This is a genomic window from Variovorax trehalosi (genome assembly GCF_051216415.1).
In the GTDB taxonomy this organism is placed as follows: Bacteria; Pseudomonadota; Gammaproteobacteria; order Burkholderiales; family Burkholderiaceae_C; genus Variovorax.
In genome coordinates, this window is sequence record NZ_JBPJZG010000011.1 from 170690 (window position 1) to 213094 (window position 42405).

A 42405-nucleotide genomic window follows, 5' to 3' on the forward strand; every position below is an offset into this window, starting at 1 on the left:
CGTGTTCGAAGACACCGCGCATCGGATGCTGGAGGAAGAGCCGGCGCTGAAAGCCGGCTTCGAAGCGTGGAAGAAGAGCAATCCCGAAAAGCTCTCCGATCCGCGTGAGGTTCTCGGCTTCATCTTTGCGCACGGCCAGCGCCATGCGGAGCCTGGATGGCGGCGCTACCCAGTGGCGGGGCTCAGTTAGCCGAAAGCTCAGCGGGGTGCAGGCCCCGCCGCCCCCGCCGTCTTCGGCTTCGACGACGGCTCCCACGAATCCGGCGTGGTCGCGACCAGCCCCTTGAAGTCCTTCCACGTTCGCGCACCCGGTACGGTGCGCCCGCCGACGATCACCACCTTCGCATACGCCACCATGCGTTCGCGCAGGTAGCGCCGGTCGGACTCGGGCCAGGTCTCGATCGAGTGCGGCCCGCGCGCCAGCACGATCTCCTTCACGCCGCGGATGCGGTTGTATGCCGCGACAGTGCCTTCCAGCGTTTCCGCGCGGTCCCACAGGCCCTTGCCGAAGAAGGCCGCGGGCCACCGGTCCATGCCCGCGAGCGGGGCCGAGTTCGGATAGAAGAGGATGTGATGGTCCGCCGCCATGCCCCCCAGGAACAGGTTGCGGTCCGCCAGATCGGGCGCATCGCCCACATAGCCCGCGCCGCTCGCGAACGACGACAGCAAGATCGCGCCGCGGATGTTCCTGAGGCCCCGGGGCTTGGCGCAGGTGACTTCCGGCAGGTCGAAGCTGCAGGAGGCGACGTAGTTGGTGGTCATCGCCCACGCGGTCGACATCGAGCCGCGCGAGTAGCCGCCCAGCACCAGCGGAATCTCGTTGGCCTTCATGCCCGCCAGCAGCCGGCCGCGCGCGGCGGTGCCTTCGAGCACTTCGCCCGAGGGCGTGAGCATGCGCAGGCCCCGGCCGTCTTCCAGCTGGCCGAGCGTGCGGAACACGTCTTCGCCTTGCTCCAGCGTGTTGGTGTCGCTGAACCCGCCCGAGAGCCCTTCGCCGCGCCGGTCGTAAGCCAGCACGTCGAAGCCCGCCTGGTTCAGCGCATGCAGGTTCTCGCGCCACCAGCGCTGGCCCATGGTTTCGGTGGTGGCGTTGGGGAACTGCACCGGCGTGGTCCTGCCCGTCTTCTCGTCGGTGCGGTAAGAGACTTCGTCCGGATGCTGGATCGCCGTGAGCTGCCCGCCGCCGCCGGGCGCCATGAGCGCGAGCGCGCGCACCTTGTGGCCCTTGCCGTCATCCACGCCGGCGCCTTCGATGTACCAGCCGCGCAGCTTGATGTCGGCGGTCTTCTTCAGGTCGATGCGCTCGAAGGCATCGGGCGGCACGGTGAACTCGACCGTGTACGTGCGGCTTTCCGCTTCGGCGATGCCTTCGCGGTAGGGCGCCTTCGCGAAGAAGGCGGGGCGCCGAATCTGCTTCAGGTCGACCTGCCCCTCGGGATTGATCTTCCCGGACGGATCGACCACGCCGGTGGAGCGCGTGGCGCGCTCCTTGTTCGGCGGCAGCCAGCGCTGCATCTGCGCGTCGATGCGCTTGAAGCAGGCCGCATCTTCCTTGCAGGCGCGCCAGCGGGCCTTGAGCTTGTCGTCGGTGAATTCGCTGATGTGATAGTCGCCGCCCGCGTAGCTCTTCGGGGTGGGGTTGGCCGTGAGCAGCAGCGGCACGCAGACGGTGGTGCCCGTGCCCTTGGGGCCCTGGTGCAGCAAGTAGCCGGGCAGCATCGCGTTGCGGTCGGTGCCCACCCAGGCGGTGCAGTCGGTAGGCGGCGGCGTGCTGTTGTCGGCCTGTCGCTTGGCCTCGGTGGTGCCCGTGCAGGCCGAGAGCGTGAGCAGTGCGCCGAGGCCCAGCGTGCAGAGACTTCGTTCGAAGCGGGGCGACAGGTCGTTGGGGGTCATGCGGGCGAGGGCTCGTGCAGTGAGGCGTGCCATTGTGTGGGCTGTCGGTGACGAATTCGGCGGGGGCAATGGCGCTTTGTCGTGCGGGAGGGTTCCTACCGCGGGAAGTGTTCGCGCGCGATGTCCAGAGCCGGCCCAGGGGCGTGGTGCATATCGTCGTTGGCTTTCCGCACATCGGCGCACTGTCGACAACCACGGATCGACTGTTCGGTGGAACGAGATTCCACTCCTGTCGCGCTGGCTGACGCCACGCCATGGATGCCGATCTGATCGCGCGGCTTGACCGGTTCGAACATCGGCACGTCGCACGGAATTTATTGCCGCTCTGGTAATAGTTCCTTGGGGCGGGCGGGGGCGAGCCACTACCCTCGACCCCCTCATATGGACCCAACGCCCTTTGCCATCGACCTGCCGGAGCACTGGACCGGCTCCCTCAGGCTCGCACAGACCCCCTCCGGCACCTACGTCGGCATGGCCAGCCTGAGCTTCAGCGGCATTCCTCGGTGGGCACTGGTGATCACCCCGCAACTCAGCCTGGACGCCGCCATGGAGCGCGTCAGGCTCCGCGTTGGCCACTTCGTCCGCGAGCAGGCGTCGAGGCCCGGTGCCTGACGCCTGACCCCGGATTCCCGGGCCTGTGCAACGCGGCCCGCAAGAGTTTTGTAGCCCACTGTATCTGCCCGCTCGATCCGTACACGGGCATTCAAATCCCCCGGTTCGAGGACACATCGCAGATACACCGCGCGGTTCCACTGACTCCATCGCAAACGCAATGGAGAAGCAGATGTCCGAAGAAATCAATCGCCACCGCCGCATCTTTTTTGGCGCGGCTGCCGCAACGATCACCGCCGCGCAGTTCGGCATCGTGGGGAGCGCCAGCGCGCAGACCGCCGCCTCGAAGCCGGCGTCGTCCCTGGGCAGGACCGGAGGCAACACCTCGTTCGCTTCGATCAAGCAGATCGATGCGGGGCTCCTCAACATCGGCTACGCCGAAACCGGCCCCGCCGACGGTCCGGTCGCCATTCTTCTGCACGGCTGGCCTTACGACATCCACAGCTTCGTCGACGTTGCCCCGATCCTGGCAGCGGCCGGATACCGGGTGATCGTTCCGCACCTGCGCGGCCACGGCTCCACGCGCTTTCTCTCGGACAGCACCGTCCGCAATGCCCAGCAGTCGGCCGTGGCGCTCGACATCATTGCCCTGATGGACGCGCTCAAGATCCAGAAGGCCAGCATTGCCGGCTTCGACTGGGGCGCGCGCACCGCCTGCATCCTGGCGGTGCTGTGGCCGGAGCGCTGCAAGTCGCTGGTTTCGGTGAGCGGCTACCTCATGACTAACCTGGAAGCCGGCAAGAAGCCGCTGCCGCCGAAGGCCGAGTTCGACTGGTGGTACCAGTACTACTTCACGACCGAACGCGGCCAAGCGGGCTACACCCAGTACCGGCGCGAGTTCGGCAAGCTCATCTGGGAGACGGCATCGCCGAAATGGAAGTTCGACGACGCCACCTTCGAGCGCAGCGCCGCATCGTTCGACAACCCCGATTACGTCGCCATCGTGATGCACAACTACCGCTGGCGCCTGAGCCTCGCCCCCGGCGAGGCGCGTTACGACGAACTGGAGAAGCGGCTCGCCACGGCCCCCGCCATCGACGTGCCCACGATCACGCTCGAAGGCGATGCCAACGGCGCGCCGTTCCTCGACCCTTCGAAGTACCGCAACAAGTTCACCGGCAAGTACGCGCACCGCACGCTGCAGGGCGGCATCGGCCACAACCTGCCGCAGGAGGCGCCCGAAGCTTTCGCGCAAGCGGTGATCGACGTGGACCGGTTCTGACCTGCTCCCGCCGCTACGACGACGGCGCAGGCGGCACTGTGGCCGCGGCCGTCGGCGAATGCTGCAGCGCGGCGGGCAGGCGGTGGTCCAGCCAGTCCATGCGCCAGGCCAGCACGACGAGCGCCAGCACCAGCACGACTGCCGCGGTGACACCGGTCTTGCCATGCCGGTCGCGGTACGGATCGCGCGCCACCCGCCGCGCGCCCGGTGGCACGTGCGCGGTCTGCGAGAGCATGCCGCCCAGCCGCACATTCACCTTCATCCGCCCGTTGATGGCCCAGCCGCTCGCGTCGAGGATCGGCCCCAGGCTGCGCTGCCGCAGCTTGAGCCAGGCGATCAGCATGCTCGGCCCGGAGATCGCCGCGACGATGCCGATGAGCGCCACGGGTATCCACTGCCCCAGGTCGACGAACTTGCCGAAGATCGCGACCAGCACTGCGCTGATGCTCCCGAGCGCGACGCCGATGGCGGCCACGGTGCCGACGTCGACGCGGCTCGCCGTGCGAGGCACCGCGGCGGGCGCCTTGGCGGCGTTCGCCGCTTGGTCGGCTGTGGTGAGCTTGGTCGCAAAGCTCGTCAGCGTGCCTTGGCCGGCCGCCTCGCTGGCGGCCGCGCGCTTGGCAACCTGCTCCTCGATCACCCGCACGAACTTCTTGTAGGGCGCGAAGAAGGCCTGCGCCACGCTGGTCGGGTTCTCGATCAGCTTGGTGATGGTGGCGTCCCAGTCGCGGCCCTGGCGGTCGTAGAAGACGCCGTTGCGGCCGACGAAAAGGAAATCGATGTCGCCCGCGGTGAACGCCGCGACGATGCTCATCTTCTGGCCCTGGCGCGTGCAGTCGCAGTACGCAAGGCAGGTCTTCGCAAGACCCGCCAGCACCGCGTGCTTGGCCGTGTCCTGCACCTGCACCGTGAGCTCGCAACTGCGGCCATCGAGGTAGAGCGTGCCGGCCTGGAAGATCGCGCCCTCGCGCCGGTAGAAGGCCTTGAACGACACGAAATTGTTGAGCAGAACCACCAGGTCGCGCTGCAGCCGGATCAGCTTCTCCAGGTCGACGAGCAGGTTGTTGTGCGTCTCGGCGGCTTCGTCGTCGTGCAGCAGCGCGAGCAGCGTCTCGCGGGTGTGCGGGAAGGCGTCGAGCTGCGCGAGCGATAGCGCGGCGGCGGCGTTGTCGGGCCGCTCGGCCATCAGCGACTGCAGCGGTGCGAGCTGCTGCTTGATGGACAGCCACTCCGTTTCGGCGAGTTCGTCGCGCGCGCCCAGCAGCGGCGTGACGGCGCGATCGGCGAACGTGGCGATGTCTCCGGTCCACGCGGGGTTGATGCGGTTGCCATGCAGCGGCAGCACGCAGCGCGGCGTGACAGGCGCCAGCGGCAGGTCGGCAATCGGATCGGCGCTCAGGTCGAGCCTGTTCGCGCTGAGTGCGTCATAGGCTTCGGGCGAGGGGTTCAGCGCCGTCACTGACTGCGCGTCGAAAGCGGCGACCCGGCAACGCGCGAAGTAGTCGTCGAGCTTGGCCCGCACCTTGCGGGTCGCGTCGGCGGCGGCCAGCGTGGGTTCGCCCAGCGGCATCAGCGTCTTATCGTTGGCGTCCGCCTTGGCGTGCCAGTCGCGCGCAGCCTGCACCTCGGCGAAGAAGGCTTCGACGCGGGCGCGGTCGACGCCCGGTGTTTCCTTGTGCCGGTCGGGCACGCTGCCGTGGGTGCGCATGATCTCGGCGACGGTTGCGCGCACGGCATCGTCTTGCGTCGTCTCCGGCGTGATCACGCCGTCGCCGTTGAAGCGCATGGCGGACAGCAGCTCGCCGCGGTCTGCGATGTCGGCGAGCGTGAGCGTAGACGAATCGGGCTTGCCCTGGATTTGCAGCAGGCGGCGCGCTTCCTCGCGCAGGCGCGCGCCATCGGCGTTGTCCACGTCGAGATCGTCCAGCGCCAGCACGTCGCTGCCTTGCAGCAGCACGTCGGGGTTGCGCAGCCGCGCACACACCCATTCGCAGGCGGCGACCACCTCGGGTGGGCGCACGCGGCCGTCGCCATCGGCATCGATGAGGTCCAGCGTTCGCGCATCGAAGTCGATGCCGCGCGTCGGGCAGGCGAGGGCGACCCACAGCTTCTGGTCCAACTCGCCGAGGCGGGCGATGTCTTCGCCTGTGCGGAAGATGACCTGGTCGGCGCCCCCGACCCGGATGAACTGCCAGCGGTGCGGTGCCGGCGTCGTCGTCAGCACTGCACGCATCAGGAAACGGCGACCTTCTTGTGTTCGCCCAGCTCAGGCGTCTTGCCGGTGACGGCGGCCTTGGCCATCTTGAAAAGCTGCACCATCTTGCTGTCGCCCACGTCCCAGTATTCGGCGCGCAGCACGCTCACGGCCAGGAGGCCGAGGTTGGTGTCGGTCGGCCCTTCGGGGAACCAGGCCTTGGCCATCTTGGTGAAGAGGGCTTCCTTCTTCGCGGGGTCTTCGAGCAGCACCGCATGGCCCGAGACGGAGACGTAGCTGTCGTCGTCCGTGTTGGCATAGGAGATGTTCACGGTCGGATCGGTCGCGACGTGCCGCGCGATCTCTCCGTCCTTCGGCACGAAGAAGTAGAGCGTCGCGTTTTCGTCGACGTCCTTGTTCTGCGTGGTCAGCGGATGGCTGTGCAGCTGGCCATCGGCGTGGCGGTGCGTGAGCATGCCGAAGCGGGTGTCCTTGATCAGCTCCCAGAGCTTGCTGGTGTTTCCGGTGGTGGCGGTCATGGTGGTTCTCCGTTGGTTGGTGACTTCAGGAACCACCGTAGGGGTTCGCGCGGAGCCCGTGTGAGGACACACGGCGCGCACCCGTGTCATCCCAGGCTGACATTCGAGATCGAACCTCGGCTCAGGCGCTCAGGCGCGCCGACGCCGCGGTACCAGGCGAATGCGCGAGGAGGGCGTGGTCGGCAGCTTCTGAAAATCTTCCAGCTGCCGCAGCACGATGTCATTGCGGCTGGCCGACTGCGAAGCCACGCAGTCGCGCGGCACCACCACCCCCAGGTCACGCATGCCCGCCTCCGTGGCAGTGACCAGCACGCACTGGTCGCTCGCCACGCCGGTGAGGATGAGCCGGCGGGCATCGAAATGGCGCAGCAGCAATTCGAGCGGCGTGCCGAAGAACGCCGACTGCTTTGGTTTCAGCAAAAAATAGTCGTCCGGCTCGGGCTGCAAGGTGCGTGTGATAGCTGCGCCCGCGCTGTCCTGCGCGAGCGATTCCTCGACCAGCGCGGGGAAGTCCGAGCGCCAGCGGCCGCGGTTGTCGTTCGCGTAGATGACGGGCACGCCGGCCTTGCGGCAGCGAGCCTTGAGTGCGGCGATGCGCGGTGCGATCGCCGCGGCCCGCGGCAGGAGCTTGTCAGCGTCCGGAAAGTCCCAGCAGTTGATCATGTCGATGATCAACAGCGCGGTATGCCCGGCCGCACTTTCCGGTGCCAGTACGCCGGACGACTTGGAGGACATCCCTAGGCGGGTTCACCCATCAGTTCGGCCATCAACTCTTCCTTGCGCGCCGCGAGCTGCTCACGCATCGCGACCAGGTCCAGCTTGGTGGCACGCGCCTTGGGGAACATCTCGTTGCGCTCTTCCTTGACGTGGTGGTCGATGTACTCGCCGAGCACTTTCACCTTCGCGTCGAACATCTCGTCGACTTCGGTGGCTTCCTCGATCTGCGCGATGAGGTCCTTGGCGGTGGCGTGCTCCACCTCGGCTTCGTCGAGCAGGTCGGTTTCCTTGATGGCCTCGCGCACGGCAGGGTAGAAGATCTCTTCCTCGATCTGCGCATGCACGGTCAGTTCCATGCAGATCTGGTTGGCCAGCTCGCGCTTCTTGTCGGTGGCGCTGGCGGCCTTGGACTCCATGAGGTCTTCGTAGGCGGTGAACATCTTCTTGACGTTCTTGTGGTCGGTGTCGAGCAGGCTGCAGGCATCGGGTTGTGCGCGCTTGGTGGTGGGCATCGTGGGCTCCTGGTGGGGTGGTGGGAACGCAAAGATGCGCAGCACGGTGCAGAGGCTGCGTAGGAATTCATCGCATGCGCGTGCAAGGCGCGCAGCACGTCGCCGTGCCTACTTCTCTTCGGTCTTGAAAAGCCCTCGAATGTTCAGCGCCGCGAGGCACACCTGCAGCGCGATCAGCGCCCACGCCTGTGTGTGCACGCCCCACACCACCCACAGCACATTGCTCGCCAGGAAGACCCAGAAGCCGACGTTCCGACGGTCTTTCGCATTCGAGCCCACCAGCCAGGCGGCGGCGACCGAGGCGGAGAAGGCCGGCCATTGGACGAGAGAGAGGATTTCCATGATGAACGTGCTTGTATGTGGATGTTCGTGGACCGTATCGCAGCCTGCGGCGGCCGATCCGGTGCTTCCGCCGACGCGCGACGTGGGCCGGTTCTCACATGCATCCGCTGGGGAGCGGCGCAGATTGAAGGCCGATCACAAAGAAAGACAAGGCCACCCATGGACATCACATCACCGCCGCTCGACGAGCGTCTCGTCACATTCACCTACCGGGGCTGGATGTTCCAGTGCCGCGCAGAGCGTATCGACAACCTGACCTACCGGCCCGTCGTGCGCTGCCTGGGCCACTCGGACAAGCCGGAAGACATCGAGTTGCCCGACGACACCGACAACGCCTCCTACGGCACTGAAGTGGAAGCGCTGCGCCATGCCGAGCAGCAGGCGGTGCGCTGGGTGCACGACCGCACCAGCGACGGGCAGGGGCAGATGTAGGCCCGGCGCGTTTCAGCCTGCGCCATGCACCAGGCGTTCGAACACGTCGTTGGTGCCCATCTGGCCGCCCTTGAGCATGATCTCCATGCCGTCGAGCCGCGCGTCGTTGCTGTGCACGCGGCACAGCGAGGCGCCGGCGCCCATGTCGGCCACGTAGGAGAGACCCCACGCATCCAGCGCCTGCACGCCATGGCTTGAGGTGTCGCCACCGGCCACGCCCACGCGGCGCAGCGGCGTTTGTGCCAGAACGCGGACCAGCAATTCGCCGCCGGCGCGCGCGAGTGCCTGGGCGTCGACGTCCGGCGAGGGCGATGCCTGTTCGGGTGGGCGGGTGCAGGCGAGGACGTTGCGGCCTCGGGCGAGCGCCTGTGCGATGTCGAGGGCATGGCGCTCCAGCGTGGACGCGTCCTGGCGGGCGAGTTTCGGCGCATCGAGCCACACGATGTCGAATGAAGACGCGGCAGCCACCTGCCGCGCCGTGACAGGCGAGAGGCTTCCGGCAAGCACGAGCACGGGACCGGTCGCAGGTGTCACGACCAGCGGCGTCGTTTGTGCATCGGCGCGCGAGCCGAGTGCACTCGCCAGCGCATCGATCACGCTGCTCGGCCCCACCGCCAGCAACGTGTCGCGGAGGGCCTGTGCCCACAGCACCTCGCCGATGGCCGCGAGTTGCGCCGCATCGGCCACGTCGAACAGCACGGCCTCGGGGGGCTTGGCGGGCGAGGGCGGGAGCAGCGTGCGCTGCAGCACCTCGCCGAGCGCACCGGCGCCCTTCGACGCGATCGTGAAAGGAATGGAGTGCACATCGGCCAGGCCTTGTCCGGCCAGGTGCAGCCGCAGATCCGCTTCGTGCATCGGCGTCACAGGGTGCCGGCTCATCGTCGGATGACGGTCGATGCGGAATACTTCGCCGCCGGCACCGGCCGCGGCGAACAGGTTGCCGAAGAGGCAATGCCGGCCGAGGTTCGGTTGCCCGCCGACGATGGCGGTCCACGGCTGTTCGACCGCGCCACGCAATGCGCGCACCGCGGCACCGATGGAGCCGATGTGCGGCGCGCTGTCGAAGGTCGAGCAGGTCTTGTAGTGCAGCACGCGCGCGCCGAGCGAGCGGAACAGCGCGGCGACGGGCGCCAGCTCGGCCCGCATCGCCTCCGGCGTCATGGCGCGCGCCGCGCCCGCGATGCCCAGCACGTCGAGCGGGCCGGCGCGCTCGATGCGCGCGGCATCGGGCGTCTCCAGGAACAGCAGGGTCCGAAGCCCGGCGCGGGCCGCGGTACCGAGCGTGTCGGTCGCGCCGGTGAAGTCGTCGCCGTAGTAGACGACGGCCGGGGCCGGGGTCGCTGGCGTCACGGCTTGCCGAAGAAGGCGAGAGCGCGCGCGAGTTCGGGCGCGTGCTTCGCGGCGTCTGGCAAAGCCGTGCCCGCGCGCGCGGCCGACCAGGCCTGGCGGATGCTGGTCACGCCGGCTTCCGCGCCGTCCGGGTGCGCGAGGATGCCGCCGCCGGCCATGAAGAGCAGGTCGTCGCTGCCGATGGCGGACCAGGTGGCGGGCACGGTGCCGGCCCACTGGCCCGACGAGAAGGCGGGCATCACCCGGTCGTCCGCCGCATCGGTCAGCGGCGTGAAGCAGTCGCGCGCCGACTCGATGACTTCACTGTTGGGCTGCGAGAACTTGCCCTGCAGGCCGTGCACGTGCATGTGGTCCACGCCCGCGAGGCGCCAGAGCGTCTGGTACGCCTGGAACGAGATGCCCAGCAGCGGATGCCGCGACAGCGCGCCGTACCCGTTGCGGTGGCCGTGCAGCGCGAGGCCCGTGTGGCGCCGCAGCGTCTGGATGCCCGAGTGACCGCACCAGTTGAGGCTGGCCATCACGCAGGAGCCGCCTTCGCGCTCGACGAGGTCGGCGTGCCGCTTCATCGCATCGGTTTCGTCGGTGATGTTGAAGGCCACCATCACGTGCTTGCCGGTGCGCTCCCGGTGCGCGCGCACGACCGCCATCACGGCGGGCACGCGCTCGGCGAGCGGCGCATGCGCGGGGTCGGCGCAGACCTCGTCGTCCTTGATGAAGTCCACGCCCGCTGCGCAGAGCCGTCCGACCAGCGCGGCCGTCTCGGCGGCCGACAGGCCCACGTTCGGCTTGATGATCGTGCCGACCAGCGCGCCGCTCGCCACGCCAGCGGCGCGCCGCGTGCCCGCGATGCCGACGCGCGGCATCTCGAACTGCGCGCGGTACGCGGCCGGCACCTGCAGCGATTCGAGCCGAAGGCCCGTCACTTCGCCCAGGTCGTAGAGGTTGCCCGATACCGTCGCGGCGAGCGTCGGCAGGTTCGCGCCGATGTTCGCCACGGGGAACGAGATATCGACATGCGCACGCCGCCACGGACCGCGCGTTCCCTTGCGTTCGAGCAGCGCGTTCGGCAGGCTTGGTGTCTCGGCCGGTGCGAGCTCGGTGATCGCCTCGACCGTTGCACGCGCACGTTCGCGCAGCGCATCGGTCTCGCCCTCGACCCGCGTGAAGGTGCCGCACGACTGCTCGCCGGCCATCACCTCGGCCACGGCCGCCGGCTCCACCGGCGTTTCGATCAGGTAGCGCGCGCGGATGCGTTCGGCCGACATCGTCACAGCTTGCTCAGGTCGGGAAAGGGCCGCACGGGTTCGCTGCCGTCCCAGCCCTCGGAGGCGCTGCGGATCAGGTCGAACATCCTGCCCTTCGGCCCCGCCACTTCGGAAAGCTCGATCACCGTGCCCGGGTGGTATTCGGTGTCGAAGTAGATGAAGCGGCCGCGCTCGCCCACTTCGCCGCTCATCACGGGCTTGAAGCCCTGCGCGGTGAGGCGCGCGAGGTCGGCGTCGTAGTCGGCCGTCCAGTAGGCGACGTGCTGCAGCCCCGTGCGGCCGGCCTGGAGGAAGTCGCGGTACATCGAGGGCACGTCGTTGCGCGTCTGGATCAGCTCGACCTGCACGTAGCCCGAGTTCGCGAGCGCCACCGAGTTGTGCGGCTCGTGCGCCTCGCCGTTGTAGCGGTAGTTCTTGATGGGCACCTTGGGGTTGTAGAACCACGGGCCCACGCCCAGCGTGGTGCTCCAGTAGTCCATGGCGGCTTCGATGTCGTGCACGACATAGCCCAGCTGGCGGATCTCGCCGAGGAATCGACTCATTGCAATTGGCTCCGGTGATGTGAGTGTGTTGTTGTGATCAGAACTTGAGGAAGCCGGTCGAGAACCACGGGAAGGCGGCCACGATCACCAGGCCCACCAGCATCGCGGCGATGTAGCCCCAGATGTGGCGGATGCCTTCGTCGGGGTTGACCTTGCTCACGGCGCAGGCGCCGTAGTAGCCGACGCCGAAGGGCGGTGCGAAGAGGCCAATGCCCATCGAGAAGATCACCACCATCGCGTAGTGCACCTCGTGCACGCCCACGGCCTTGGCGATGGGAAAGAGGAGCGGGCCGAACAGCACGATGGCCGGAATGCCCTCGAGCACGCTGCCCAGCACGATGAACGCGACGATCGACACGGCCAGGAAGCCATAGGCGCCGCCCGGCAGCGCGCCCATGATGCGGGCCAGGTCCTGCGAGAAGCCCGACTGCGTGAGGCCCCACGCCATGGCGGTGGCGCAGCCCACGATGAAGATGATCGCGCCCGAGAGCGAGGCGGTGTCGATCAGCATCGGCTTCAGGCGCTTCCAGTCGAACTGCCGGTACACGAAGAGCCCGACCAGCGCCGAATACACGATGCCGATGGTCGAGACTTCGGTGGCCGTGGCCACGCCCTCGACCACGGCGGCGCGGATCACGAAGGGCAGCAGCACCGCGGGCAGCGCGACCATCAGCAGCTTGCCGATCTCGCGCTTGCTGTAGCGCTGCACGCCGCTCAGGTCTTCGCGGCGATAGCGCCACCACACCACCACGCACAGCGCCGCGCCCAGCACCACGGCCGGCAGCAGCCCGCCCGTGAACAGCGCGGCAATCGAGATGCCGGTGACCGAGCCGATGGTGATGAGCACGATCGACGGCGGAATGGTCTCGGTCTGCGCGCCCGTGGCCGAGAGCAGTGCCACCAGGTCGCCGGGCTTGGCGCCACGCTTGACCATCTCGGGGAACAGCACCGGCGCAATGGCCGCCATGTCGGCGATCTTGGAGCCCGAGATGCCCGACACCAGGTACATCGCGCCGATCAGCACATACGAGAGGCCGCCGCGCACGTGGCCCAGCAGGCTCGCGAGGAACTGGATCATGGCGCGCGCCATGCCCGTCATCTCGATCAGCGCGCCGAGGAAGATGAAGAGCGGCACCGCGAGCAGGATCAGGTGCGACATGCCTTCGTCCAGCCGCCCCACCATCACCAGCAGCGGCGTGCGCGTGGTGAGCGCGAGGTAGCCGAAGGTGGCCAGCGCGAACGAGAACGCGATGGGCACGCCCGAGAGGACGGTGGCGGCCACCACGATCACGAAGAAGATCACGAGGTTGAACTTGCCGAGCGTCGCGAACAGCGGCGCTGCGAGCCAGAAGGCCCCCACCAGCGCGGCCATGCCGAGCACCGCGACTGCAATCTGCCTGCCCGTGCACACGCGCACCAGCCGCAGCAGCGCCATCACCAGCATGATGCCGATGCCCGCCGGAATGGCGGCAGCGCGCCAGGCGTTGCTGATCTCCAGCGCAGGCGTCACGATGAACGACTCTTCATGCGCGTAGTCGATCGAGGGCCAGATGATCAGCACCAGGAAGGCGACCGATGCGGCGATGGCGAAGGCATCGAGCATCGCGCGCGTCGAAGGCGTCACCTTCTGCAGCAGCGCCGTCATGCGCATGTGCTCGCCGCGCCGCAGCGCCACCACGGCGCCCAGCATCGAGAGCCAGAGGAAGAGGATCGACGCGAGCTCGTCCGACCACACCAGCGGTGCATGGAACACATAGCGCGACACCACGCCCGCGAACAGCACGCAGATCTCGGCCAGCACCAGCAGCGCGGCCGCGGCCTCGACGGCGCCGCCGATCACGCGGTCGGCGCGCCCGGCGATGCCGCTCAGCGCGTTGGCCGAAGGGCCGGCGCCCACGAGCGGGGCCGCCTCGAAAGTGGATTCATGCACCATGGACGCTCAGGCCAGCTTGCCGACGGTGCCTTCGAGCAGCGCCCAGGCCTCGGGGCCGAAGCGGCCCTTCCATTCGCCGTAGAAGCCCGATTCGCGCAGCTTCGCGCGGAAGCTGTCGGCGGTCGGGCGGTTGATGGTGAGGCCCTTGGCCTGCAGGTCGCCGACGACCGATTCGTTGAGCTTCTTGATGTCTTCGCGCTGCTGCATGCCGGCGTCGTTGATGGCGCGCGCGACGATGGTCTTCAGGTCGTCGGGCAAGGCATCCCACGCGCGGCCGTTGGCGATGAACCAGTAGCCATCCCAGATGTGGTTGGTGAGCGAGCAGAACTTCTGCACCTCGAAAAGCTTGGCGACCTGGATGATGGGCAGCGGGTTCTCCTGCGCATCGACGATCTTCGTTTGCAGCGCGGAGTAGACCTCGCTGAACTGCAGGCTCGCGGGCGCGGCGCCCAGGCCCTTGAACATCGAGATCGACAGCGGGCTCACCGGCACGCGGATCTTCAGGCCGTCCATGTCCTTCGCATTCGCGACGGCGGCCTTGCTGCTGGTGGTCTGGCGAAAGCCGTTGTCCCACATCTTCTCGAAGGCGTAGAGGCGCGACTTGGCGATGGCGCCGCGCACGTGGGCGCCGACCTTGCCGTCCATCGCAGCCCACACCTGGCCGTAGTCGTTGAACGCGAAACCCACCGCGTTGATGGCCGCCACCGGCACGAGCGTGGCGATGACGAGCGCCGAGGGTGTGAAGAACTCGATGCCGCCCGAGCGCACCTGCGCGAGCATGTCGGTGTCGCCGCCGAGCTGGTTGTTCGGGAAGATCTTGATTTCGACCCGACCCTTGGTTTCCTTGGCGATGCGGTCCGCGGCTTCCTGCGCGCGCACGTTCAGCGGATGGCTCAGCGGCAGGTTGTTGCCGTACTTGTACGAGAACTCCGCGGCGCGCGCGATGCGCGGCACGGCCGAGACGATGCCGGCGGCGGGGAGGGCGGAAAGCGTGCGCAAGGCACTGCGGCGGGTCAGCGATGTCATGTCTTTTGTCTCCAGGATCTTCGGAATGCGGTTGATGCAATCTGATGCATCAGTGGATTCGGGCCACAGCGAAGATAAAAGCATGCATCATCCGGGTCAAACTTGATCCTGATGGTTTTTGATGTATGCGGGATAACCCTTCACCTCCTTCCGATGCACGGCGCGCGCGCGTGGTGGACATCGCGCGTGCGGCGCAGGTGTCGACTGCCACCGTCGACCGCGTGCTCAACCGGCGGCCGGGCGTGCGCGACGCCACGGTGCAGCGCGTGCTCAAGGCCGCGGGCGAACTCGACTACCTGCCGGGGCCCGAGCTCTATGCGGCATTGACGCCGCCGCCGCTGCGGCTCGTGTTCCTGCTGCCCGCCGGCACCAACCGCTTCATCCGCATGCTGGGCGACATGGTGGGTTACTCGCAGGAGCACTGGGCGCCGTTCAACGTGCAGTGCCGCACGGTGTTCATCGAGAGCTTCAATCCGCATGAACTGGCGGACGCGTTGCGCAAGCATGGCCAGCGCTGCGATGGCATCGCGATGATGGCGCTGGAGCATCCGGCCGTGCGCGAGGCGGTGGCTGCGCTGGCGGCGCGCGGGCTGCCGGTGGTCACGCTGATCTCTGATCTGTCGAACTCCGAGCGCGCGGCGTTCGTGGGACTCGACAACCGGGCCGCAGGCCGTACGGCCGGCTACCTCATCGGCCGCTTCATCGGCGCGCGCGCCGCGAAGGTCGCGCTCATCGCGGGCAGCCTGAGCTACAAGGCGCACGAGGAGCGCGAGGCCGGCTTCCTGCACGTCATCGACGAGATGTTCCCGAAGCTCGAAGTCGTGGGCCTGCGCGAAGGCCAGGACGACGCGGGCAAGAACTACCGCCAGACGCGTGCTCTGCTGGAGCAGTACCCTGACATGGGAGGCATCTACAACATCGGCGGCGCATCGGACGGCGTGGCGCGTGCACTGAAGGAAGCGGGGCGCGAGCAGAAGGTGGTTTTCATCGGCCACGGCCTCACGCCCGACACGCGCGCGCTGCTGATCGACGGCAGCATGGACGCGGTCATCACGCAGAGCCCGCACACCACGCTGATGAGCTGCGTGCGCATCTTCACCAACCTGCGCGACAAGCGCGAGGCGCTGAGCGGCGTGGAGACCACGCGCAGCCAGGTGATCTTTCGCGAGAACCTGCCCTGAGCCTTCAGGTGGGCGCCGTCATGCGCTGCAGCAGCGGCTGACGCGCCAGCACTTCGTCGCGCGGTCCATGGTCGAGCACGCGGCCGGCTTCCATCAGCAGCACGGTGTCGAAGCGGTCGAGAAGGCTCAGGCGGTGGATCGACGCGATCACGCAGGCGTTGGGGAAGGCATTGGCGATGCGCTCGAGCACGCGGGCTTCCGTGCTGGCGTCGAGCGCGCTGGTCGGCTCGTCGAGCAGCAGCAGCGAACTGCCCTCCGCCGCAAGCACGCCGCGCGCGAGGCACAAGCGCTGGCGCTGTCCGCCCGAGAGGTTGAAGCCGCGCTCCGACACGGCCGTGTCGAGGTCGCCGTGGTTGGCCTTCAGCACTTCGTCGAAGGTGCTGGTGTGCAGCGCGGCGAGCAGGTGCGCATCGTCCGCGGGCTGGCCGAAGGCGAGGTTCTCGCGCACGCTGGCTTCGAAGAGTTCGGTCTCTTGCGGGATCAGCGTGGCAAGGCGGCGAAGCTGTGGCCAGTCGACTGGCTGGCCGTCGAGCGTGAGCGTGCCGGCGTGCGGCGCGTAGAGTCCCGCGAGCACCCGCAGCAGCGTGCTCTTGCCGCTGCCGCTCGGGCCGACGAGGGCCACGCGCTGCCCGCGGCGCAGGGTCAGCGCAACGTCGTGCAGCCCGCTGCGCGGCGGATCGGCCGCATCGGCGGCCTCGGCGATCGACTCGCCGCGTGGCGCGTACTTCCACTGCAGCGCATCGACGCCGAGCTGCGCCCATGTCGCGCCGGCATCGATGCGCTCGCGCTCGGGCACCTGCTCCGGCGCGGTGGCGAGCACATCGCCCGAGGGCGCCTGCCAGATCGGCTCGGCGCTCGTGTAGTCGGTGTGCATGCGCGCGAAGAAGCTGAAGTTGGCGGCCACCGAAGTCACCACGCCGGCCGCCTGCTGCGCGTACTGGTAGATCATGAACACCGCGCCCAGCATCACCGCTTGCCCCGGCGTGCGCGCCTGCCACACGTAGATGACCACCAGCCCCCAGGTCAGGGCCAGCCCCATCAGGTCGACCGCGAACCACTTGCCTTCGTTCAGCACCACGGTGCGCTTGAGCGGCAGCGAAATCGCCACCATGCGACGGCGCAGCAGCAGCCGCGACGCACCCTGCAGCCGCAGGCCGATCACCGTCGATGCATTGCCCAGGAAGTCGAGCAGCGCCGACACGTAGCGCCGGTCGGCATCGTTCTCGGCGCGCGCGAGCTTCATCAGCGCGCGGTCGATGCGAACGATCACGAGGCCGATCAGCACATAGCCCGCAAGCGCGGTTACCCCGCTGGTGCGCGACAGCAGCGCCAGCGCCACCAGCGGCCCGACGAAGTTGACCGCGTTGGTGAGCCAGATGAACTGGTTCTGCGCGAAGTCCGCGAGCGCTCGGCTGGCCTGGTGCACGCGGTGCTGCAGCTCGCCTGAGTGATGGCCGTCGTGCCAGGCCAGCGGCGCGGCGGCGATGCGCGCATAGAGTTCGTCGGCCAGCCGCTCGCGCACCTTCAGGCCGACGTTGCGCTCGAGGATGCGGCCCGGCCCGTGCAGCGCCCAGGCGCCGACATACACCGCGGCCAGCGTGCCGATCCAGCGGCCCGCGCCGCCGAAGTCGCTGCGCTGCAGCGCATTGATGGCCTGGCCGGCGAGGTAGGGCAAGGTCAGGCGGATCAGCTGCGAGGACGCCAGCAAGGCGGTGGCACTGAGCAATTGCCCGCGTGCGCCGGCCGCGAAATGCCACAGCGCGGCATAGAGCGCGCGGATCGCGTTGGCGGGGTCGTTCGTCTCGGTCGTCTTCTGCATGCCTGGTCAGCCCGCCTTGCGGAACGTGAGGTTGATGCGCAGGCTGCCCAGTGCCGGATGCGGCTGGTCTTTCAGGGGCAGTACGCCGTGGTAGCGCAGCCGGTCTTCACCGCCCCAGACCACGACATCGCCATGCTTCAGCGCAATGCGCGCCGCCTTGTCGCCGCGCTCGTGTCCGCCGAACAGAAAAACGGCCGGCATGCCGAGCGAGACCGAGACGATGGGCGCGCCGTAGTCGTGCTCGTCCTTGTCCTGGTGCAGCGAGAGCCGCGCGCCGGGTTCGTAGCGGTTGACGAGGCAGGCATCGGGCGCGAAGCCGTCGAAGCCGGCGGCCGATGCGGCCTCACGGGCGAGGCGCATGAACGATTCGGGCATGGCGGGCCAGGGCTTGCCGGTGGCGGGGTCGGTGGGGCTGTAGCGATAGCCGCGGCGGTCGCTGGTCCAGCCGAGCGCGCCGCAGTTGGTGAGCGCGACGGACATGGTGAAGCCGCCGGGGGTGACGAGATGGCGGAACGGCGCGTCTTGCGCAATCGCTCTGACCGCCGAGAGCAATTCGTCGGCAAGGGGCAGGGCGAAACCGGGGAGGACGAAGGCGCCAGGTCCGAGAGGCTCGCGCGCTTCGCGGGGTGGATCGTCGAACAGATCGAGCGTCATGGGAGCATTGTGTCGTCGTGCATGAGTGTTTGAAGTGGGAGCCGGCCTCGAAACGGTAGTCACTCGCTCCTTGGGCGCGTTCGGCTGCGGTAGGCTCCGGTTCGAAGCGACGAACATTTCAATCGGGGCGGATGGCCAGTCACTGCCCCTTTCAACATCAGGCATCGCCACCATGAAGCATCGATCCGCAACACCCTGGAAGAAGAGCCGCACGTATGGCGACCTCCATGGGGGGCGAACGCGCCGCCGGATGACGGACAACATCTTCGCGCGGGCCCACTCGCTTCAACGGCCTGGGCCGGATCAGGTACTGCCCATCCTGATTCAAGACAACCCATCCCGCGAGTTTGTCTTTCCCGTGTCTGTCGAGGAGTGCGCGACGGCTCTTCGGGCCTTGCCCACAAGTCACGCAGACGGCGTCACGCACATCTGGCTGCGACGCAGACCGGCGCGGCTTGCCGGTTCGGCTGCCGCGCTGGCGGAGTTCACATGCGGCAGTGGTGTGCGCGTCATCGTTCTCTACCCTTGGCGGGCCGACGGACGGCTATACGTCGGTCGCACCAAGCCGCGTCCGCAATCCGTTGCTTCGTATCTCCGCTTTGGGGCGGAGTTGCTTTGCGATCGCGGCCGGTGGTATGTCGGCTTCTCGGACGCTGATCTCAAGCGTTTTTACATCGAGCATCTTTTCTGCCATGAGGTAGGCCACCACGTGGACTTGTACACGAGGCGTTGGAGCAAGGCGAATTCCCGCAGTGCCGAAGAGTTTGCCGATCAATACGCCGTGCAGTGGGCGCCAGACGCCATGGTTCTTTCGTCGCAGGACGGATCCGTCTTTCACCAAGGCGACTAGCGGACCGTCGACATCACCGTCGCACGGCAGCGCGGCTGGTCGCGCGGGGCGAGCAGGTTGCAGTTGTTCAGCGCGCGCTCCTGCATGTCGCTGAGCTTGGGGCGTTCCTGTTGGTACTGGGGCTGATGCTGGTACTCGGGCACGTAGACCGGTGCGGGCTCCTGCCAGCGCTGGCGGCGCTCGTATTCTCGGCGCTGTTCGTACTCGCGCCGCTCGTAGTCGCGGCGGTCATCCCGCTCGCGGTCGTTCCGCAGGCGCCACATGCAGGAATTGAAGTCCATGCCCGAGCGGCCGCTGGCGCAATAGCGGCGGTCGTTTTCATAGACGTAGTCGCCTTGGGCCATCGCGGGGATGGAGGTCATGAGGCCGAGGAAGGCCATGAGAGCGAGTTTTTTCATGATGAGTGGCCTGTTCTGTGATTGCCGTGTATCTGTCTGTGCAGTGTGAGAGGTCTGCCGTGAACTGAATGTAGCCGGTCGCCCCGCGTGCACGTCAGGTCGAAGCCGTCGGTGTTTGCGCGAATGCCTCCTCAACGCTCGGGCGCGGCAATCAGTCGACGAGGCCTTCGCCCCTGCATGAGCCTTTACATGGCGACATCCCATGAAGAGGTGAATGAGTACCAAGGGTTTCACTTATTGAAACCACGGGACAAGCGCCTAAGGTCGAACCCCAACATGGACACCGTACGCCTCGATATTCACGTGCCTGAAGGCTGGGCATGCTGGATGGAACTCGCCCGCACGCCGCATGGCACCTATGCCGGACTCGCGGAACTGAGCCACCAGGGCATTGCGCGCTGCGCGCTGGTGATCACCCGGCAGCTGTCGTGGGAGTCGGCCGTGCAGCGTGCGACGTTGCGGGCGGATCACTTCGTGCGGCAATGGATGCCGCAGCGCAGCCAGGGGACCGACCTCTCGGGCGCCACCATTCCCGGCGACGCATGAGCGCTGCACGCCGAACGGTGCCGTAAAGGGCTCCCCGCGCGACGGCGTGCGCTCATGGTAGAAACCGCGAGCCGCGGATGTCCTCCATTCCGCCTCGTGCGTCTGCCCCACCTCTCTGGCTTCCATGTCCCACATCCCTGATCGGGCTGAAGAAAAACCGTGCGCCCGGTGGCTGGCGTGGCTGATGGCCGGCGTCGCCGCACTCTGCATGGCCGGTTGCGCGGGCCTCCCCACCGACGTACAGCGCAAGCCCTCGTCGGTCATCGCCGACGGCGCGGACACCCTGCTCGGCCGCCTCGTGAAAGCGGCCGCGCCGCCCGGCGAACCGCTGAGCGGATTCCGCCTGCTGCCGATGCCGCAGTTTTCGCTGCATGCGCGCATCGAACTCGCGCGCCGCGCGCAGCGCTCCATCGACGTGCAGTACTACCTCGTGCAGAACGACGAGACCGGCCGTTACCTGCTGCGCGCCTTGCGCGACGCGGCGGACCGCGGCGTGCGCGTACGCCTGCTGGTGGACGACCTCTATACCGCTGGCGCCGACCCGCTCTTCACCAGCTTCGCCTCGCATCCGAACGTCGAGGTGCGCCTCTTCAATCCGTTCCCAGCCGGGCGCGACCGCTTCGGCACGCGCTGGGCCGCGTCGCTGTTCGACTTCGACCGCGTGCACCGCCGCATGCACAACAAGCTGTACGTGGTGGACGACACGATGGCGGTCATGGGCGGGCGCAACATCGCCAACGAGTATTTCCTGCGCGACGGGGGCTCGAACTTCATAGACATCGACACGCTCGTGGCCGGCGCCGTGGTGCCCCGGCTGTCGTCGCTGTTCGACATGTACTGGAACAGCCCCTACGTGTACCCCATCGAATCGCTGGTGGCCAAGGGCAGCGAATCGCCGAAGGAACTGCGCGCGCTTTTCGACCGGCTCACCAGCGGACCGGAGACGCTGCACCCCGAAGAGCCCGACTCCACCGACCTGCTGGGCAACAACCCGCTCGCCAAGGACCTGGATGCGGGCACGCTGAAGCTGGTCTGGGCGCGCGCCGAGGCCTATGCCGACCCGCCGGCCAAGGCCCTCGCGCCAACGCCCGAGGCGCGGGGCCTGCCGGCCGACGAGGCGAGCGAGAGCGTGCTCTTCAACGTGCGGCGGTATCTGCGCGGCGCGCAGAGCGAGATCATGCAGACCACGCCCTACCTGATTCCCGGGCGCGGCGGCATGGAATCGATCCGCATCATCCGCGGCAACGGCGTGAGCTACAGCATCGTGACCAACTCGCTGGCGGCCACCGACGAATCGCTGGTGCACATCGGCTACCGGCGCTACCGCGCCGAGATGCTGCGGCTGGGCGTGGAACTGTATGAACTCAGCCCCAAGCGGGTGGAGGAGACCAAACGCTTCGGCATGTACGGCTCGGCGAGCGGGCGGCTGCACGGCAAGTCGGCGGTCATCGATCGCAAGACGGTGTTCATCGGCTCGATGAATTTCGATCCGCGCTCGGAGCTGCACAACACCGAGATCGGCATCTTCATCTTCAGCCCGCAGATCGCGCAGCAGCTCACCAGCCTGATCGGCTTCATCCGCCTGGACGGCGCCTACCAGTTGCAGCTCGGGCCCAGGGGCGGCATCGAATGGGTGAGCCCGGCGTCGGGCGATGCGGCCGACACCATCCTGCACACGGAGCCCGAGACGCATTTCTGGGCGCGCTGGAAACTGGAGCTGCTGGCGCCGCTGGTGCCGGAGAGCCTGCTCTAGCGCCATTCGCTGGCCACCCATTGCTGCTGCAGGTATGACCATGCGATGGCCCCGATTGTCGGCCGCGCCAGCAGGCCCAGCGGACGGCCTACCCCTCCCGTCAGTGCGGCCTGGGCTTCGAAGCGCGAGCGACGTGCGTCAGGCATCCCCACTTCGCATTGCCCGCCGTCGCTCAGTGCGCCGCGATGGCCATGAGAACGATCACGAGCAATCCAACGTAGATCCTTGCGTGAACCCGATCCGGGATCCGTCCGATCCAAGGTGAAGCCGCTCGAATGCCGACCCAGGTGCCGATCACCAGGACGGCCGCAGCGCGCAGATCGACGTTTCCGAGATACCACGCCCCGAATGAAGGTGTCGGTCCAGCGGACAAGGCGGCATAAGTGGCCGTGCCCGCCAGCGCGACGGGCAGCGACAGCGGGTTGGCCATGGCGGTCGCACGGCCCATCGCGATGCCGCGACGGCGCATGAGGGGAACCGTCATCACACTGCCGCCGACGCCGAGGAACGCGGCGACCCAGCCGATGACCAGGCCCGACAGCGCCGTGGCGATCGACGAGGGAGCTGCACGACCTTTTGCAGGCTGCGACAGAAATCCGGGCCGCAGCCAGCAGTCCAGGATGGTCAGCGCGAGGTAGGCCGCGAACGCCCAGCGCAGTTCCTCCCCATGGACGGTCGCTGCTGCCAAGGCCCCGGCCACCGCACCCGCACCGATGAATCCCATCAGGGGTCTGAGCTGCGACCAGTCCAGCGTCCCTGCGCGCTGGTGACGCAGGGTAGCCAGCAGGGCGCCGAAGATCATGACGCAGGTGGAGGTGGCGACCGCGATCTGCATCGCAGACTGTCCGATGGCACTGTCGGCGGTGTTCAGCTGGGACAGAAGTCGATAGAGCAAGGGCACCACGACAAATCCGCCGCCGAAGCCGAACAGGACGGTGGTGATGCCCGTCAGGCATCCGCAAACTGCCAACAAGAGATACAACGACACGAGGCCTCCATGGGTACGAGAGCCCTCAGGTTAGGGTGAGGCCACCTGGCGCGCTTGCGATGTTCGGTCAACAATGTTTGCGTTTTCGCCAATCATTCAAAGCCGTGCGCAACCAATCGCTCGAGAGCCTCGATCACACGCCGCGTGAAGTTCTGGCCATCGGCACCGACTACGCGCCGGGCACGCTGCTGGAGACGCACAGCCACCGCCGCGCCCAGTTTCTCTACGGCGCGACGGGGCTGATGGAGGTGGGGACCGACGACGGTGCCTGGGTCGTGCCCCCTCACAGCGGTGTCTGGATTCCGGCAGGCAAGCCGCACCGGGTGCGGATGGTGAGCGTCAGTACCCGAAGCCTCTACATCGAGCCGGCAGCGGTGCCGCGCCGCGGTGCGCTGTGCGAGGTCCTGGCCGTTTCGCCATTGCTGCGCCACCTCCTGATCGAGGCCACGGAGTTGCCGGCGCTCTACGACCGACGCGGCCGCGATGGCCTGCTGATGGATTTGACGCTGCAGGAGGTGGGACGTGCGGCTGCACTGCCGTTCTTTGCGCCGCTGCCGGGCGACGATCGGCTGGCAGCGCTGTGCATCGCATTTCTCCATCGGCCCGACGTGCGCACCTCTCCGATCGCCTGGGCGCGACAGCTGCACCAGAGCGAACGCACCTTCAGCCGCTTCTTTCGCGCGCAGACCGGCATGTCATTCCTCGAATGGCGACGGCAGGCGTGTCTCCTCTCGGCCATGGCACAGTTGGCGACAGGTCGTTCGGTGACCGCCGTGGCGCTTGAACTGGGCTACGACAGCCCCGGTGCTTTCTCCACCATGTTCCGCAAGAAGCTCGGCCAGCATCCGTCGAACTTCATCCTTGCAAAGCCAAGCTCGAGCGATGGCGCGGCGTTCATTGCCCGGTGACCGGTGCCCGCACCGAGGCGGGGGCGCGCCTAGCGGACGGTGGACATGACCGTCGCGCGGCAGCGTGCACGGTCCTGGCGGGTGGGCAGCACGATGCAGTTGTCCAGGGCGCGCTTCTGCATGTCGCTCAACCGCGGACCTTCGCGCGACTCTTCGGGCTCGTAGTAGTAGGGCTGCTGCGGCGGCGGCCGCCCGTAGTAGTCGTAGTCGCGATCGCGGCTGTGGCGGGTGGTTTCGCAACCCGCGAGGCTCGTCAACGCGAAAAGACCACCACAGAAAAGAATCGGGTTCAGGCGCAAGTTCGTTCTCCGTTTCGATGGGAAGGACGGCAAGACGCGCCCTGTCCCGGTGGCAAGGAGCTTAGTCTCGTGCCGGACGGACAACCTGAAGAAATGATGAACGCCGAAGGGTTACTGCTGCAGGCGTCCGTTGAGGTAGGGCTCGGGATCGACGGCGGTGCCGTTCTTGCGGATCTCGAAATGCAGCTTCACGCGGTCGGTGTCGCTGCGGCCCATCTCGGCGATCTTCTCGCCCTGGCGCACGACCGCGTTTTCCTTCACGAGGATGGTCTGGGCGTGCGCGTAGGCGGTGAGGAAGGTCTCGTTGTGCTTGACGATGACCATGTTGCCGTAGGAGCGCAGTTCGCTGCCCACGTACACCACGCGGCCATCGGCCGACGCAACGATCGGGTCGCCGAGGTTGCCCGCGATGTCCAACCCCTTGTTGCGCACGCCGTCGAAGCGGGCGATGGTGGTGCCGCTCGCGGGACGGATGAAGAGCGCCTGTTTCGCTGGGGGCGGCGTGACGGTCTGGCCGGGCCGTGCCGGCGTCAGGGGCGTGGTGTCGCAGGCGGCGAGGGCTGCGGCCATCAGTGTTGCGACACCGGTGCGGAAAAGAAAAGTCTGGATGTGCATGGCGCTGTTGGAACGGGTTCGTTGCGGAGGGTTCCTGCGGACTGGCACGCCGGGCGCGCCACGCGGACGATGCTAGCAAACTCGTACGCACCTTCCGGAAGAGCGGAATGCGCGAAGGGCTATCGCTATTTCAGCGGGATCGGCGTGCCGCGATCGATGGGCACCGCGGTCACGCTGTTCTTGGGCGAGCCGTCGATCAGCAAGTCGGAGTAGGTGAGGTAGACCAGCGTGTTGCGCTTGGCATCGACCATGCGCACCACGCGCAGGCGCTTGAAGAGCACCGAGAGCCGCTCGCTGTACACCTCCTCGCGCTTGGGCAGCGGCTGCGTGACGTTCACCGGGCCGACCTGGCGGCAGGCGATGGAGGCCTCGGCCTTGTCCTCGGCCACGCCGAAGGCGCCGGCAATGCCGCCTGTCTTGGAACGCGAGACATAGCAGGTCACGCCATTGACCTTGGGGTCGTCGTAGGCCTCGATCACGATCTTGTGGTCGGGGCCGATGAGCTTGAAGGCGGTGTCGACTTCGCCCACCGTTTCCGCCCTGGCCGCCGAGGCCGCCAGTGCAAAGCCGAGGCTGGCGCCACAGAGGAGGGCGGCGCGGAGTGTCTTGTTCATGAGTTGTGGTGTCAAACGATGCTGAGTTCGTGCACGCGGTCGAAGCTGCCGCGGCGGCGGTCTTCGAAGAAATGCTCCAGCGCCTCGCGCACGGTGCGAAAGGCGATCTCGTCCCAGGGGATCTCTTCCTCGGTGAAGAGCTTGGCCTCGATGGTCTCGTGGCCGGGGTCGAACTTGTCGTCCAGCAGCCGGGCCCGATAGAACAGGTGGACCTGGCCCACGCGCACCACGCTGATTACCGCAAAAAGGCCTTGCATCTCGAAGTTCGCGCCGGCCTCCTCGTCGGTCTCGCGGGCCGCGCCCTGCGCGGTGGTTTCCTCTAGTTCCATGAAGCCCGCGGGCAGCGTCCATTTGCCCCAGCGCGGTTCGATGTTGCGCTTGCACAGCAGCACCTTGTCGCCCAGGACCGGGATGGTGCCCACCACGTTCAGCGGGTTCTCGTAGTGGATCGTGTGGCAGGCCGGGCAGACGGCGCGCGGCTTGGTGTCGCCGTCGTCCGGGATGCGGTAGACCACCGCGGTGCCGCAGTTCTTGCAGTGCTTGATGGGGACGCGCAGGAGCATGGGCGGTGCTGCCGTCTTCAGGCGATCTTGACGGTGAGCGTCGGCAGGCCCGCGACCTTGCCCACGAGCGTGTCGCCGGAGACCACCGCTGCCACGCCTTCGGGCGTACCGCTGTAGATCAGGTCGCCGGGTTGCAGCTCCCAGGCGGCCGACAGGTGCTCGATGGTCTCGGCCACGTTCCAGATCAGCTTGCTCACGGTGCTGCGCTGGCGGTCGGTTCCGTTCACCTGCAGCGAGATCTCGGCGTTCTCGGCGTCGCCGGCCGCGGCCACCGGCACGATCGGGCCGATGGGCGCGCTCTGCTCGAAGCCCTTGCCGATGTCCCAGGGGCGGCCCTGCTTCTTCATTTCGCCCTGCAGGTCGCGGCGCGTCATGTCCAGGCCGACGGCGTAGCCGTAGATGTGCTTGTGCGCGTCAGCCGCCAAGATGTTCTTGCCGCCGGTGCCGATGGCGACGACGAGTTCGATCTCGTGGTGCAGGTTCTTGGTGAGCGAGGGGTAGGCCATGATGCCGGTCTGGCCTTCGTCGACCACCACCAGCGCGTCGGCGGGCTTCATGAAGAAGAAGGGCGGTTCGCGGCCGGTGAAGCCCATTTCCTTGGCGTGATCTTCGTAGTTGCGGCCCACGCAGTAGATGCGGTGCACCGGAAAGCGGGCCGGCTGTCCGGCCACCGGAACCGAAACGGTGGCGGGCGGGGCGAAAACAAACTCGGAAGCCATTGCGAGGTGTCCTTTTTCAGCGAAACGGGAGGGAGACCGGCAGTGTGCCAGAGGCGGGGCGGCGTTGCCGCAGCGGGGGACCGGGGATTTTCGGGCGCTTCACAATAGGCGCCCTGCGTGTCCCTCACGCTCTTTCTTCGATTTTCCCCGCCACACCATGCCCATCCGAATCGGCAAAGCCGGCAAAGCCACCGCCTTCAACGAACTCGGCCGCCAGCGCGACGAAGAAGGCGACCAGGACGGCGCCCTCGAGGCCTACGCCCAGGCGAGCGCCATCCATCCCGGCTGGGCGGTGCCCTGGTACAACACCGGCCTCATCCACAAGTACCGCGGCGAATGGGCCGCATCGCTGCAGGCCAATGCGCGGGCCGTGCAGTGCGAGCCGGGCAACGAGGGCGCGCTGTGGAACCTGGGCATCGCCGCCACCGCGCTGGGCGACTGGACGACGGCGCGGCGGGCCTGGCAGCAGTACGGCATCCAGGTTCCGGAGGGGGACGGGCCGGTCGATTTCTTCATCGGGCTCACGCCGATCCGCGTGCATGGCGACGAGGCCAGCGAGGTCGTCTGGTCGGACCGCATCGACCCGGCGCGCGCCATCCTGCGCAACGTGCCGTCGGCCGCCTGCGGCCATCGCTTCGGCGACCTGGTGTTGCACGACGGCGCGGCCAACGGCTATCGCAAGCGCGGCGAGCGGGAGGTGCCGGTGTTCGATGCGCTGGAACTGATTGCGCCTTCGGACTATTCGACCTACGAGGTCTCGATCGACGACGCGACGGAAGAAGACATCGGCGCGCTCATCCAGCGCTTCGAAGCCGCCGGCGGTGCCGCCGAGAACTGGACCACCAGCATCCAGGTGCTCTGCAAGGCTTGCTCCGAAGGCCGGCCCGACGGCGAGCACAACCATGCGCCCGGCGAGCCGCCCGAGGCCTTCGGGCCCTGGCACGTCGGCATCGCCGCGCGCGAGGAGACGGATGCCCGTCGCATCCTCGACGAATGGCGTCAAAACACTCCGAAGGCCGGGCTGCGCGACTTCCGATGCGTGTTGCCGGCCACTCCGCGCTCCTAGCCAGCGCTATCCTTGGAAAATCATGAAGCTGCATAACTATTTCCGCTCCTCCTCCTCGTTCCGCGTGCGCATCGCCCTCAGCCTGAAGGGCCTGGACTACGAGTACGTTCCCGTGCACATCGCGCGCGGCGACCACCGCACAGGCCCCTACGCCACGATTTCGGCCGACAAGCTCGTGCCGCTGCTCGAAGACGAAGGCGAGCGCTTCTCGCAGTCGATGGCCATCATCGAATACCTCGACGAGACGCACCCCGAGCCGCCGCTGCTGCCGAGCGATCCGGTGGGCCGCGCCCATGTGCGTGCGCTGGCGCAGTCCATTGCCTGCGAGATCCATCCGCTGAACAACCTGCGCGTGCTCAAGTACCTCGTGAAGGACCTCAAGCTCGACGACGCGGCCAAGAACGCCTGGTACCGCCACTGGGTGCGCGACGGCATGGAGGCCTTCGAGCGCCAGCTCGCGCTGTATCCCGGCAGCACCTTCTGCTATGGCAACACGCCGACGCTGGCCGATTGCTGCCTCGTACCGCAGATCTTCAACGGCCGCCGCTTCGATTGCGATTTCAGCGGCCTGCCGCGCAGCATGGCCGCTTTCGACGCCTGCATGCAGCTGGAGGCCTTCCAGCGCGCGCAGCCTTCGCAAGCCCCCGACGCGGAAGCCTGATTGAACGCCGCCGTCATCGATCCGCGCTGGCTCGTGCCGGACTGGCCCGCACCGTCGAACGTGCGGGCCGTGTGCACCACGCGCGAGGGCGGCGTTTCTCACGGCCGCTACGAGAGCCTGAACCTCGGCGATTACGTGGGCGATCTGATCGCCGATGTGGCCGAGAACCGCCACCGGCTCGGACAGGCCATTGCCGCGCAGCCTGTTTTTCTGCAGCAGGTGCACGGCACGGGCGTCGTGACGCTCGATGCCGAAGCGGACCTCGTGCGCGATGCGACGGTGGCCGATGCCTGCACGGCCACGGCGGTCGGGCTGGCCTGCACGATCATGGTGGCGGACTGTTTGCCCGTGCTCTTTACCGACGAATCGGGCGAAAGGGTGGCAGCCGCGCATGCGGGCTGGCGCGGCCTTGCGGGTGGTGTGCTCGAGGAAACGGCCCGTTGCTTCGCGCCCGAGCCGCAGGCGGGACCGGCGCGCGGTGACAGCAGGGTCATCGCATGGCTCGGCCCGTGCATCGGCCCGAAGGCCTTCGAGGTCGGAGCAGAAGTCAAGGCTGCGTTCGAGGCGCATGCGCCGGAGGCTGCAAACTGTTTCAAGCCGGCAGGCGCGCCCGGCAAATGGCTGGCGGACCTGCCCGCGCTCGCGCGTCAGCGGCTGCGCGCGGCCGGTGTCGATGCGGTGTATGGCAATGACGGCGGCGATGCATGGTGCACCGTCAGCAATCCGTCACGTTTCTTTTCGCACCGGCGGGACGGCGTCAGCGGGCGCTTCGCCGCGCTGGTCTGGAAGGCCTGAGTCTTCCTTCGTTGCTGTCGCCGCCTCCGCGGCGGCGCGGCGTGCCGCCTCCTGGGCATCGGCCTCGCGCTGCTTGATCGCGCGGCGCCGCCCCGGCGTTCCCATCAGGTAAACCACCAGTGCCACCGGCGCCAATCCGTACAAAAGAAATGTGAAGATGGCGCCCAGCACGGTGCCCGTGGTGTTGGTGGCTTCGGCCACCGACATCATCACGACGACGTAGAGCCAACCGATGACGATCAGATGAATGAACACGGGAAGTTTCAGTCGGTAAGAGGAAAGAGCGGCGTTGTAGGTGCCGTGCGAATGCAGGATACTCAAAACACGCACCCATCCGGATTCGATTCAGGCGAGGACCAGGAGACATGATGAAGCAACAAGCGACGGGGGCGGATGCATTCGCGCTCTTCCAGCAGGCACTTTCAGAGGGATGGACCCAGGCGCTGGCATCGTTCCAGCAGTCCGCCAAGGGGGCCTCGGCCTTCGATGTCGGTGGCAGTCCACTGTGGCAGATGCCGCAGGGCGCAAAGATGCCCGATCTGCCGAAGATCGCCATCGACCCCCAGAAGCTCCAATCCATCCAGCAGCAGTACGTCGCGGAAGCCACGGCGCTGTGGAGCCAGGGCTTCCAGGCCAAGCCCGAAGGCGACAAGCGCTTTGCCTCCGATGCTTGGGGCAGCAACCCGCTCGCGGGCTTCTCGGCAGCCGTGTACCTGCTCAACGGCCGCACCATGCTCAGCATGGCCGAGGCCATCGACGCCGACGAAAAGACCAAGGCGCGCCTGCGCTTCGCGGTCGAGCAATGGATGGCCGCCTCGTCGCCGAGCAACTCGCTCGCCTTCAACGCCGAGGCCCAGAAGAAGGCCATCGACTCGCAGGGCGAGAGCATCGCCAAGGGCATCCAGAACCTGCTCAACGACGTGAAGCAGGGGCACCTGAGCATGACCGACGAAAGCGCCTTCGAAGTGGGGCGCAACGTGGCCACCACCGAGGGTGCGGTGGTGTTCGAGAACGAGTTCTTCCAACTGCTCGAATACAAGCCGCTCACCGCCAAGGTATACGAGCGGCCCTTCCTGCTGGTGCCGCCGTGCATCAACAAGTTCTACATCCTCGATCTGCAGCCCGAGAACTCGCTGATCCGCTATGCGAACGAGCAGGGCCACCGCGTGTTCGTGGTGAGCTGGCGCAACCCCGACGAGTCGCTCGCCAAGGCCACCTGGGACGACTACATCGAGAACGCCGCGATCCAGGCGATCCACACGGTGCAGGACATCAGCGGCAGCAGGCAGATCAACACGCTGGGCTTCTGCGTGGGCGGCACCATCCTGAGCACCGCGCTGGCCGTGCTCGCGGGGCGCGGCGAAAAGCCTGCCGCTTCGGTCACGCTGCTCACCACCTTTCTCGACTTCAGCGACACCGGCATCCTGGACATCTTCGTGGACGAGACGATGGTCGCGTACCGCGAAATGCAACTGGGCAAGGGCGGCCTGCTGCCCGGCGGCGACCTGGCTTCCACCTTCAGCTTCCTGCGCCCCAACGACCTCGTGTGGAACTACGTGGTCGGCAACTACCTGAAGGGCGAAACGCCGCCGCCGTTCGACCTGCTCTACTGGAACAGCGACGCCACCAACCTGCCGGGCCCGTTCTACGCCTGGTACCTGCGCAACACGTACCACGAGAACAAGCTTGCCAAACCGAATGCGCTCACGGTGTGCGGCCAGAAGATCGACCTCGGCAAGATCGACATCCCGGCCTACATCTACGGTTCGCGCGAAGACCACATCGTGCCCATTGGCGGTGCGTATGCCTCCACGCAACTGCTGCCGGGCAAGAAGCGCTTCGTCATGGGTGCCTCGGGCCACATCGCCGGCGTGATCAATCCGCCCGCCAAGAAAAAGCGCAGCCACTGGATCCGCGACGACGGCAAGTTCCCGAAGACGCAGGCCGAGTGGCTGACGGGGGCCGCCGAGCATCCCGGCAGCTGGTGGACCGACTGGGCACAATGGCTCAAGGGCCACGCGGGCAAGCAGGTTGCCGCGCCCAAGATCTACGGCAACGGCAAGACCTACAAGGCCATCGAGCCGGCACCCGGGCGCTATGTGAAGGCAAGAGCCTGATCCCTGCAACCTTCGATTTCAAATCACCTCAACGGAGAACCACATGGAAGACATCGTCATCGTTTCGGCCGCACGCACGCCGGTCGGCAAGTTCGGCGGCTCGCTCGCCGGCATCGCAGCCACCGAATTGGGTGCTCTGGTCATCAAGGAAGTGATTGCGCGCGCCAACCTCACGGCCGAGCAGGTCGGCGAGGCCATCATGGGCCAGGTGCTGGCGGCCGGTGCCGGCCAGAATCCTGCGCGCCAGGCATGGCTCAAGAGCGGCGGCGCCAAGGAAACCCCGGCGCTCACCATCAACGCCGTCTGCGGCTCGGGCCTGAAGGCCGTGATGCTCGCGGCGCAGGCCGTGGCCACGGGCGACAGCGAAATCGTGATCGCCGGCGGCCAGGAGAACATGAGCGCCGCACCGCACGTGCTGCCCAACTCGCGCAATGGCCAGCGCATGGGCGACTGGAAGCTGGTCGACACCATGATCGTGGACGGCCTGTGGGACGTCTACAACCAGTACCACATGGGCATCACCGCCGAGAACGTGGCCAAGAAGTACGGCATCGACCGCGCCGCGCAAGATGAGCTCGCACTCGCCAGCCAGACCAAGGCCGCCGCCGCGCAGGACGCCGGCAAGTTCAAGGACGAGATCGTCGGCGTGAGCATTCCGCAGAAGAAGGGCGACCCGATCGTCTTCAGCCAGGACGAGTTCATCAACCGCAAGACCAATGCCGAAGGCCTGGCGGGCCTGCGCCCCGCCTTCGACAAGGCCGGCGGCGTGACCGCGGGCAATGCCTCGGGCCTGAACGATGGCGCCGCTGCCGTGATGGTGATGACGGCCAAGAAGGCGGCCGCGCTCGGCCTGAAGCCGCTCGGCCGCATCGCCAGCTACGCCACCGCCGGCCTCGATCCGGCCATCATGGGCATGGGCCCGGTGCCCGCATCGACCAAGGCGCTGCAGCGCGCCGGCTGGAAGGCCGCCGACCTCGACCTGCTCGAGATCAACGAAGCCTTCGCCGCGCAGGCCTGCGCGGTGAATCGCGAAATGGGCTGGGACGTGAACAAGGTCAACGTGAATGGCGGCGCGATTGCCATCGGCCACCCGATCGGCGCGTCGGGCTGCCGCATCCTGGTGACGCTGCTGCACGAAATGCAGCGCCAGAACGCGAAGAAGGGCATTGCGTCGCTGTGCATCGGCGGCGGCATGGGCGTGGCGCTGACGATCGAGCGTTAACCCAGGGGGTCGGAGCGCGTTCGTCGGAAGGCGAACTGCTTCGATCGATTCTCGGCGCTAGCACTGTGGTGTACATCGGCCTTTCCAAGGTGCCATCGCGCGACGCCGTCGAGCAGGCTTTTGCGCGCCACGTGCCCGGGGCCAGGCTATGGTGGGGCAGCCTCACGGACGCGGAGTTCGACGACGACTTTGCGCTCACCATCGACCCGAACCCCAGCGAGTTTTCATCGGTGCTCAATGTCTGGGTTCTCTCCGGGCAGGACGGATATGCGCTCGGACTCCGAATCGCCCGGGAGCTCAGCGTGGCGCTCGACTGCTCGACCATCTGCGACGGGAGCCTGCACGGAACGGACAAGTCGCCGTACTGGAGCATCGTCTGGCAGCGCGGCATTCCTTTTCTGGCCGACGATTGCGGCACGCTTTTTGCCGACGGTGCGGGCGACATCTCCCCGGAGGAGAGACAGCAGCTCGGGCCAGTGAGGCTGGTGAGCCCCCTCACGATCAAGTTCTAGTGCGCTGCGGCGCTCTTCGGGTGGGGCACGCCCGCCTATTTCGAAGCGCTGGTCGAAATGCGCGGTTGGGATTGCTGTCGAAGGCGCTCGCTCAGCGCGACATCGACGGCCGCTCGCCCATCGCAGCGCGCCATCGCACGAGCTCGGGGTACTGATCCCCGGGCTTGACCCGCACGATGCGCGCGAAATCCACCGCCACCACGGCGGTGATGTCGGCCAGGCTGAACCGGTCGGTGGCAACGAATTCGCGGCCGGCCAGCCGGTCGTTCAGCGTCTTGAAGAAATGCTGCACGCGCGCGAGCCCGCGTTGCGCGAGCTCCGGAATCTGCGCGTAGTTCACCGGGCCGGGCAGTGCCCTGTCGGCCATGGCGGGCGAGCCGTTGCGCATCGTCTCGGCGATGGCAAGCAAACCCTCGAACTCGACGCGCCAGTTCCAGCTGGCGATCTCCGCCTTTTCGGCCGGCGTGCGACCCATCAGCGGCGGCTCGGGGTAGCGCGCTTCCAGCCAGGCCGCGATGGCCGCGTTGTCGGTGAGCAGGCCGTCTTCTTCGGTGCACAGCGCTGGCACCGTGCATTGCGGATTGATCGCGCGGTAGGCGTCGCCCAATTGCTCACCACGAACCAGGTCGACCTGCACCGTCTCGTGGGCAATGCCCTTTTCGGCCAGCAGGATGCGCGCGCGGCGCGGGCTCGGCGCTGTGGCGCAGTCATAGAGAATGATCATCGTCTGTCAACTTTCGGAACTCATCGCATGAATGGCACGACCGCCTACACGCCGCCCACCGTCTGGTCCTGGAACAAGGAAAGCGGCGGCCGCTTCGCGAACATCAATCGCCCGATTGCAGGTGCCACCCATGAGAAGGACTTGCCGGTGGGCAAGCACCCGCTGCAACTCTATTCGCTGGCAACGCCCAATGGCGTGAAAGTGACGGTGATGCTCGAAGAACTGCTCGCGCTGGGCCATGCGGGCGCCGAGTACGACGCCTGGCTGATCCGCATCAGCGAGGGTGATCAGTTCGGGAGCGGCTTCGTGGCGGTGAACCCGAATTCCAAGATCCCCGCGCTGATGGACCGCAGCGGCGCCACGCCGATCCGGGTGTTCGAGTCCGGCGCGATCCTGCAGTACCTGGCCGAGAAGTTCGGCAGCGCCTTCTTGCCGACCGAGCGTGCGACGCGCGCCGAATGCCTGTCGTGGCTGTTCTGGCAGATGGGCAGTGCGCCGTACCTGGGCGGCGGGTTCGGGCACTTCTATGCCTACGCGCCGACCAAGATCGAATACGCCATCGACCGCTTCGCAATGGAAGTGAAGCGCCAACTCGACGTGCTCGACCGCCGACTGGCCGAAAGCCGCTACCTGGCCGGCGACGACTACACGATTGCCGACATCGCCGTCTGGCCCTGGTACGGCGCGCTCGCCAAGGGGCAGCTCTACGAATCGGGCGAGTTCCTGCAGGTGAGCGAATACAGGAACGTGCGGCGTTGGAGCGACGAGATCGCGCAGCGCCCTGCGGCGCAGCGCGGCCGCATGGTCAACCGCGCCTGGGGCCAGCCCGAGAGCCAATTGCACGAGCGCCACGACGCCGGCGACTTCGACACCCGCACGCAGGACAAGCTCGGCGCGGCAGGTTGAACGCGGCGCCACTTGTTCACCGCCTGATTTTTAAGCAAAGTGTGGAATCCCCTTGTAAAACAACGAGTTAAATTCGTTTTACAAGGCTCCACATGAGTTGTCCCCAAAGTTGTGCACAGAAAATGGGGATGAGGCTGCGGGCTTGAGATCCCGCCCACAAGTTGGCGCAATACCACGAGAAAAGGGCATCAGGCGTTCGCCGAGTTCGCCTTTTCCACTTTTTCTGCGGGGTCCGCCGCGTAGTGCCGGCACAGCGTGTCCACCAGCGCCTGTGCATAGATCGGCAACGCCGCCCGGCTGCGCACCAACAGATACCGCTCCCGCACGCACCATGCATCGCTGAGGTCGATCAGCGCGAGCTGCATGCTCTCCTGGTTGCGCCGCGCGGCCGACTCGGGCACCACGCCGATGCCCACGCCGCTGCCGATCATCCGGCACATCGCATCGAAGCTGCCGAGCTGGATGCGCAGCTTCTGGCGCTTGCCGAGGTTGTCGGTGATCTGCGCAAGAAAGGTCTGCAGCGTGCTGCCTTGCTGCATGCCGATGGCGTCTTCGTCCAGCGTCTCCGCGAATGAAATTTTTCGGCGCCTGGCGAAGCGGTGCTTGCGCGAAGTGACGAGCACCAGCCGGTCGGTGCTGAAGTGGATCGCCTCCAGGCCCAGCGTGTCGACCCGGCCCGCGACGATGCCGATGTCAGCGCGGCCGTCGAGCACGCCGCGCGGGATCTGAGCATTCGGTTTTTCCTGAAGGTCGACGTTGATGCGCGGGTTGCGTGCGAGGAAGCCGGGCAGGATTTCAGGCAGGAAGTCGGTCACCGCGGTGGTGTTGGCGAACACACGCAGGTGGCCGCGCAGGCCGCCGCCGTATTCGAGCAGGTCGTCGCGCAGCTGTTCGGTCTGGTGCAGCACGAGGCGGGCATGATGCAGAAAGGCTTCTCCCGGCGGCAGGAGGCGCACGCCGCGCGCTTCGCGCTGCAGCAATTGCAGGCCCGCCTGCGTTTCGAGCGCCTTGATGCGCGCGCTGGCCGCGGCGAGCGACAGGTGCTGCCGCTCGGCCGCCCGCGTGAGGTTGCCCAGCTCGGCGGTGGCGACGAAAAGGCGCAGGTCGGTCAGGTCGAAAAGCATGGTGCATCGTAGCCAAGCCTTCGGAAATCCAGAAGCCTGGGTTCCGAAATCGCAGATTGCACGCGGTGTCGTGGCGGACGACCATGCGGCCATGGAGACAAAGACATGACATTCCGCGCCCTCGCGCTTCTTTCGCTCGCCGCAGCCACGCTGGTCGCCGCGAGTCCTGCAATCGCCCAGCCTTATCCCTCGCGCCCCATCACGCTCGTCGTGCCGCAGGCCGCGGGTGGCACCAACGACATCGTCGGCCGCCTCGTCGGCCAGAAACTTGGCGAGGTGATGAACAACGCCAGCGTGGTCGTCGACAACCGGCCCGGCGCGGGCGGCAACATCGGCACGCAGCTCGTCGCGAAAGGCCCGAAGGACGGCTACACGCTGCTCATGACCATCAGCAGCAGCCAGGCGATCAACCCCGCGCTCTACAAGAACCCGGGCTTCGATCCGGTGAAGGACTTCAAGCCCGTGGGCCTGATCGGCGCGGTGCCCAACGTGCTGCTGGTCAATCCCTCGTTCCCCGCCAAGGACTTCAACGAATTCCTGAAGCTCGCACGGGCCAAGGGCGCGAACTACCAGTACGCCTCGGCCGGCAACGGCACGCTCAACCATCTGCTCGGCGAAATGCTCAACAGCATGGCCGGCATTTCCATGCAGCACGTGCCCTACAAGGGCGTGGCGCCCGCGCTCAACGACGTGCTGGGCGGCCAGTTGCCCATCGTGTTCGCGAGCCTGCCCTCGGCGCTCTCGCACATCAAGGCCGGCAAGCTGCGCGCGCTGGCCGTGAGCGGCGACAAGCGCTCGGCGGTGCTGCCCGATGTGCCCACCATCGCCGAGGCGGTGCCGGGCTACAACGGCACGCTGTGGATCGGCCTCTTCGCGCCCGCGGGTGTGCCGGCCGACGTGCTCGCCACGCTGCAGGACGCGACGCGCAAGGCACTGGCCGCGAAGGACCTGCGCGACAAGCTCGACCAGCAAGGCGTCGAGATCGCGGCGCCCACCACGCCCGAGCAATTTTCGAAACTGCTGCAGGACGATCTCGCCAAGTGGGCGCGCATCGTCAAGGCCTCCGGTGCTGCGGTCGACTGAATGAAGAATCCATGAATCCTGAAAACTCCACCCCTCTGATCGACGCCGAAGCGCTCGCGAAACTCCAGGCCTGGCAAGGCCGCAGCGAAACGCTGGCCGACGACATCACCGCCGCGCCCGTCCGCGCACTCTCCGCCACGCTCGACCGCGACGATGCGCCGCCCACGCTCGGCACGCGCCTGCCCGCGCTCTGGCACTGGCTCTACTTCCTGCCGCATCACCGCCAGTCGGAGATCGGCGAAGACGGCCACGCGAAGCGGGGCGGGTTCCTGCCGCCCGTGCCGCTGCCGCGCCGCATGTGGGCGGGTGGACGCTTGAATTGGGAAGCGGGCAACCCGCTGCAGGTCGGCGACAAAATCGAGCGCACCTCGACCATCGCCTCGGTCATCCACAAGGCCGGCCGCACCGGCGAGCTGGTGTTCGTGCTCGTGCGCCACGAGGTGCGCAACGAACGCGGCCTCGCGCTGACCGAGGAGCACGACATCGTCTACCGCGCCGCTGCCGCGCCTGGCGAGAAGGCGCCGCCGCCCACGCCCGCCCCGAAGGACGCCGCCTTCAGCCGCGAGATCGTGCCCGACGATGTGCTGCTGTTCCGCTACTCGGCGCTCACCTTCAACGGGCACCGCATCCACTACGACCGGCGCTATGTGACCGAGGTCGAGGGCTATCCGGGCCTGATCGTGCACGGCCCGCTGATCGCGACGCTGCTGGTGGACCTGCTGCGCCGCAACGTGCCGGGGGCGCAGCTCGCGCGCTTCGAGTTCCGCGCCGTGCGGCCGACCTTCGATATCGCGCCGTTCCGCGTGCACGGCAAGCCGGGCACCGACGACAAGACCTTCAGCCTCTGGGGCGAAGACGCCGATGGCTGGCTCACGATGCAGGCCACGGCCGTGCTGGCTTGAGGAAAGACACACACATGACAAGACCTCTGGACGGCATCACCGTCATCTCGCTCGAACACGCGATCGCCGCGCCGTTCTGCACCCGCCAACTGGCCGACCTCGGCGCCCGCGTCATCAAGGTGGAGCGACCCGAAGTGGGCGATTTCGCGCGCGCCTACGACGGGCGCGTGGGCGGCGAAGCCTCGCACTTCGTGTGGGTGAACCGCTCGAAGGAAAGCCTCACGCTCGACCTGAAGCAACCCGCCGCGCTCGCGGTGCTGCAGGAGCTGGTCGCCGACGCCGACGTGCTGGTGCAGAACCTCGCACCCGGTGCGGCCGCGCGCATGGGGCTGGGCGCCGAAGTGCTGCAAACGAAACACCCGCGGCTCATCGTCTGCGACATCTCGGGCTATGGCGAAGATGGGCCCTACCGCGACAAGAAGGCGTACGACCTCTTGATCCAGAGCGAAGCCGGTTTCCTGTCGGTCACCGGCACGCCCGAAGACCCGTGCAAGTCGGGCAACTCCATCGCCGACATCGCGGCAGGCATGTACGCATATACCGGCATCCTCGCGGCGCTGCTCCAGCGCGGCAAGACCGGCAAGGGCTCGCACATCGATGTGTCGATGCTCGAGTCGCTCGCCGAGTGGATGGGCTATCCGATGTACTACGCCTACGAAGGCGCGCCGCCGCCGCCGCGCAGCGCCGCCTCGCACGCGACCATCTATCCGTACGGCCCGTTCCCCGCGGGCGACGGCGGCACGGTGATGCTGGGCCTGCAGAACGAACGCGAGTGGCGCACCTTTTGCGAGAGGGTGCTGCTGCAGGCGGGGCTCGCGACCGATGCGCGTTTCGACAGCAACGCGCGGCGCAACGAACACCGCGAGGCGCTGCGCGCGATCATCGTGGAGACCTTCGGCGCGTTGAGCACGGCGCAGGTGCTGGAACGCCTCGATGCCGCGCAGATCGCCAATGCGCGCATGAACGACATGGCCGGGCTCTGGGCGCATCCGCAACTGCAGGCGCGCGACCGCTGGCGGCAGGTGGGCTCGCCCGCTGGTGACATTCCGGCGCTGCTGCCGGCCGGGCGACAGAGCGCGTTCGACTACCGCATGGATGCGATCCCGGCGGTCGGCGAGCACACCGAGGCGATCCTGCGCGGACTCGGGCGGAGCGACGCGGACATCGCGGCGCTGCGCGAGGCGAGGGCGGTTTGAGCACGACGCCGCTCGCGCTCGCGCGCACCTTTCTTTTCGTGCCCGCCGACCGCCCCGAGCGCCATGCGCGGGCGCTGGCTGCGGGCACGGGCGGCGTGATCGTCGACCTGGAAGACGCAGTCGCGCCGGAGCGCAAGGCGTCAGCGCGCGAAGGCCTTGCAGCCTCGTTCGCCGCGTTGCCGGAAGCTGGCCGCCAACGCTTGCTGGTGCGCATCAATGCGAGCGGCACGCCATGGCACGACGACGACCGCGCCGCCGTGGCCGCGCTGGTCGGGCAAGGCCTGATCGCGGGTGTGGTGCTGCCCAAGGCCGAGCGCGCCGGTGATCTGCAGCGGCTGGCCGAGGCCATCGGCCCGCAAGGCCTGCTCGTGCCCCTCATCGAATCGGCGGCGGGCCTTGCGGCGGTCGACGAACTCGCAACGGCCCCGCAGGTGCTCCGGCTCGCCTTCGGCAATCTCGATTTCCAGGCCGATGTCGGTCTCGCCTGCGATGCGGACGAAGCCGAGCTGGTGCCGGTGCGACTGGCGTTGCTGCTGGCCACGCGCCGCGCCGGTTTGCCCGCTCCCATCGACGGCGTGACGGCCGATTGGCACGACACCCAACGCCTCGCCGCCGACACGGCGCGCGCGCGCCGCGGTGGCTTCGGCGCGAAGCTCTGCATCCACCCCGATCAGGTCGCTCCGGTGCACGCCGCACTCGGCCCGAGCGCCGACGAACTCGCATGGGCGCACCGCGTGATCGACGCGATCCGGTCCGCGGGCGGTGGGGTGGTCAGCCTCGATGGCCGCATGGTCGATGCGCCGGTGGTGCGCCTCGCCGAACGCTTGCTCGCGCTCGATGCGCAGTCGCCGCCCTGATTTCCGAACGAAGAAGACAGATCCAACCACCTAGGAGACAAAGAAATGAACCTGAAGAAAAACTGGAAAGCACGAACCCTGTTGGCGGTGTCGCTGGGCGCAAGCCTCGTGGCTGCGCAATCGCCAGCCGTCGCACAGGCGCCCTGGCCCGACAAGCCCATCACCATGGTCGTGCCGTACTCGGCGGGCGGACCCACCGACGTGGTGGCGCGCATGCTGGCCATTCCCATGGCCAAGTCGCTCGGCCAACCGGTGATCGTCGAGAACACCGTGGGCGCGGGCGGCACCATCGCGCCGGCGCGCGTGGCCAAGGCGGCGCCCAACGGCTACACCATCCTGATCCATCACATGGGCATGGCCACCGCGCCCGCGCTCTACAAGAAGCTCAACTACGACCCGCTGAAAGACTTCGAGTACGTCGGCCAGGTGATGGACGTGCCGATGACGCTGCTCTCGCGCAAGGACTTTCCGGCCAACAACTTCCAGGAGCTGCTGGCCTACGTGAAGACCAACAAGGACAAGGTCACGCTCGCCAACGCCGGCATCGGCGCGGTGTCTCAGCTGTGCGGCCTCCTGTTCGCGCACCAGATCGGCGTGCAGCTCACCACCGTGCCCTACAAGGGCGCGGGCCCGGCGCTCAACGACCTCATGGGCGGGCAGGTCGACCTCCTGTGCGACCAGACCACGCAGACCGCGCCGGTCATCAAGGACGGCCAGCGCGTCAAGGTGTTCGGCGTGACCACGCCGCAGCGCCTGTCGAGCATGCCCAACATCCCGACGCTGGACGAGCAGGGCCTGAAGGGCTTCGACGTGAAGGTGTGGCACGGCGTGTATGCGCCCAAGGGCACGCCCCCGGCGGTGATGGAAAAGCTCAATGCGGCTTTGCGTGTCGCGCTGCAGGACGACATGGTGAAGAAGCGTTTTGCCGAACTGAGCACCGAGGCCGTGCCGATGGAGAAGGTCACCTCCGAGAGCCTGCGCACGCACCTGGCGGCGGAGATCGACAAGTGGGGCAAGGTGATCCGCGCGGCGGGCGTGCAGGCGGACTGAAGCCCCGCCTCGCCGATCGAAAGGCGAGCCTACTTCTTCCGGCTTCTTTCCGGTTTCAGCGGTCGCTGCCATCCCCGCATGTAGGCGATCAGCGATTGCGAGAAGTGATTGGCCGCGAGGGAAAGCCGCCGGGAGTAACTCGCGACCAGCGTCGCGCGCGCCGATCGCAGCGACGCATCCGTGAGTGGAATCGCCACCACCTTGCCGGCCTCGACGAGCGGGGCGACGACATCGCTGGGCTGGAAGGTGATCAGCTCGGACTCCGCCACCAGGCGGCTTGCAAAGGACAGCGAATTCGTCTCGATGGCGATGTTCAGCTTGAACCTGCCTTTGGAGCTGACGCGGTCGACCAGCTGGCGCAGGCCGAATGACCGGTCGGGCAGTGCGAGGGGAATGTCAGCCACTTGCGCGAGTGTGCAACTGCGATGTTGGGCGACGCGATGCTCGGGCGAAGCGATCACGCACAGGGGCTGGTCGATCTTCTGAAGCTCGATGAGGTCGGGGCGCGGCGAAGCACCGAACAGGATGCCCAGGTCGTACTTGTGCTCCGCCACGGACTCTCCCACCGCATGCGACCCCATGAGGTCGAGCGAGAAGGTAATGCCCGGATGGGTGGCGATGAAGCTCGGCATGAAGTTGGAGAGCAGGCCATGCAGGATGCCCTCCACGCAGCCGACCCGCACATGGCCCTTGGCCAGCGTCTCGTACTCGTGGATCTGGCCCTTCAGGTCGGCCAGTTGTGTCTTGTTGTCCTGTGCATAGCGAAGCAGGAGTTCGCCAGCCGCGGTCAGGGCCATGCCTCGTGCATGGCGTTCGAAGACGGGCACGCCCAGTTCGTCTTCCAGCAACGCGATCTGCCGGCTCACGGCACTCTGGGCCACGAAGAGCTTTTCCGCCGCTACGCGCACCGAACCAAAGGCCGCGACTTCGTGAAAGTACCGGAGGGTTGTGGATTCGATCATGGGCTTACTCTACGGGATGGCTGGGCCTGGGCTCGGCGGTCAGAGCGCGGCCTGTACGGGCCGCGTCAGCATCCGCCCGGCGCGCGCGAGCACTTGGGGCTCGCCGCCTCCGCGATACGTCAGCACCCCGTTCACGAACACGTGTTCCACGCCTTCGCTCACGCCGTGCGGCTTGTCGTAGGTCGCGGTGTCGGTGATGGTCTCGGGATCGAACACCACCACGTCGGCCATCGTGCCGACGCGCAGCAGGCCACGGTCCGCGATGCGCAGATTGCGCGCGGTCATGCCGGTCATCTTGTGCACGGCCTGCTCCAGCGTGAACAGGCGCCGCTGGCGCCAGTAGCGCGCAAACACGCGAGGGAACGCGCCCCACAGCCGCGGATGCGGATGGCGGTCGTGCGGCAGGCCATCGCTGCCGATCATCGTGAGCGGATGGGAGATGACGCGCTCCACGTCTTCCTCCTGCATCAGGAAATAGCAGGCACCGCCGGGCTTCAGGCGAAGAGCGGCTTCCTGCTGCGTCACTTCCCATTCGCGTGCGATGTCGGAGATCAAGCGACCGGTCATCTCCGGATAAGGTTCGGACCAGGTCAGAAACACATCGATCACGCCGTCGACCATGTCCTCGCGCAGCACGGTGGAGCCGGCCACGTAGGGGTAGACGTCCATCGCGATCTGCTGGCGCTGTGCGAGCGACTCGATCAGCGGCAGCGTCTCTTTCGTGCGGCCCCAGTTCGCGGGG

The 42405-nt window shown here is 67.3% G+C and carries 47 protein-coding genes (1 of these 47 running past the window's edge); 21 read left to right on the forward strand and 26 right to left on the reverse strand.

All coding sequences use genetic code 11. The annotated features are described in order from the left end of the window. Positions 1 to 190: the final stretch of a M14 family zinc carboxypeptidase gene (locus ACSFA7_RS31085; protein WP_435502908.1), read on the forward strand. The gene continues 1514 nt to the left of window position 1, outside the view; only the last 190 of its 1704 coding nucleotides appear in the window; its start codon lies off the left edge, out of view; its stop codon occupies positions 188 to 190. 8 nt (positions 191 to 198) lie between these two features. On the opposite strand, the gene ACSFA7_RS31090 is transcribed toward ACSFA7_RS31085, so the two are convergent. Continuing rightward, entirely contained in the window at positions 199 to 1893 is a 1695-nt protein-coding gene (locus ACSFA7_RS31090; protein ID WP_435502909.1) for an alpha/beta fold hydrolase, read from the reverse strand. 381 nt (positions 1894 to 2274) lie between these two features. Between ACSFA7_RS31090 and ACSFA7_RS31095 the strand changes: the two genes are divergently transcribed. Together ACSFA7_RS31095 and ACSFA7_RS31100 are read left to right on the forward strand one after the other, a co-directional pair. Next, positions 2275 to 2505 carry a hypothetical protein gene (locus ACSFA7_RS31095; protein ID WP_435502910.1) on the forward strand — a complete coding sequence of 77 codons (231 nt, stop codon included), beginning with the start codon at positions 2275 to 2277 and terminating at the stop codon, positions 2503 to 2505. A gap of 172 nt (positions 2506 to 2677) precedes the next feature. Further along, complete coding sequence (locus ACSFA7_RS31100) at positions 2678 to 3727, forward strand: alpha/beta fold hydrolase (RefSeq protein ID WP_435502911.1); 1050 nt, start codon at positions 2678 to 2680, stop codon at positions 3725 to 3727. Positions 3728 to 3740: 13 nt separating this feature from the next. On the opposite strand, the gene ACSFA7_RS31105 is transcribed toward ACSFA7_RS31100, so the two are convergent. The 5 genes from ACSFA7_RS31105 to ACSFA7_RS31125 form a co-directional block, all read right to left on the reverse strand. Beyond that, on the reverse strand, positions 3741 to 5960 hold the full coding sequence (locus ACSFA7_RS31105; RefSeq protein ID WP_435502912.1) for an EF-hand domain-containing protein: 2220 nt from the start codon (positions 5958 to 5960) through the stop codon (positions 3741 to 3743). Next, entirely contained in the window at positions 5960 to 6460 is a 501-nt protein-coding gene (locus ACSFA7_RS31110; RefSeq protein ID WP_435502913.1) for a pyridoxamine 5'-phosphate oxidase family protein, read from the reverse strand. The genes ACSFA7_RS31105 and ACSFA7_RS31110 overlap by 1 nt, the downstream gene beginning before the upstream one ends. A gap of 129 nt (positions 6461 to 6589) precedes the next feature. Continuing rightward, complete coding sequence (locus ACSFA7_RS31115; RefSeq protein WP_435502914.1) at positions 6590 to 7195, reverse strand: cysteine hydrolase family protein; 606 nt, start codon at positions 7193 to 7195, stop codon at positions 6590 to 6592. Between the two features lie 2 nt (positions 7196 to 7197). Beyond that, entirely contained in the window at positions 7198 to 7689 is a 492-nt protein-coding gene (locus ACSFA7_RS31120) for a hemerythrin domain-containing protein (RefSeq protein WP_435502915.1), read from the reverse strand. A gap of 108 nt (positions 7690 to 7797) precedes the next feature. Continuing rightward, positions 7798 to 8031, reverse strand: coding sequence for a hypothetical protein (locus ACSFA7_RS31125; protein WP_435502916.1), 234 nt, complete (start codon positions 8029 to 8031; stop codon positions 7798 to 7800). Between the two features lie 159 nt (positions 8032 to 8190). Between ACSFA7_RS31125 and ACSFA7_RS31130 the strand changes: the two genes are divergently transcribed. Continuing rightward, complete coding sequence (locus tag ACSFA7_RS31130) at positions 8191 to 8463, forward strand: hypothetical protein (RefSeq protein ID WP_435502917.1); 273 nt, start codon at positions 8191 to 8193, stop codon at positions 8461 to 8463. A gap of 12 nt (positions 8464 to 8475) precedes the next feature. Here the strand turns inward: ACSFA7_RS31130 and ACSFA7_RS31135 are convergent, their stop codons facing one another. Genes ACSFA7_RS31135 through ACSFA7_RS31155 form a run of 5 tightly spaced genes read right to left on the reverse strand, consistent with a single transcriptional unit; the run spans position 8476 to position 14579 of the window. Beyond that, complete coding sequence (locus ACSFA7_RS31135; RefSeq protein WP_435502918.1) at positions 8476 to 9813, reverse strand: four-carbon acid sugar kinase family protein; 1338 nt, start codon at positions 9811 to 9813, stop codon at positions 8476 to 8478. Continuing rightward, positions 9810 to 11078 (reverse strand): ribulose-bisphosphate carboxylase large subunit family protein, encoded by a 1269-nt coding sequence (locus ACSFA7_RS31140; RefSeq protein ID WP_435502919.1) that lies wholly within the window; start codon positions 11076 to 11078, stop codon positions 9810 to 9812. Before ACSFA7_RS31140 ends, ACSFA7_RS31135 begins: the two co-directional genes overlap by 4 nt. A gap of 2 nt (positions 11079 to 11080) precedes the next feature. Further along, a complete protein-coding gene (locus tag ACSFA7_RS31145; protein WP_435502920.1) occupies positions 11081 to 11620 on the reverse strand; it encodes a VOC family protein in 540 nt (179 codons plus the stop codon). A 37-nt stretch (positions 11621 to 11657) separates the two neighbouring features. Next, positions 11658 to 13553, reverse strand: coding sequence for a TRAP transporter large permease (locus tag ACSFA7_RS31150; RefSeq protein ID WP_435502921.1), 1896 nt, complete (start codon positions 13551 to 13553; stop codon positions 11658 to 11660). Between the two features lie 6 nt (positions 13554 to 13559). Then, on the reverse strand, positions 13560 to 14579 hold the full coding sequence (locus ACSFA7_RS31155) for a TRAP transporter substrate-binding protein (protein WP_435502922.1): 1020 nt from the start codon (positions 14577 to 14579) through the stop codon (positions 13560 to 13562). Between the two features lie 125 nt (positions 14580 to 14704). Between ACSFA7_RS31155 and ACSFA7_RS31160 the strand changes: the two genes are divergently transcribed. Continuing rightward, complete coding sequence (locus ACSFA7_RS31160; RefSeq protein WP_435502923.1) at positions 14705 to 15760, forward strand: LacI family DNA-binding transcriptional regulator; 1056 nt, start codon at positions 14705 to 14707, stop codon at positions 15758 to 15760. A gap of 4 nt (positions 15761 to 15764) precedes the next feature. Here ACSFA7_RS31160 and ACSFA7_RS31165 read toward each other — a convergent pair whose 3' ends face one another. Together ACSFA7_RS31165 and alkB are read right to left on the reverse strand one after the other, a co-directional pair. Then, complete coding sequence (locus tag ACSFA7_RS31165) at positions 15765 to 17579, reverse strand: ABC transporter ATP-binding protein (RefSeq protein WP_435502924.1); 1815 nt, start codon at positions 17577 to 17579, stop codon at positions 15765 to 15767. 6 nt (positions 17580 to 17585) lie between these two features. Beyond that, positions 17586 to 18233: a DNA oxidative demethylase AlkB gene (gene alkB, locus ACSFA7_RS31170; protein WP_435502925.1), complete on the reverse strand. Its 648-nt coding sequence runs from the start codon at positions 18231 to 18233 to the stop codon at positions 17586 to 17588. A 172-nt stretch (positions 18234 to 18405) separates the two neighbouring features. Between alkB and ACSFA7_RS31175 the strand changes: the two genes are divergently transcribed. Next, positions 18406 to 19083: a M48 family metalloprotease gene (locus ACSFA7_RS31175; protein WP_435502926.1), complete on the forward strand. Its 678-nt coding sequence runs from the start codon at positions 18406 to 18408 to the stop codon at positions 19081 to 19083. On the opposite strand, the gene ACSFA7_RS31180 is transcribed toward ACSFA7_RS31175, so the two are convergent. Further along, the gene (locus ACSFA7_RS31180) at positions 19080 to 19481 is read right to left on the reverse strand and encodes a hypothetical protein (RefSeq protein WP_435502927.1); all 402 of its coding nucleotides are present in this window, start codon (positions 19479 to 19481) and stop codon (positions 19080 to 19082) included. The genes ACSFA7_RS31175 and ACSFA7_RS31180 overlap by 4 nt on opposite strands. Before the next feature lie 276 nt (positions 19482 to 19757). Between ACSFA7_RS31180 and ACSFA7_RS31185 the strand changes: the two genes are divergently transcribed. Both ACSFA7_RS31185 and ACSFA7_RS31190 read left to right on the forward strand, forming a co-directional pair. After that, the gene (locus ACSFA7_RS31185) at positions 19758 to 20027 is read left to right on the forward strand and encodes a hypothetical protein (protein WP_435502928.1); all 270 of its coding nucleotides are present in this window, start codon (positions 19758 to 19760) and stop codon (positions 20025 to 20027) included. Between the two features lie 124 nt (positions 20028 to 20151). Then, positions 20152 to 21780 (forward strand): phospholipase D family protein, encoded by a 1629-nt coding sequence (locus ACSFA7_RS31190; RefSeq protein WP_435502929.1) that lies wholly within the window; start codon positions 20152 to 20154, stop codon positions 21778 to 21780. Here ACSFA7_RS31190 and ACSFA7_RS31195 read toward each other — a convergent pair. Then, positions 21777 to 21926, reverse strand: coding sequence for a hypothetical protein (locus ACSFA7_RS31195; RefSeq protein WP_435502930.1), 150 nt, complete (start codon positions 21924 to 21926; stop codon positions 21777 to 21779). The two genes, ACSFA7_RS31190 and ACSFA7_RS31195, sit on opposite strands and share 4 nt — an antisense overlap. A gap of 26 nt (positions 21927 to 21952) precedes the next feature. Further along, positions 21953 to 22768 (reverse strand): sulfite exporter TauE/SafE family protein, encoded by an 816-nt coding sequence (locus tag ACSFA7_RS31200; protein ID WP_435502931.1) that lies wholly within the window; start codon positions 22766 to 22768, stop codon positions 21953 to 21955. 104 nt (positions 22769 to 22872) lie between these two features. On the opposite strand from ACSFA7_RS31200, the gene ACSFA7_RS31205 reads away from it, so the two are divergent. Beyond that, on the forward strand, positions 22873 to 23676 hold the full coding sequence (locus ACSFA7_RS31205; RefSeq protein WP_435502932.1) for an AraC family transcriptional regulator: 804 nt from the start codon (positions 22873 to 22875) through the stop codon (positions 23674 to 23676). A 29-nt stretch (positions 23677 to 23705) separates the two neighbouring features. On the opposite strand, the gene ACSFA7_RS31210 is transcribed toward ACSFA7_RS31205, so the two are convergent. The 5 genes from ACSFA7_RS31210 to ACSFA7_RS31230 all read right to left on the reverse strand — a co-directional run bounded on the left by ACSFA7_RS31210 (position 23706) and on the right by ACSFA7_RS31230 (position 26486). Continuing rightward, the gene (locus ACSFA7_RS31210; RefSeq protein WP_435502933.1) at positions 23706 to 23975 is read right to left on the reverse strand and encodes a hypothetical protein; all 270 of its coding nucleotides are present in this window, start codon (positions 23973 to 23975) and stop codon (positions 23706 to 23708) included. A 111-nt stretch (positions 23976 to 24086) separates the two neighbouring features. After that, the gene (locus ACSFA7_RS31215; protein ID WP_206174098.1) at positions 24087 to 24590 is read right to left on the reverse strand and encodes a murein hydrolase activator EnvC family protein; all 504 of its coding nucleotides are present in this window, start codon (positions 24588 to 24590) and stop codon (positions 24087 to 24089) included. Between the two features lie 125 nt (positions 24591 to 24715). Then, complete coding sequence (locus tag ACSFA7_RS31220) at positions 24716 to 25204, reverse strand: CreA family protein (RefSeq protein WP_435502934.1); 489 nt, start codon at positions 25202 to 25204, stop codon at positions 24716 to 24718. 11 nt (positions 25205 to 25215) lie between these two features. Continuing rightward, complete coding sequence (locus ACSFA7_RS31225; RefSeq protein ID WP_206174097.1) at positions 25216 to 25767, reverse strand: NUDIX hydrolase; 552 nt, start codon at positions 25765 to 25767, stop codon at positions 25216 to 25218. Between the two features lie 17 nt (positions 25768 to 25784). Beyond that, entirely contained in the window at positions 25785 to 26486 is a 702-nt protein-coding gene (locus ACSFA7_RS31230) for a fumarylacetoacetate hydrolase family protein (protein WP_435502935.1), read from the reverse strand. Positions 26487 to 26643: 157 nt separating this feature from the next. On the opposite strand from ACSFA7_RS31230, the gene ACSFA7_RS31235 reads away from it, so the two are divergent. Genes ACSFA7_RS31235 through pgeF form a run of 3 tightly spaced genes read left to right on the forward strand, consistent with a single transcriptional unit; the run spans position 26644 to position 29008 of the window. Then, positions 26644 to 27552 (forward strand): tetratricopeptide repeat protein, encoded by a 909-nt coding sequence (locus tag ACSFA7_RS31235; protein WP_435502936.1) that lies wholly within the window; start codon positions 26644 to 26646, stop codon positions 27550 to 27552. Between the two features lie 22 nt (positions 27553 to 27574). Next, the gene (gene maiA / locus ACSFA7_RS31240) at positions 27575 to 28213 is read left to right on the forward strand and encodes a maleylacetoacetate isomerase (RefSeq protein ID WP_435502937.1); all 639 of its coding nucleotides are present in this window, start codon (positions 27575 to 27577) and stop codon (positions 28211 to 28213) included. Next, positions 28214 to 29008 carry a peptidoglycan editing factor PgeF gene (gene pgeF / locus ACSFA7_RS31245; protein ID WP_435502938.1) on the forward strand — a complete coding sequence of 265 codons (795 nt, stop codon included), beginning with the start codon at positions 28214 to 28216 and terminating at the stop codon, positions 29006 to 29008. Here pgeF and ACSFA7_RS31250 read toward each other — a convergent pair. Next, a complete protein-coding gene (locus tag ACSFA7_RS31250) occupies positions 28940 to 29263 on the reverse strand; it encodes a hypothetical protein (protein WP_435502939.1) in 324 nt (107 codons plus the stop codon). The genes pgeF and ACSFA7_RS31250 overlap by 69 nt on opposite strands. 113 nt (positions 29264 to 29376) lie before the next feature. Here ACSFA7_RS31250 and phaC point away from each other — a divergent pair, with 113 nt between their 5' ends. From phaC to ACSFA7_RS31265, 3 genes are all read left to right on the forward strand, one after another. Further along, positions 29377 to 31125 carry a class I poly(R)-hydroxyalkanoic acid synthase gene (gene phaC, locus ACSFA7_RS31255; protein WP_435502940.1) on the forward strand — a complete coding sequence of 583 codons (1749 nt, stop codon included), beginning with the start codon at positions 29377 to 29379 and terminating at the stop codon, positions 31123 to 31125. 43 nt (positions 31126 to 31168) lie between these two features. Beyond that, positions 31169 to 32347, forward strand: a complete 1179-nt coding sequence (locus tag ACSFA7_RS31260) for an acetyl-CoA C-acetyltransferase (RefSeq protein ID WP_206174089.1) — start codon at positions 31169 to 31171, stop codon at positions 32345 to 32347. Between the two features lie 65 nt (positions 32348 to 32412). Continuing rightward, positions 32413 to 32859: a hypothetical protein gene (locus ACSFA7_RS31265; RefSeq protein ID WP_435502941.1), complete on the forward strand. Its 447-nt coding sequence runs from the start codon at positions 32413 to 32415 to the stop codon at positions 32857 to 32859. 91 nt (positions 32860 to 32950) lie between these two features. Here ACSFA7_RS31265 and ACSFA7_RS31270 read toward each other — a convergent pair whose 3' ends face one another. Beyond that, on the reverse strand, positions 32951 to 33583 hold the full coding sequence (locus tag ACSFA7_RS31270; RefSeq protein WP_435502942.1) for a glutathione S-transferase family protein: 633 nt from the start codon (positions 33581 to 33583) through the stop codon (positions 32951 to 32953). 27 nt (positions 33584 to 33610) lie between these two features. On the opposite strand from ACSFA7_RS31270, the gene yghU reads away from it, so the two are divergent. Beyond that, positions 33611 to 34489, forward strand: coding sequence for a glutathione-dependent disulfide-bond oxidoreductase (yghU, locus tag ACSFA7_RS31275; RefSeq protein WP_435502943.1), 879 nt, complete (start codon positions 33611 to 33613; stop codon positions 34487 to 34489). A 188-nt stretch (positions 34490 to 34677) separates the two neighbouring features. Here yghU and ACSFA7_RS31280 read toward each other — a convergent pair whose 3' ends face one another. Continuing rightward, positions 34678 to 35613: a LysR family transcriptional regulator gene (locus tag ACSFA7_RS31280; protein ID WP_435502944.1), complete on the reverse strand. Its 936-nt coding sequence runs from the start codon at positions 35611 to 35613 to the stop codon at positions 34678 to 34680. 105 nt (positions 35614 to 35718) lie between these two features. On the opposite strand from ACSFA7_RS31280, the gene ACSFA7_RS31285 reads away from it, so the two are divergent. Genes ACSFA7_RS31285 through ACSFA7_RS31305 form a run of 5 tightly spaced genes read left to right on the forward strand, consistent with a single transcriptional unit; the run spans position 35719 to position 40701 of the window. Further along, a complete protein-coding gene (locus ACSFA7_RS31285; RefSeq protein WP_435502945.1) occupies positions 35719 to 36696 on the forward strand; it encodes a tripartite tricarboxylate transporter substrate binding protein in 978 nt (325 codons plus the stop codon). Positions 36697 to 36707: 11 nt separating this feature from the next. Further along, on the forward strand, positions 36708 to 37598 hold the full coding sequence (locus tag ACSFA7_RS31290; protein WP_435502946.1) for an HTD2 family dehydratase: 891 nt from the start codon (positions 36708 to 36710) through the stop codon (positions 37596 to 37598). 14 nt (positions 37599 to 37612) lie between these two features. Continuing rightward, on the forward strand, positions 37613 to 38794 hold the full coding sequence (locus ACSFA7_RS31295) for a CaiB/BaiF CoA transferase family protein (protein ID WP_435502947.1): 1182 nt from the start codon (positions 37613 to 37615) through the stop codon (positions 38792 to 38794). Continuing rightward, a complete protein-coding gene (locus ACSFA7_RS31300; RefSeq protein WP_435502948.1) occupies positions 38791 to 39651 on the forward strand; it encodes an HpcH/HpaI aldolase/citrate lyase family protein in 861 nt (286 codons plus the stop codon). The genes ACSFA7_RS31295 and ACSFA7_RS31300 overlap by 4 nt, the downstream gene beginning before the upstream one ends. 45 nt (positions 39652 to 39696) lie before the next feature. Next, on the forward strand, positions 39697 to 40701 hold the full coding sequence (locus tag ACSFA7_RS31305) for a tripartite tricarboxylate transporter substrate-binding protein (RefSeq protein ID WP_435502949.1): 1005 nt from the start codon (positions 39697 to 39699) through the stop codon (positions 40699 to 40701). Positions 40702 to 40730: 29 nt separating this feature from the next. Here the strand turns inward: ACSFA7_RS31305 and ACSFA7_RS31310 are convergent, their stop codons facing one another. Together ACSFA7_RS31310 and ACSFA7_RS31315 are read right to left on the reverse strand one after the other, a co-directional pair. Next, positions 40731 to 41663, reverse strand: coding sequence for a LysR family transcriptional regulator (locus ACSFA7_RS31310; RefSeq protein WP_435502950.1), 933 nt, complete (start codon positions 41661 to 41663; stop codon positions 40731 to 40733). Positions 41664 to 41702: 39 nt separating this feature from the next. After that, positions 41703 to 42405, reverse strand: a 703-nt coding sequence (locus ACSFA7_RS31315; RefSeq protein ID WP_435502951.1) for an amidohydrolase family protein, incomplete at its 5' end; no start/stop codon positions are given.

Bases quoted from the DNA above. Each gene is read 5' to 3' on its own strand.
- ACSFA7_RS31115 (WP_435502914.1), bottom strand. From the start codon at position 7,195: ATGTCCTCCAAGTCGTCCGGCGTACTGGCACCGGAAAGTGCGGCCGGG.
- ACSFA7_RS31175 (WP_435502926.1), top strand. From the start codon at position 18,406: ATGAAGCATCGATCCGCAACACCCTGGAAGAAGAGCCGCACGTATGGC.
- ACSFA7_RS31290 (WP_435502946.1), top strand. From the start codon at position 36,708: ATGAATCCTGAAAACTCCACCCCTCTGATCGACGCCGAAGCGCTCGCG.
- ACSFA7_RS31285 (WP_435502945.1), top strand. From the start codon at position 35,719: ATGACATTCCGCGCCCTCGCGCTTCTTTCGCTCGCCGCAGCCACGCTG.
- ACSFA7_RS31150 (WP_435502921.1), bottom strand. From the start codon at position 13,553: ATGGTGCATGAATCCACTTTCGAGGCGGCCCCGCTCGTGGGCGCCGGC.
- ACSFA7_RS31095 (WP_435502910.1), top strand. From the start codon at position 2,275: ATGGACCCAACGCCCTTTGCCATCGACCTGCCGGAGCACTGGACCGGC.
- ACSFA7_RS31130 (WP_435502917.1), top strand. From the start codon at position 8,191: ATGGACATCACATCACCGCCGCTCGACGAGCGTCTCGTCACATTCACC.
- ACSFA7_RS31310 (WP_435502950.1), bottom strand. From the start codon at position 41,663: ATGATCGAATCCACAACCCTCCGGTACTTTCACGAAGTCGCGGCCTTT.
- ACSFA7_RS31190 (WP_435502929.1), top strand. From the start codon at position 20,152: ATGTCCCACATCCCTGATCGGGCTGAAGAAAAACCGTGCGCCCGGTGG.
- yghU (WP_435502943.1), top strand. From the start codon at position 33,611: ATGAATGGCACGACCGCCTACACGCCGCCCACCGTCTGGTCCTGGAAC.
- ACSFA7_RS31195 (WP_435502930.1), bottom strand. From the start codon at position 21,926: ATGCCTGACGCACGTCGCTCGCGCTTCGAAGCCCAGGCCGCACTGACG.
- ACSFA7_RS31185 (WP_435502928.1), top strand. From the start codon at position 19,758: ATGGACACCGTACGCCTCGATATTCACGTGCCTGAAGGCTGGGCATGC.
- ACSFA7_RS31155 (WP_435502922.1), bottom strand. From the start codon at position 14,579: ATGACATCGCTGACCCGCCGCAGTGCCTTGCGCACGCTTTCCGCCCTC.
- ACSFA7_RS31270 (WP_435502942.1), bottom strand. From the start codon at position 33,583: ATGATCATTCTCTATGACTGCGCCACAGCGCCGAGCCCGCGCCGCGCG.
- ACSFA7_RS31165 (WP_435502924.1), bottom strand. From the start codon at position 17,579: ATGCAGAAGACGACCGAGACGAACGACCCCGCCAACGCGATCCGCGCG.
- ACSFA7_RS31260 (WP_206174089.1), top strand. From the start codon at position 31,169: ATGGAAGACATCGTCATCGTTTCGGCCGCACGCACGCCGGTCGGCAAG.
- ACSFA7_RS31215 (WP_206174098.1), bottom strand. From the start codon at position 24,590: ATGCACATCCAGACTTTTCTTTTCCGCACCGGTGTCGCAACACTGATG.
- ACSFA7_RS31230 (WP_435502935.1), bottom strand. From the start codon at position 26,486: ATGGCTTCCGAGTTTGTTTTCGCCCCGCCCGCCACCGTTTCGGTTCCG.
- ACSFA7_RS31160 (WP_435502923.1), top strand. From the start codon at position 14,705: ATGCGGGATAACCCTTCACCTCCTTCCGATGCACGGCGCGCGCGCGTG.
- maiA (WP_435502937.1), top strand. From the start codon at position 27,575: ATGAAGCTGCATAACTATTTCCGCTCCTCCTCCTCGTTCCGCGTGCGC.
- ACSFA7_RS31235 (WP_435502936.1), top strand. From the start codon at position 26,644: ATGCCCATCCGAATCGGCAAAGCCGGCAAAGCCACCGCCTTCAACGAA.
- ACSFA7_RS31180 (WP_435502927.1), bottom strand. From the start codon at position 19,481: ATGAAAAAACTCGCTCTCATGGCCTTCCTCGGCCTCATGACCTCCATC.
- ACSFA7_RS31295 (WP_435502947.1), top strand. From the start codon at position 37,613: ATGACAAGACCTCTGGACGGCATCACCGTCATCTCGCTCGAACACGCG.
- ACSFA7_RS31305 (WP_435502949.1), top strand. From the start codon at position 39,697: ATGAACCTGAAGAAAAACTGGAAAGCACGAACCCTGTTGGCGGTGTCG.
- ACSFA7_RS31120 (WP_435502915.1), bottom strand. From the start codon at position 7,689: ATGCCCACCACCAAGCGCGCACAACCCGATGCCTGCAGCCTGCTCGAC.
- ACSFA7_RS31140 (WP_435502919.1), bottom strand. From the start codon at position 11,078: ATGTCGGCCGAACGCATCCGCGCGCGCTACCTGATCGAAACGCCGGTG.
- ACSFA7_RS31280 (WP_435502944.1), bottom strand. From the start codon at position 35,613: ATGCTTTTCGACCTGACCGACCTGCGCCTTTTCGTCGCCACCGCCGAG.
- ACSFA7_RS31220 (WP_435502934.1), bottom strand. From the start codon at position 25,204: ATGAACAAGACACTCCGCGCCGCCCTCCTCTGTGGCGCCAGCCTCGGC.
- ACSFA7_RS31105 (WP_435502912.1), bottom strand. From the start codon at position 5,960: ATGCGTGCAGTGCTGACGACGACGCCGGCACCGCACCGCTGGCAGTTC.
- phaC (WP_435502940.1), top strand. From the start codon at position 29,377: ATGAAGCAACAAGCGACGGGGGCGGATGCATTCGCGCTCTTCCAGCAG.
- ACSFA7_RS31145 (WP_435502920.1), bottom strand. From the start codon at position 11,620: ATGAGTCGATTCCTCGGCGAGATCCGCCAGCTGGGCTATGTCGTGCAC.
- ACSFA7_RS31225 (WP_206174097.1), bottom strand. From the start codon at position 25,767: ATGCTCCTGCGCGTCCCCATCAAGCACTGCAAGAACTGCGGCACCGCG.
- ACSFA7_RS31110 (WP_435502913.1), bottom strand. From the start codon at position 6,460: ATGACCGCCACCACCGGAAACACCAGCAAGCTCTGGGAGCTGATCAAG.
- ACSFA7_RS31125 (WP_435502916.1), bottom strand. From the start codon at position 8,031: ATGGAAATCCTCTCTCTCGTCCAATGGCCGGCCTTCTCCGCCTCGGTC.
- ACSFA7_RS31090 (WP_435502909.1), bottom strand. From the start codon at position 1,893: ATGACCCCCAACGACCTGTCGCCCCGCTTCGAACGAAGTCTCTGCACG.
- alkB (WP_435502925.1), bottom strand. From the start codon at position 18,233: ATGACGCTCGATCTGTTCGACGATCCACCCCGCGAAGCGCGCGAGCCT.
- ACSFA7_RS31100 (WP_435502911.1), top strand. From the start codon at position 2,678: ATGTCCGAAGAAATCAATCGCCACCGCCGCATCTTTTTTGGCGCGGCT.